This window comes from Nocardia vinacea NBRC 16497, from assembly GCF_000308835.1.
GTDB lineage: Bacteria > Actinomycetota > Actinomycetes > Mycobacteriales > Mycobacteriaceae > Nocardia > Nocardia vinacea.
On record NZ_BAGN01000091.1, the window covers coordinates 1 to 44106 of the forward strand.

44 protein-coding genes and 2 pseudogenes are annotated in these 44106 nt (G+C 65.7%); 27 read left to right on the forward strand and 19 right to left on the reverse strand.

Features of this window, described 5'->3' with window-relative positions; genetic code table 11:
* Positions 1–38: 38 nt before the first annotated feature.
* The 9 genes from ON44_RS11980 to ON44_RS12020 form a co-directional block, all read right to left on the reverse strand.
* Positions 39–557 carry a hypothetical protein gene (locus ON44_RS11980; protein WP_051181912.1) on the reverse strand — a complete coding sequence of 173 codons (519 nt, stop codon included), beginning with the start codon at positions 555–557 and terminating at the stop codon, positions 39–41.
* Positions 558–582: 25 nt separating this feature from the next.
* Positions 583–1350, reverse strand: a complete 768-nt coding sequence (locus tag ON44_RS11985; RefSeq protein WP_040689173.1) for an alpha/beta hydrolase — start codon at positions 1348–1350, stop codon at positions 583–585.
* Between the two features lie 54 nt (positions 1351–1404).
* Positions 1405–1695 (reverse strand): DUF427 domain-containing protein, encoded by a 291-nt coding sequence (locus ON44_RS11990; protein WP_040689175.1) that lies wholly within the window; start codon positions 1693–1695, stop codon positions 1405–1407.
* 499 nt (positions 1696–2194) lie between these two features.
* Positions 2195–3298: a glycosyltransferase gene (locus ON44_RS11995; protein WP_040689176.1), complete on the reverse strand. Its 1104-nt coding sequence runs from the start codon at positions 3296–3298 to the stop codon at positions 2195–2197.
* 15 nt (positions 3299–3313) lie between these two features.
* Positions 3314–3580, reverse strand: a complete 267-nt coding sequence (locus ON44_RS51645) for a hypothetical protein (protein WP_040689178.1) — start codon at positions 3578–3580, stop codon at positions 3314–3316.
* A 436-nt stretch (positions 3581–4016) separates the two neighbouring features.
* Entirely contained in the window at positions 4017–5015 is a 999-nt protein-coding gene (locus ON44_RS12005) for an alpha/beta hydrolase (protein WP_157187119.1), read from the reverse strand.
* A gap of 494 nt (positions 5016–5509) precedes the next feature.
* Positions 5510–5701, reverse strand: a complete 192-nt coding sequence (locus tag ON44_RS12010; protein WP_040689180.1) for a DUF397 domain-containing protein — start codon at positions 5699–5701, stop codon at positions 5510–5512.
* 31 nt (positions 5702–5732) lie between these two features.
* On the reverse strand, positions 5733–5942 hold the full coding sequence (locus tag ON44_RS12015) for a DUF397 domain-containing protein (protein ID WP_040689183.1): 210 nt from the start codon (positions 5940–5942) through the stop codon (positions 5733–5735).
* Positions 5939–6814 (reverse strand): helix-turn-helix domain-containing protein, encoded by an 876-nt coding sequence (locus ON44_RS12020; RefSeq protein WP_040689252.1) that lies wholly within the window; start codon positions 6812–6814, stop codon positions 5939–5941. Before ON44_RS12020 ends, ON44_RS12015 begins: the two co-directional genes overlap by 4 nt.
* 277 nt (positions 6815–7091) lie before the next feature.
* On the opposite strand from ON44_RS12020, the gene ON44_RS12025 reads away from it, so the two are divergent.
* Genes ON44_RS12025 through ON44_RS12035 form a run of 3 tightly spaced genes read left to right on the forward strand, consistent with a single transcriptional unit; the run spans position 7092 to position 8135 of the window.
* Positions 7092–7520: a hypothetical protein gene (locus tag ON44_RS12025; protein ID WP_040689185.1), complete on the forward strand. Its 429-nt coding sequence runs from the start codon at positions 7092–7094 to the stop codon at positions 7518–7520.
* Positions 7517–7858, forward strand: coding sequence for a hypothetical protein (locus ON44_RS12030; protein ID WP_157187120.1), 342 nt, complete (start codon positions 7517–7519; stop codon positions 7856–7858). Before ON44_RS12025 ends, ON44_RS12030 begins: the two co-directional genes overlap by 4 nt.
* Positions 7859–7877: 19 nt before the next feature.
* Positions 7878–8135 (forward strand): hypothetical protein, encoded by a 258-nt coding sequence (locus ON44_RS12035; protein WP_040689188.1) that lies wholly within the window; start codon positions 7878–7880, stop codon positions 8133–8135.
* Between the two features lie 29 nt (positions 8136–8164).
* Here ON44_RS12035 and ON44_RS12040 read toward each other — a convergent pair whose 3' ends face one another.
* Positions 8165–8551, reverse strand: coding sequence for a hypothetical protein (locus ON44_RS12040; RefSeq protein WP_157187121.1), 387 nt, complete (start codon positions 8549–8551; stop codon positions 8165–8167).
* A gap of 20 nt (positions 8552–8571) precedes the next feature.
* Positions 8572–9105, reverse strand: a complete 534-nt coding sequence (locus ON44_RS12045; protein ID WP_040689191.1) for a DUF3558 domain-containing protein — start codon at positions 9103–9105, stop codon at positions 8572–8574.
* Between the two features lie 445 nt (positions 9106–9550).
* Between ON44_RS12045 and ON44_RS49420 the strand changes: the two genes are divergently transcribed.
* The 7 genes and pseudogenes from ON44_RS49420 to ppc all read left to right on the forward strand — a co-directional run bounded on the left by ON44_RS49420 (position 9551) and on the right by ppc (position 18836).
* Positions 9551–13000 (forward strand): ATP-binding protein, encoded by a 3450-nt coding sequence (locus tag ON44_RS49420; protein WP_245567113.1) that lies wholly within the window; start codon positions 9551–9553, stop codon positions 12998–13000.
* A complete protein-coding gene (locus tag ON44_RS12055) occupies positions 12997–13425 on the forward strand; it encodes a roadblock/LC7 domain-containing protein (RefSeq protein WP_040689193.1) in 429 nt (142 codons plus the stop codon). The genes ON44_RS49420 and ON44_RS12055 overlap by 4 nt, the downstream gene beginning before the upstream one ends.
* A gap of 101 nt (positions 13426–13526) precedes the next feature.
* Positions 13527–13859, forward strand: coding sequence for a DUF742 domain-containing protein (locus ON44_RS12060; protein WP_245567114.1), 333 nt, complete (start codon positions 13527–13529; stop codon positions 13857–13859).
* A gap of 28 nt (positions 13860–13887) precedes the next feature.
* On the forward strand, positions 13888–14463 hold the full coding sequence (locus ON44_RS12065; protein WP_040689196.1) for a GTP-binding protein: 576 nt from the start codon (positions 13888–13890) through the stop codon (positions 14461–14463).
* 18 nt (positions 14464–14481) lie between these two features.
* Positions 14482–14938: pseudogene (locus ON44_RS53390) on the forward strand (sugar O-acetyltransferase).
* Positions 14939–15287: 349 nt separating this feature from the next.
* Positions 15288–15707, forward strand: a complete 420-nt coding sequence (locus ON44_RS12075; protein ID WP_040689200.1) for a VOC family protein — start codon at positions 15288–15290, stop codon at positions 15705–15707.
* Between the two features lie 291 nt (positions 15708–15998).
* Positions 15999–18836 carry a phosphoenolpyruvate carboxylase gene (ppc, locus tag ON44_RS12080; RefSeq protein WP_373283150.1) on the forward strand — a complete coding sequence of 946 codons (2838 nt, stop codon included), beginning with the start codon at positions 15999–16001 and terminating at the stop codon, positions 18834–18836.
* Positions 18837–18976: 140 nt separating this feature from the next.
* On the opposite strand, the gene ON44_RS12085 is transcribed toward ppc, so the two are convergent.
* Genes ON44_RS12085 through ON44_RS12095 form a run of 3 tightly spaced genes read right to left on the reverse strand, consistent with a single transcriptional unit; the run spans position 18977 to position 21280 of the window.
* Entirely contained in the window at positions 18977–19378 is a 402-nt protein-coding gene (locus ON44_RS12085) for a RidA family protein (protein WP_040689204.1), read from the reverse strand.
* The gene (locus tag ON44_RS12090) at positions 19375–20145 is read right to left on the reverse strand and encodes an IclR family transcriptional regulator (RefSeq protein WP_040689205.1); all 771 of its coding nucleotides are present in this window, start codon (positions 20143–20145) and stop codon (positions 19375–19377) included. Before ON44_RS12090 ends, ON44_RS12085 begins: the two co-directional genes overlap by 4 nt.
* A gap of 55 nt (positions 20146–20200) precedes the next feature.
* Positions 20201–21280: a sugar kinase gene (locus tag ON44_RS12095; protein ID WP_083897818.1), complete on the reverse strand. Its 1080-nt coding sequence runs from the start codon at positions 21278–21280 to the stop codon at positions 20201–20203.
* A gap of 106 nt (positions 21281–21386) precedes the next feature.
* Between ON44_RS12095 and ON44_RS12100 the strand changes: the two genes are divergently transcribed.
* The 6 genes and pseudogenes from ON44_RS12100 to ON44_RS12125 all read left to right on the forward strand — a co-directional run bounded on the left by ON44_RS12100 (position 21387) and on the right by ON44_RS12125 (position 28546).
* On the forward strand, positions 21387–22670 hold the full coding sequence (locus ON44_RS12100; protein ID WP_040689208.1) for a type III PLP-dependent enzyme domain-containing protein: 1284 nt from the start codon (positions 21387–21389) through the stop codon (positions 22668–22670).
* 9 nt (positions 22671–22679) lie between these two features.
* A complete protein-coding gene (locus ON44_RS12105) occupies positions 22680–24290 on the forward strand; it encodes an N-acyl-D-amino-acid deacylase family protein (protein ID WP_040689211.1) in 1611 nt (536 codons plus the stop codon).
* A gap of 23 nt (positions 24291–24313) precedes the next feature.
* Complete coding sequence (locus ON44_RS12110; RefSeq protein ID WP_040689214.1) at positions 24314–24913, forward strand: bifunctional 4-hydroxy-2-oxoglutarate aldolase/2-dehydro-3-deoxy-phosphogluconate aldolase; 600 nt, start codon at positions 24314–24316, stop codon at positions 24911–24913.
* 11 nt (positions 24914–24924) lie between these two features.
* On the forward strand, positions 24925–26376 hold the full coding sequence (locus tag ON44_RS12115; protein WP_040689220.1) for a GntP family permease: 1452 nt from the start codon (positions 24925–24927) through the stop codon (positions 26374–26376).
* A 415-nt stretch (positions 26377–26791) separates the two neighbouring features.
* Positions 26792–27200: pseudogene (gene tnpA / locus ON44_RS12120) on the forward strand (IS200/IS605 family transposase).
* Positions 27194–28546 carry an RNA-guided endonuclease InsQ/TnpB family protein gene (locus ON44_RS12125; RefSeq protein ID WP_063721550.1) on the forward strand — a complete coding sequence of 451 codons (1353 nt, stop codon included), beginning with the start codon at positions 27194–27196 and terminating at the stop codon, positions 28544–28546. The pseudogene tnpA and the gene ON44_RS12125 overlap by 7 nt, the downstream one beginning before the upstream one ends.
* A gap of 185 nt (positions 28547–28731) precedes the next feature.
* Here the strand turns inward: ON44_RS12125 and ON44_RS12130 are convergent, their stop codons facing one another.
* On the reverse strand, positions 28732–29712 hold the full coding sequence (locus ON44_RS12130; protein WP_040689221.1) for a helix-turn-helix transcriptional regulator: 981 nt from the start codon (positions 29710–29712) through the stop codon (positions 28732–28734).
* Positions 29713–29774: 62 nt separating this feature from the next.
* Here ON44_RS12130 and ON44_RS12135 point away from each other — a divergent pair, with 62 nt between their 5' ends.
* Entirely contained in the window at positions 29775–30266 is a 492-nt protein-coding gene (locus ON44_RS12135; RefSeq protein WP_040689224.1) for a pyridoxamine 5'-phosphate oxidase family protein, read from the forward strand.
* A gap of 179 nt (positions 30267–30445) precedes the next feature.
* Here ON44_RS12135 and ON44_RS12140 read toward each other — a convergent pair whose 3' ends face one another.
* The 3 genes from ON44_RS12140 to ON44_RS12150 are packed head-to-tail and all read right to left on the reverse strand — an operon-like array spanning position 30446 to position 32631.
* Positions 30446–31705 (reverse strand): RNA polymerase sigma factor, encoded by a 1260-nt coding sequence (locus ON44_RS12140; RefSeq protein ID WP_051181915.1) that lies wholly within the window; start codon positions 31703–31705, stop codon positions 30446–30448.
* A gap of 1 nt (position 31706) precedes the next feature.
* Complete coding sequence (locus tag ON44_RS12145; RefSeq protein ID WP_040689225.1) at positions 31707–32048, reverse strand: YciI family protein; 342 nt, start codon at positions 32046–32048, stop codon at positions 31707–31709.
* A 13-nt stretch (positions 32049–32061) separates the two neighbouring features.
* A complete protein-coding gene (locus tag ON44_RS12150) occupies positions 32062–32631 on the reverse strand; it encodes a dihydrofolate reductase family protein (RefSeq protein WP_040689226.1) in 570 nt (189 codons plus the stop codon).
* Between the two features lie 143 nt (positions 32632–32774).
* Here ON44_RS12150 and ON44_RS12155 point away from each other — a divergent pair, with 143 nt between their 5' ends.
* The 7 genes from ON44_RS12155 to ON44_RS12185 all read left to right on the forward strand — a co-directional run bounded on the left by ON44_RS12155 (position 32775) and on the right by ON44_RS12185 (position 39798).
* Entirely contained in the window at positions 32775–33479 is a 705-nt protein-coding gene (locus ON44_RS12155) for an ArsR/SmtB family transcription factor (RefSeq protein WP_040689264.1), read from the forward strand.
* Positions 33480–33771: 292 nt separating this feature from the next.
* Positions 33772–34830, forward strand: coding sequence for an N-acetyl-gamma-glutamyl-phosphate reductase (gene argC, locus ON44_RS12160; RefSeq protein WP_040689229.1), 1059 nt, complete (start codon positions 33772–33774; stop codon positions 34828–34830).
* The gene (argJ, locus tag ON44_RS12165; RefSeq protein WP_040689231.1) at positions 34827–36044 is read left to right on the forward strand and encodes a bifunctional glutamate N-acetyltransferase/amino-acid acetyltransferase ArgJ; all 1218 of its coding nucleotides are present in this window, start codon (positions 34827–34829) and stop codon (positions 36042–36044) included. Before argC ends, argJ begins: the two co-directional genes overlap by 4 nt.
* A complete protein-coding gene (gene argB / locus ON44_RS12170) occupies positions 36041–36976 on the forward strand; it encodes an acetylglutamate kinase (RefSeq protein ID WP_040689233.1) in 936 nt (311 codons plus the stop codon). Before argJ ends, argB begins: the two co-directional genes overlap by 4 nt.
* A complete protein-coding gene (locus ON44_RS12175) occupies positions 36973–38187 on the forward strand; it encodes an acetylornithine transaminase (protein ID WP_040689235.1) in 1215 nt (404 codons plus the stop codon). The genes argB and ON44_RS12175 overlap by 4 nt, the downstream gene beginning before the upstream one ends.
* A complete protein-coding gene (gene argF / locus ON44_RS12180; protein WP_245567116.1) occupies positions 38184–39164 on the forward strand; it encodes an ornithine carbamoyltransferase in 981 nt (326 codons plus the stop codon). The genes ON44_RS12175 and argF overlap by 4 nt, the downstream gene beginning before the upstream one ends.
* Positions 39165–39285: 121 nt before the next feature.
* Positions 39286–39798, forward strand: coding sequence for an arginine repressor (locus tag ON44_RS12185; RefSeq protein WP_040689265.1), 513 nt, complete (start codon positions 39286–39288; stop codon positions 39796–39798).
* Positions 39799–39893: 95 nt separating this feature from the next.
* Here ON44_RS12185 and ON44_RS50140 read toward each other — a convergent pair whose 3' ends face one another.
* A complete protein-coding gene (locus ON44_RS50140; protein ID WP_157187122.1) occupies positions 39894–40043 on the reverse strand; it encodes a hypothetical protein in 150 nt (49 codons plus the stop codon).
* 252 nt (positions 40044–40295) lie between these two features.
* Here ON44_RS50140 and ON44_RS12190 point away from each other — a divergent pair, with 252 nt between their 5' ends.
* From ON44_RS12190 to argH, 3 genes are all read left to right on the forward strand, one after another.
* The gene (locus ON44_RS12190) at positions 40296–41498 is read left to right on the forward strand and encodes an argininosuccinate synthase (protein ID WP_040689239.1); all 1203 of its coding nucleotides are present in this window, start codon (positions 40296–40298) and stop codon (positions 41496–41498) included.
* A 120-nt stretch (positions 41499–41618) separates the two neighbouring features.
* On the forward strand, positions 41619–42524 hold the full coding sequence (locus ON44_RS12195) for an SAM-dependent methyltransferase (protein ID WP_040689243.1): 906 nt from the start codon (positions 41619–41621) through the stop codon (positions 42522–42524).
* Positions 42521–43942, forward strand: a complete 1422-nt coding sequence (gene argH / locus ON44_RS12200) for an argininosuccinate lyase (protein WP_040689245.1) — start codon at positions 42521–42523, stop codon at positions 43940–43942. Before ON44_RS12195 ends, argH begins: the two co-directional genes overlap by 4 nt.
* The last annotated feature ends 164 nt before the right edge of the window (positions 43943–44106 follow it).

Sequence of the window (44106 nt, forward strand, 5' to 3'; positions counted from 1 at the left end):
ATCACCATCACATTCGTAGTTCGTCGCGCTCGGTCAGCTTACGGATCGTTCGATTCGACATCGTTGCCGTGCAACGATTTCCGTATCTGTGCCAGACGCTCGCGCGCCGTCTTCTCGCGCGCCTCCCATTGTTCGTCGGCGCTGCGGCCCGCAGGAGTCTGCCGGTCGAGTTCGCCCATCCCCTGCGCGGTGCCGAAGCGCTGCTCGACCTTATCGCGAACTGACTCAAAAGTAGGTACGCCGCCGGGCGAATATCCGCCCACCTCGGAGCCGGACGGGATACCGGTCGGCGGTACCGGTACCGCTGGTACCGGAGAAAAGCCTCCGACCTGCCCGGATGCACCGACGCTCGATGCTTGGTCATGCGATTGCGGTGTCACAGTGGCGGGACTCACAGCCGCCTCGGAACTCGTATGACCGAGTCCGGCGGCCTCCGTGACCGCGGTGTGCACCCATGAGAGCCGAGGTCGCCCCGTGGTGGCAGCGCCGAGTACCGCCAAGAGTTCGTCATCGGACAGTGCCGCGAGCCGCGCGGTGATCTCACCCAAATCGCTCATATCGCCAGGCTACGCATGAGCGCCATCAGCGGGTGAGTAGATCACCCGTCCAGGAGCGGATCAAATCCAGCCAGTCGACTCCGGTCGACATGATCAGATCGTTGTGATGCCCGCCGGGAAAGACCACCAATCGCTTCGGCTCGGGTGCGGCCGCGTACAGCCGCTCGGCATGCCGCAGCGGCAGCAGTTCGTCCTGGTCGCCGTGCATGATCAAGACGGGTGCGCGCAGTTTGCCGATGCGGCGCAGGCTCGGATAGGCGTCCGGGACGAACGGGCTGGGCAGGAAGGGATAGACCGAGCGGGCCGCGTCACGCAGGCCGGTGAAGGTGGACATCAGTATCAGTCCCGTGGGCGGATGCTCGGTCGCCAGTTCGAGCAGCACGCCGCCGCCGAGCGATTTGCCCAGGTAGAGCACGCGATCCGGATCGACGCCCGGCTGTTCCAGCAGCACCCGCCGGGCCGCGTGGGCGTCTAGGTAGGTGCCGTACTCGGTGGGGCGCCCGGTGCTGCGGCCGTAGCCGCGGTAGTCGAAAGTCAGTACGTCCAAACCGATTTGGGTGAGCAGCGCGTAGATCGGCACCCGGTCGCCGATATTGCCCGCATTGCCGTGCGCGAACAGGACGTGCCCGATCGAGCGTGCGGCGGGCAGCCACCAACCCTGCAGCGTCTCGCCGTCGGTCGTGCGGATGGACAGTTCGGTGTAATCCAGCTCGAGGATCGACGGCGTCTGCACGATCTGCCGATCGGGCATGAAGGTCAGCGCATTGAGGATCGGATGGGCCGGATGTCGCATGCCATCGTTCTTACCCGGAACCTGCCACCGCTGCGCACCGACTCCCCGAACGCATTACACCTCGACGACGTCGACGCCCTTCCAGAACGCGACCCGATCGCGCACCTGTTCGGCCTCCGGCTTCGGATCCGGGTAGTACCACGCGGCATCCGGATTCTTCGCACCTTCGACCTCGACCGTGTAATAGGACGCGAGCCCCTTCCACCCGCACACGGTATGCGTATCGCTGTCCCGGAAATACTCCGTCTTCAGCGAATCCGCCGGAAAGTAATGATTGCCCTCGACCACTACGGTGTCAGCACTCTCGGCCAATACCGTGCCGTTCCATACCGCTCGTACGCTCATCGAATCTCCCACCGTCGCACTGGATTCCGCCGCATACAGACCACGGCTACCGTGTGTAACCTCGACCCGCGCTCGCGGTATTCCCCGTCTGCTTCGCCGCGCATTGATTTGCTCGGCCGATCACGGTGCGGTGCGCAGGAGGTGCGTGGCAGCTGAGAAGGTGATGTCGCGCATCGAATTGCCCGGCTGATTGCGGCGTGGCGCGAGACAGTGCGTGGCAGCCGACCACGCGATGTCGCGCCCGGAATTGCCTGGCTGATCACGGCGCGGCCTGCAGAAGGTGCGTGGCAGCTGAGTACGTGATGTCGCGCCTGGAATTGCCCACCTGATTGCGGCGTGGCGCGAGACAGTGCGTGGCAGCCGACCACGCGATGTCGTGCCCGGAATTGCCTGGCCGATGTTGGCGGAGGAGGAGTATTCGACCCCGGACTATTCGGATGGGATCAGCCGCGCGGCTGCCGTCGACCGGTCACAGACCCTGGCAGAGCCGAGCCTGCGGTCAGGGTCTGGCCATTGCGATGAGTTCGGATGCTACGTCTTCGACAGACGGCATCGCCGCGATCTCGTCGGCGACCTGCTTCGCGGCAAGGGCCACCTCGCGGCCTGTTATCAGATCTGTCAACGAACGAGGGTCGATACGACGAGGTCGACGGGAGAACCCGGCCCCTCGCCGCTCGACGAGAGTCGCATTCCAGCGTCGATCGCCAGGCGCGGGCGTGACTATTTGCGGAACGCCGGTGGCGAGTGCCGCGTAAACGGATCCGGCGCCGCCGTGATTGACCACACCGTGACAGTTGCGCAGCACATCGGATAACACCGTCCAGCCGACGGTGGTGATGTTCGGCGGGAGGTCGTTCGCGCGCTGGACTCTGCGGTTTGGACGAACGATGACGAACTCCGCGTCGACTGCCGGTGCCGCGCGGATAATGGACGCGGTCATCCCATCCGGCCCGTCTCCGAGCATGGTGCTGCGGGTGACGAGTATCCGAGGCCGGCTGGGTGCCTGCAGCAGGTCTTCGGGCGTGCAGGCACCCGGAGCGGAATACGGGACGGGCCTCATCGGCCGACCGGGAACGGACACCAGACTGGGCGGCGCGATGGAAATCGCAGCGGCAGGTTCCGGCGCCGGGTACGTCCGCCCCATATGCCGAAGGATTTGTTCGCAGACTCTGGTGCCATTGTCGAAAGCGATGTTGTGCAGCACCGACGGGATACCGTAGCGAGCGGCAGCTACCGTGCCCGCAGCGGCGAAGGGTTCATGGACGACAAGGTCGGGTGCGAAGGACTTCGTGGCCTGCGCCACTGCCTCGACGGCCGGGCGGTTGATGTGCGCGAAGACCCGTCCCGCTCCGTCGGCGTCCGCGACTCCCAATCCTGATCGCACCGCCGCGCGTGGGTGGAACGCCAAGGCGCGCGCTATCGCTGGAAGCATCGGCACTCGTGGCCAGACGTCTCGTACCGGTATGCCGGCCTTGCCTGCGACCACGGCGTCGCCTCCGGTGGCGATCGCGACTTGCTGCCCGGACCGGTGCAGATACTCGGCGAGCGGCATCATCGGAAACAGGTGCCCGATCAACGGGGTTGCCACGAACAGGATTCGCATGTGTCGATGCCTGGCTCACGTTCCGAGCGACTGAGCGACGACCGGCCAGCCGGCTACGGGCTCGTCTCGCCAGTAGGGCCAGCTGTGGGTGCCGGTCGCCGGGTAATCGAAGGTCGTAGATACCGCGATCCGGCAGAGTCGACTGTGCAACTGCGTGGCTTGTGCGCCCATCGACACACGCATGATGGCGTTGGACCCGCGCGTGTTGACCACCGTGCTCGTCGCCAGATAGATCCGCACCGCATCCGTCAGCCGCACACCACCCGCCGGCCGCGGAAGCATCCGTACCCGCCCCATCGCACAGCCTCCGACCACTACCGCAGATAGCTTCCCGAATCGCCCCCGCGTGAAACGACGCCTGGACGGCTCTGAGGCTACCGCACGAAGTGAGCTGCTATCTGCGGCAACTGCTTGAGCGCCAGATTTCTCAAAGATGTTCCTTCTCGACCCCCGGAGCTCAGAGAACTCGGGACCGCCCTTCGGGCCGAATCTGGTTGTCCTCATGGCGAACTGCCGTGTATTGGGCCTAGTCGCGGGCGGCGAGAGCGGCCCATCGGACGGCGGTATTGCCCGGCTGATTGCGGCGCGGCGCGAGATGGTGCGCGGCGGCTGCGTACGCGATGTCGTGCATCGGATTGCCCGGCTGATTGCGGTACAGCGCGAAACGGTGCGTGACAGTCGACCAGCGATGTCGCGCACCGGGTCTCTCGGATGCGCTTTATACGCCGAGGCCTGCTTTGAGGGCCGGCCAGGATTTGGGGAGTGCGGTCTTCCAGTACGGCCAGGAGTGGACGCCGACGGCGGCGTAGTCGATGGAAAGGTCGGCGCCGAAGAGTTTCATGGCGGGCGAGAGGGCGAGGGTGCAGTCGTGCGATACCTGTTCGATCTCGTTCGACCGGAGCGGGTCGTTGGGCCACGACCAGCGATCGTCGAACGGGGCATCGTCGGGGCCGGGCACGCCGGTGCCCACGTACAGGTGGACCGGTTTGCCGCGCAGCGTGTCGAGGTGTTTGCTCGGATCGTGCGCCGCCCATTCCGGGTTGCCCGCTTTACCCCACATGTTGTCCGGGTCCCCACCCTTCGATTCGACGACGGGGCGCACCGAGAGCTGTCCGACACCGTCGGTGGAGTAGCAACCGCTGAAGGCTGCCAGGGCGCGGAACATGTCGGGGTGCCGCACGGCGAGAATGGCCGCCGCTCCCGCTCCCATCGAAAGTCCGCCGACGGCGTAGACCCCGTTGCCTTTCAGTTCACGGTCGATCAGCGGCGGCAGTTCCGAGGTAAGGAAGGTCTCCCACTTCTGGTGTCCGATTTTGGGATCGTCCTGCAACCAGTCGGTGTAGTAAGTTCCGCCGCCGCCCACCGGCATCACCACATTGACCGGTTTGTCGGCGAAGAACTCCTTGGCGCCGCCGCGCAGCGTCCAGGTGCTCGCCGGCTGAGATTCCGACGCACCGTTTCCGTCCAGCAGCAGCAAAGTCGGCCGGGATGCCGACTGGTTCGCGGGCACCAGCACATCGAGGTGAATGGTCCGCTTCATGGCGGGGGAGTGGACGTACATCTGCCATTGCTGCGGCGAGGTGCGCTCGATTCGCTCGACGGTGGCTTCCGCGTTCGCCTCCGGCGCGACGACGAACAGCGGCGCGATCGCGACCGCTACGGTCGCGGCGACGGACGCCATCCGCCGGTACCCCCGGCGTTCTCGCAATACCGACATGCGCAAATCCATATGCAGACCTCATCGACGGGTTGGCCCCCATCGGAGGCCGTGAATTTTCGCGTCGACAATGTCATGAAACGTCATGTAACTGGTGGCGTCGGATTCCCACCGTTGGTGAGCAGGTCGGTCGCAGACTGCGGCATCGATGGATAGCCATTTCGAACAGCGCTGTGTTCTCCGATCGGGTGGCAACGCAAGTAGCTTGTGCTGCAATCGGATTCGTCTGTTGTTCCGACGCCTGCCAACGGTGCAGCCTGGGTCCGTAGTGCCGGACCGAGGCTGCTGAACCGTACTCCAGAGGGTTGCCACTAGTAGGGCCGGTTGAACTCGTCGTTCTGGTCGCTAGTGCCCCATCCAGATAGGTTGCGTCGCTTTCAGGTCCGGCTGCGCGCCGAACGTAGTCGAAAGGTGGCTCGCCACACCGTCCGACACCGCAATTCGACTGCGCTCGACGGGATGGTGCCGAACCCGAGACTCGGTTACCGCAGAAGCTAATCGGACGAGGCGCTGGCCGTGAAGGCATCCCACTCGGACGGAGTGAGGACCAGCGCTGGACCGGTCGGATTCTTCGAGTCGCGCACGCCGACCATGCTGTCCGCGAGGTGCGCGACCTCGACGCAATCCGAACCGCTCGTGCTGCGGCTGCTCTTGAACCACTTCGCCTCGGACAAGTCGATATTCATGCCGCTTACTCCTGACGACAGATGTCGGACGCTATGCGGGCCGGTTGAACTCGCCGTTCTGGATGCCTGCGGTGAAGGCATCCCATTCCGAAGGAGTGAAGACGAGCGCCGGGCCGGTCGTGTTCTTCGAGTCCCGTACTCCGACCATGCTGTCCGCGAGGTGCGCGACCTCGACGCAATCCGAACCGCTCGTGCTGCGGCTGCTCTTGAACCACTTCGCCTCGGACAGGTCGATGTTCACTCCGCGTACTCCTTCGCGATCGCTTCGATTAGGCGTCGAGTGTCGTTCTCGTTCAACGCTACGCGCTTTATATCGGAGCAAGCCTCCCGATACTTCATGGTCTCGCCGGGCTTGTCCAGGTACAGCATGCCAGTGAAGCCCTCCACGTAGACGACGGGTGGCTCAGTGAGGGCAGGATTCGAATGTTCGGGGAACTCCAGGTACACGAAATCCTTTGCGACCAGTCCTATGTGATTGGGTGCATCGAACGGGACCACCCGAATCGACACGTTCGGCAGTTTGCCGATCTCGATAAGCTGGTTCAACTGACCGGCCATGACCTCGATACCCCCGATCCGTTGCCGCAACACGGACTCGCTCAGCAGCACTTCTAGCGCGAAACTCTCCGAATCATGAAGACGCTCCTGGCGCTTCGCGACCATATCGACGTCGCGTTCGATATCAACAGGTTGCCCTTCCGCCTCCCAGATGGCGCGCCGGTAATCCGATGTCTGCAGCAGACCGGGCACTAAAGTCGACTGCCATGAGATGACACGGCAGGCAGATTGCTCGAGCCCGACGAACATTGCCCGATCTGGGATTATGGCATCGGCGTAAGACTGCCACCAACCATCTTTCCTGGACTCCTGAGCGAGCCACACCAGTACGCTTCGGTCGTCATCACTTGCTCGGTAAAGGTCGCAGAGCGCATTGATGACCATTCTCTTGATTTCACTGCTTCGCCCAGATTCCAAGCGCCACAAGGTCTGTGAGCCCATCTCGCACGCCTGAGCGGCGCGTGTACGGCTCAGGCTTCGCTTCTCTCGCAGCTCCCGCAGGCGTCGTCCGAGCACGCGACGCGGCAGAGTCGTGTTGTTCGATTCGGTCGTCAAAGTAATGCCACCCACCCTTTCGTTAGCGTTACTCACAGTCATGTCAAGCTAGATGGAATAGTCAGCCTGTTTGGAGCGAATTCGATTCGGGCTGAATCGAATTGGAGTGCTCCCACCGTACCCGTTTGGTGTTTTACTAGCCATGCGCCAGACGGTCGGGTCGACCAACTATTCGCCTCCGCTCAACCACCCCTCGCGGTGGTGAATTGGCGACGCCGCGTCCGACCGTCTGACGTTCCAAAATCACCACCGTCACAATATCTTTCGGAGGTATCCAGTGCCCCGCCTGACAGCAATCGATCACGACACGGTGCCGCCTGATTCGGGGACGACCGCAATCCGGTCCGCAACCGCCGAGGCGAACGGGGCCGATCGCGAGCGGCCGAAGGCCGTTGGGTTCGTGCGCGGCGACGTATCCGGACTGCAAGCGCCTCGGCACGCGACCGCCGTGCGGCGGCATGCCTGCGCGCTGGGCTACCACTACGTCTTCACCATCCGGCCGCCGCAGGACGCCGACGATGCGATCGGCTACGCGCTCGGCATCGCGGCGGGCTTGGGTGTGGCCGCGATCGTGGTCTACGACCTGGACCACGTGGACAATCAGCCCGCGCGGGTGTGTGAGGACTTCGACCTCGAAACCGTTTGTCCCGCAACGACATGGGCGCGGGTGGCGGGTCCGGCAGCGGCCGAGACGGGGGCCGCGTGAACGACTACGCGGTACTCACTCCGCCACGGGTCTGCGGGCATGCCGATGTGCGACTGGCGCATGAGCTGATGCGACAGCACCGGGTCTGCCGGGTCGATCTGTGTGTCTGGAAATCGGCGGCGTACTACACGCTGGTGGCCGCGGGGCATCTCGCGCCGCAGACATTGACGCCACGCGAGCGCGCCGCGGCGCGCGGTATCGACTTTCCACCACTGGACGCGCAACCGCCGGTGTGCGGCGGCCCGCCGTTACGAACGCTGCGGGAGGTATTGGACAGGTTGTCGGAGCTGGCGCAGCCGGTGCCCGACTCGAAGGGCAACGCCAACCATAGGAATTGACTCTCTACGGGGGCCGAATATGCGTGAGCATCGCACCGAGGTCGACGGGTGGGTGGCCATCTGGGAGATCGACCACTGGCACATCCGAATTATGCTCGTGCGCAGCCTTATCGATAGTGCGCGGCCATTGCTGAATGTCGATGTAGCGGTGGCTGCGCCCGACCTGGCCGATATGCGTGAGAAATACCCGAACCTGTCCCGGTTGTGGGATGCGGTGCGGCACGAGTATTGGGCGGAAGTGATTACACCACAGGAACATTCAGGGGGGACTATTTGACTGATGCCATGGGGCCGCGGCGCTATGGCTTATACGCCCGACGATTCGGTGTTGGTATTGAAGTAGACGGAGTTGGTGACGTCTTGGCCGGTAATGCGTTTGATGGATAGGGCCATGATCTCGCCCATGTCTTTGATGACTTCGATATGTTCACGGATGATGGCGTCGATAGAGTTGGCTTCGCCGGTGGCTTGGCCTTTGAACGTCTTGACCAGATCATCGGCCATGTGGAAATCGCCGAAGCCGGAAACTCTTTGTGCAGCCTGTGCCTGGATCAGCATGTCCTGAAGATCGTTGAGCCGTTGGTCGCAAGCGGCTAGGCATTGCCGTGCGGCCTCCTCGCTGTCCAGATATAGCTCCCCGGACTTCGCCTGCTCGGCAAAACGTGCCCATTGTGCGATATCAGATTGGCTCATCGCCATCCTCCCCCTCGGAGTTACTTGGGCAGGCTCGGCACTATCGCTGCACCGGCCTGTTGCAGCAGCCCGCACGGTGGCGCGGGATGGTCGAGCACCGGATTGTTGATCAGCGTGAGCTCGATGATGCCTTGGGACGCAGTGAAGACGACATCGCACATCAGGTCATAGGACGCACCCTCGACACGGAACTGGCGGCCCTGCCGTCCGGCGATCGTCACGTCCTGGAACTCGACATTTCCCTGCTTCTGTTCGATCTCCCGCATGGAGCGGCCGCTGGAGAAGACTCCCAAGGAGTACTTCGGGCCCTTCCAGTTGCAGATCTCCCATCCGGATTGGTGCACACCGGCCACACCGCTCTCTTTCGCGGAGGGGTTTACGCCTGCGGCAGTAAGCACATCATCGGCGATCTGCGTACACGGATCGAACAGCTTGACCTGCGCCGCACTCGTCTCACTACTCGCGCTCGGACTTCCGCTCGTCGAACTCCCACACGCGGCCAACCCTGGCAGGACAGCCGCCGCGAGCAGCATCAACTTCAATCGGTGCGCCATCCCCACCCTCTCGACCTGCGACTATCCGGAGATCTTGACCATATCAAACGGTATCCCCGGCATTGGTGGGTGCGAGGGAGGCGTGCTCTGAGGATTCGGTGCAGAATCACGCACAACGATTCCTCGGCGAACCCGATTGCGACGGGCGTCACGTCACACTGCGCAGCGGTCCGTTGTGAGCGGATCGATACCGCGGAAACGCTGGATTACCAGCGTGTATACAAATGCGTCCGATGTCCGTTTTGTCCGGTTTTCGCATTGACAGTGCCATACCCCTGGAGCAGGCTGCTGCGTGACTTTCCGTGCGCTCGGGGTGGAGTGGTCACGGCTTGGCCGTCGGAGGAGCAGGGTGGTGCGTTTACGTCAAAGGTCGGAAAAATCCGGTGACACACCGGATATGACTGCCGATCCCGGAAGTGAACGCCAGGTTGCCGGGAACAGAATAGTGCGACCGCGCACGATTCGGGGGCAACTGGCTCGAATCCTCGTTGTCTCATTGGTTTTGGTGCTGGGGCTGCTCGGCGTGACGGTCGCCCGGGAGGTCAAGGCTTTCCGTGAGAGCGGTGACACTGTGCACGCGGTCTCGCTCGCGCTGGCCGTACAAGATCTGGTGCAGGAGGCGCAGCGCGAACGCGGGCTGAGCAATGGCCTGCTCGGCGGCGATACCCGCTTAGTTCAGACCGTGGCCGATCAGCGGGTCGAGACCGATCGGGCCATGCGCGCACTCGAGGCGGCCGCGGCGACCGGGAATGCGCCCGGCGCGGCCCAGGTGCGCTCGGCGCTCGGACAATTCGACGCGCTCGACGCGACCCGCACGCAGATCGACGCCCACCGCACCAGCAGGCAGGCGGCCTTTCAGTTCTATACCGACGGCATCGCCGCGCTGAATCGGCTGACGCTCGGGCTCGATCAGGCGCGCGACGCCGAGGTTCGGCACGGCCTCGAGGCGCTGTATGCGCTCGGGGAGGCCAAGGAGCAGACGGCCAAGGAGCGCGGATTCCTCAACGGCGTCTTCGCGGCCGATGAATTCCGCAATGGCGAGTATGTCGAGTTCCTCGATATCCGCGCCGCCAAAATGGCCGGACTGACCGCCTTCGCGCGCGACGCGACCGCGGCGCAGCAGGCCCGGCTCGATGCGGCGCTGCGGAGTGAAAATGCCGTCAGGGCAAGCGAATCGGAGCGAATCGCGATCGCGTCGAGCACCGGTCCGCTGGTGCGTTCGGTGGATCCGAGCACCTGGTGGGCGCAGATGACGGCGGTCATCGATGAGCAGCGCAAGGTGCAGCAGGCAGTCGGTGACGATGTGCAGCGGCGCGCGGAGGCGCTGCGCAGGGAGGCGTTCCTGACGCTCGGCGGCTTCCTGCTCGCGGCGCTGATCGCCATCGCCGCCGAGATGGCATTGGTCTTCGCCAGTGTGCGCGCCATCGTGCGTCCGCTCGCCGCGCTGGCGGCAGAGGCCGATGATGTCGCCAATCATCGGCTGCCCGAGGTGATCGCGGCCTGGCAGGCGTCCGATGACGCGCAACCGGATCCGCCCGCGCCGGTGCGGACGCCACGCGGCGCGAGTGTCGAAATCGCCGCCGTGGCAGGGGCATTGGACGGTGTGCAGACCACCGCCTTCGAATTGGCTTCGGCGCAGGCGCTGGTCCGTCGCAATACCACCGAATCGATGGCGAATCTGGCGCGGCGCAACCAGAATCTGGTTCGTCGCCAGCTCGGCCTGATCAGTGAATTCGAACGCGAGGAACTCGACCCCAAGGCGCTGTCCAATCTGTTCGAACTCGATCACCTCGCCACTCGCATGCGGCGCAATGCCGAAAGTCTGCTGGTGCTGGTGGGGTCGGCGAGCCCGCGGCGCTGGGCCGAGCCGATCGCGCTCACCGATGTGATTCGCGCCGGGTTGTCGGAGGTAGACGACTATCGCCGGGTGGTGCTGCGCCGGGTGGACGATATCGCGATCACCGGCGCGGTGGTCAGCGACCTCGCGCATATGCTGGCCGAGCTGATCGAGAACGGATTGGCCTTCTCCCCACCGGATATGGAGGTGGAGATCTACGGGCGCAAGCTGCCGGCCGGATATCTGCTCGCGGTGGTGGATCACGGTGTCGGCATGCCGGTGGAGCAGTTGGACGAGGCGAATGCCCGGCTGCGCGGCGAGACCGATTTCGTTGTCGCGCCGACGCGATATCTGGGGCATTACGTGGTCGGCCGGTTGGCGCGACGGCTCGGGATCGATGTCGAGTTGAATGTGTCACCGGTCAGCGGGATCGTCGCGCGGCTGCTGCTGCCCGTGGGAATCATTGCGGGAGAGAAGGATCGGCGCGCACCTGCGGCTGGACAGCGGGGTGAAGCGGCTGCGGGGCCTGCCGGCGCGGTGCCCGGTGCGTACGGGCCCAGCGACTCGGCGGCGGCCACGCTTGTCGGTTCCCCGGCGGTCTCCCTTGCGAATGAGAATGCTCGACGGGCACCTGCGGCCGGGAACCGGGGCGAAGCAGCCGCGGTGCCTGCTGGTGCGCAGGGGCATGTCGAGTCGGCGGTGGGGTTTGCCGGTGCCATGGGGGGATCCCTCGCGGATGAAGCCGTTTCGGCGAGCGCGGTGCTCGGCACGCCGAGACACGGCGCTCCAGTCGACGGTGCGCCGGTCAATGGTGCCTCAGTCGACGGTCCCTGGGTCAATACTGCCCAGGTCAATAGTGCCGGAGCTAACGGTGCGCAGGGCGATGGTGCCTGGGTTAATGCTGCCCGGGGCGATGGTGCCGGAGCTAATGGTGCGCAGGGCGACGGTGCCCCAGTTGACGGTGCCCGGTCCAATGGTGCCCAGGTCGATGGTGCCTGGGTTAATGCTGCCCGGGGCGATGGTGCCGGAGCTAATGGTGCGCAGGGCGACGGTGCCCCAGTTGACGGTGCCCGGTCCAATGGTGCCCAGGTCGATGGTGCCAGGGCCAATGGTGCGCGGGGCGACGGTACCTCGACACCTGGCGCGCCGACGCATGATGTGCGAATGACCGGCGGGTCCGAACCCGGCGGCGTCGGACCTCGGCAATCGAGGTCCGGACCCGCGCATTCCCGACCGGGATTCGCATCGTCGACATCGGTACCCGCGCCGTTCGCCCACTTCCATTCCACGCCGGACGATTCCGGCGACGGTGCCGGGTCCACCGGGGCAGGCATCGAGGGAGCCGTGCCAAGGGGCGATCGGGCTGCTTCCGAGGGGGACCCGACGGGCGATTGGGCTGCGTCTGGGGGCATCCCGACCGGCGACAGGGCTGCGTCCGGGGCCAATGGATCGCTGAGGGGTCTACTAAGGGCTAATGGAACTGGCAGCGATGGTGCCAGCGAATCTCCGACCGGCTTGCCTGCTGCCAACGGATCGCTGACGGGTCTGCCAAGGGTGAATGGCACTGGGAGCAATGGTGTCAACGGTTTCCTGACGGGCTTGTCCGCCGTCAACGGATCAGGGAGCGATCGCTCAACCGACGCCGTTCCCGCGACCGAGGGGCCGCAGTTCGCTGTCCCGTCTGCGGCGGGCAGTTCGTTGTGGCAGATACCTGAAACAGCGACAGCCGCAACGGAATCCGATTCCGCACCCCACGGTGTGCAGCGAACCAAGAACGGATTGGTCAAGCGCAACAAGCGAGCACGCACAGCCGCCAACGGAAGCGACAGCGCACCGAGGACTCTCACCCCGGCCCCACCCAGCGCTCCGGTCGTGGAACGCACACCGGCCGAAATCCGCAGCATGCTCTCGTCGTTCCGGGCCGGACACGAGCGCGGCGCGCCGAGCGCACCGCCGCCGGAAACATCCGAGAACGCTGGAGCCTCCGAAAACATCCCGCGCGCCACGGATTTGGCGCAATCCTCGGTTTCACCCACCATCGCAGAGGAGATTCGATGACCACCCAGATACAGACCGCGGACCCGCACACTTTCAACTGGATGCTGGCCAACTTCGTGCGCAATACCGACGGCGTCCGCGACACCGTCGCCGTCTCCTCTGACGGCCTGCTCATCGCCATGTCCGAGGGGCTGGACCGCACCGGTGCGGATCGACTGGCCGCCATGGTCTCCGGCCTGTCCAGCCTGGCCCGAAGTGCTTCGCGCAGTTACGCATTCGACGGTCTGAAGCTGATAATGATCGAGATGAAGCGCGGCTTCCTGCTGGTCTCCGCACTCGGTGACGGCAGTTGCCTCGGCGTCATCGCCGACGGTGGTTGCGATGTCGGTCTCGTCGGCTACGAGATGGCGGTGCTGGCCGAACGCGCCGGTGCGCTGCTCGACCCGGCGCTCATCTCGGAATTACGAGAATCGTTGCGCAGATGAGAGATCCATACCGGCCGCGGTTGCCGGACCCGCGGATGATCCCGGTGAACCAATCCTTCGGTTTGCTCGGAGCAAACCGGCCACCGAGGGATAGTCCGGATGTGCAGCTCCCAGATGATCGATTCGTCCGCCCCTTCGTCGTCACGGCGGGGCGCACGACGCCGCTGATCGATGGGCTGCGCATCGAAACACTGGTACTGGCAACGCCTGCCGCGCTGTCCGCACCGCTGCACTTCGAACAGCGCACCGTCGTCAGGCTGTGCCAGCAGCCGCATTCCATCGCCGAAATCGGGACGGCGCTGCACGTTCCGGTGGGCGTCGCGAAGGTGATCGTCAGCGATCTCGCGGCCGCCGGGCATGTTTCGGTTCGGGACGCCCCCGAACTTTCCACCGCAGCCATCGAGAGGATCAGGGACCTTGTACGGGCACTCTGAATATCGGACACCACCGGTCGAGCGGTCCATGCCCGCCTCGGTCAAGATCGTGATCAGCGGTGGATTCGGTGTCGGCAAAACAACATTCATCGGCGCGATCTCCGAAATCGAACCGCTGGTGACCGAGGCGTCGATGACCGAGGTCGCCATCGGCATCGACGATCCGGGCCGGCGCGCGGATAAGACCCAGACCACCGTCGCCCTCGACTTCGGTCGCATCACCCTCGACAACTCGCTGGTCCTCTATCTGTTCGGCACTCCCGGCCAGGACCGCTTCGTCTTCCTGTGGGACGACCTGGTCGACGGCGCACTCGGTGCGGTGATCGTGGTGGACACCGGCCGAGTCGAGGACTGCTATCCGGTGCTGGACTATTTCGAAGAGCACAACACGCCATTCGTGGTGGTGGTCAATCGTTTCGAACAGGGCGAGCACTTCGAACTCGACGAGGTCCGTGAGGCACTGGAGCTCGACGAGTGGATTCCGATCCTGGAATGCGATGCGCGAAAACGGGAATCGGTGAAGGAGGTGCTCGTCGCACTGCTCGAACAGGTGCTCGTGCAGCGCCTTTCCACACCGCGGCTGCACGCCCGCGAGGTCGTCTGAGTCCGTAGCCCGGCGCTCGTGGGTGAGCAGAAGGAGCGGATGCTGCGCGGGGAGCTGTACCGGGACAGTGATCCGGAGTTGGTTGCCGAGCGCGTCCGGGCACAACGGTCGTGCGATGAGTTCAACCGCACCGGCCCGGAGGAAACCGAGCGGGGCGATGCGGTGCTGCGGCCGACGCGATCCTGCTGGACTGTGCGCCGATCGTGATCGGCGACGATGTGTCGATCGGGCCGCGGTGCCAGCCGCTGACGGCGCTGCATCCGATGGTGGATCACGAGGCGCGCAGGCAGCGCCTGGAGTCGGCTGCGCCGATTCGGATCGGGAACAACGTGTGGTTCGGCGGCGGGTCATCGTGTGCCCCGGCGTCACGATCGGGGAGGACACGGTGGTCGGTGCCGGCAGCGTCGTCACCCGGGATCTGCCCTCGCGGGTGTTCGCGGCGGGCAATCCAGCGCGGGTGCTGCGCGAGTTGTGAGCGCACATGCCGCGACCCGCGATACTGCTTGCTCACCGCGGCGGACCGGTTGCGCGCGGACGACCGCGAGCAGGACGTGGTGTCGCATACGCTGCAATCCGTCGGCAACGTGTTGACTCCACGAACGTCGTAACAACTCGTCCTGAACGAGCCCGAGACCAGCCCGCATCCAGATTCTCGGCTCGCCCGGCCAGCTCAGCGTGTCGGTCTCCGAGCAGATCTTGTCGGGTGGTGACACATGCGCAGCGAGAGATATTCACCGAGATCGCAGATTTTCGCGAGATCACCGATGAATTCCGGATGCACTCGCCGTCTTTGCTGGTGATCGGCTCGACACAAGGAGACACCAATGAGCAACGGCAAGGATTTCACTCTCACCCACGTCGCCATCCTGGTCGGTGACCAGGACAAGGCGCTGGAGTTCTACCGCGATGTCATCGGCTTCGAGGTTCGCCAGGATATGCCGTTTCCGGGCGGTCGCTGGCTGACCGTCGGTCCGGCGTCGCAGCCGGGAATCGAATTCATCCTGGAGAACCCGGAGATGAACCCGAACGAGGCCGCGCGCGAGGCCGCCAAGGCCCGGCTGGCCAGCGGTGCGCAAGGCACCCTGATCTTCACCACCGAGGCCGTCGACGACACCTTCGCCCGGCTGCGCGACGCGGGCGTCGATGTCGACCAGGAACCGATCACCCAGCCGTATGGCGTCCGGGACTGCGGTTTCCGCGATCCGTGGGGCAACCACCTGCGATTCTCCCAGCTGCTCAGCTGATTTCCCGAACTCGCGGATGCCGACGGCCTCGGCCTCGGCGTCGGCGAGAACCGCATTCACCGCTGGCCTGCGTCAGCACTGCGGTGGACGGATTGCTCTGCTGGCCTGCGTCAGTATCGCGACGGACCGAATGCACCGCCGACTCGCGTCAGGACCGCGATGAGCAGCTCGAGCGCGGTGAGCGCCTGGTAGGTCGGGATGTATGACCAGGGCATACCGAGTTCGGGCCAGGCACGTCGGCGTGCTCGGCGTCACCGCGAAGGTCTGATCTTGGCGCAGTAGTGTCGAGTCATGAGCGAGCGCATCGAGCGAATCAGCGACACCGCGCCCTCGGGCGTGACAGAGCCGAACGCAGGCGAGCGACTGTCGGAGACGCCCACCGCACCGGAGGCGACTCGGCCGCTGCGGGACGATATTCGGTTCCTCGGCGGCGTCCTCGGCGACTCCATCCGCGATCACGAGGGCCCCGAGGTCTTCGACCTGATCGAGCGGGTGCGGATCGAGGCGTTCCGGGTGCGGCGCGAGGAGGTCGAGCGCAGCGCGGTGGCGGAGATGCTGGACGGCGTCGAGATCGCGGTCGCGCTGCCGCTGATCCGCGCATTCACCTATTTCGTGCTGCTGGCGAATCTGGCCGAGGATATCCAGCGCGATCGGCGGCGGGCGGCGCATGAGGCGGCGGGGGAGCCGCCGCAGGATTCCTCACTGGCGGCGACCTACCGGAAGCTCGACGCTGCGGCCCTGGACGGCGCCCAGGTCGCCGATCTGCTCGCCGACGCCCTGGTATCGCCGGTGATCACCGCACATCCGACCGAAACCCGGCGCCGCACCGTATTCGACGTGCAGACTCGCATTACCGAATTGATGCGCTTGCGGCAGCGTTATACCGAGACCGAGCGGCCGCGTGCGGATCTGGAGCAGCGGATCCGCCGCCAGGTGCTCGCGCTGTGGCGCACCGCGCTGATTCGATTGCAGCGCTTGCGGATTCAGGACGAGATCTCGGTCGGACTGCGCTACTACGACATCACGCTCTTCGATGTTATCCCGGCGATCAATGCGGAGGTACGGGCCGCGCTGCGGTCCCGCTGGCCGGGCGCGGAATTGCTGCCGCGGCCGATCCTGCGTCCCGGATCGTGGATCGGCGGCGACCGTGACGGAAACCCCTATGTGACAGCGGATGTCGTGCGTCAGGCGGCAGCGCAGGCGTCGGCGGTGGCGTTCGGACGGTATCTGCACGAGCTGGTGGAGCTGGAGAAGTCGCTGTCGCAATCGGCGCGGCTGGTGCTGGTGACACCGGAGGTTGCCGCACTGGCCGAGGCCGGATATCCCGATCCCGCGACGCATTCCGATGAGCCGTATCGCCGTGCGCTGCACCGGATTCGGGCGCGCCTGTCGGCGTCGGCACTTGCCGCGCTCGGCGAATTGCCCGCAGACGGGCTGGATATGGGTGCACCGGCATACGCGACCCCGCAGGCGGTACTCGACGACCTGGACGCCGTGGACGTCTCGATGCGGGCCAGCGGGGACGGTCTGCTCGCCGACGACCGGCTGGCCGCACTGCGATATGCCGTCGAGACATTCGGATTCCATCTGCAGAGCCTGGATATGCGGCAGAACTCGGAGATGCACGAACAGGTCGTCGCCGAGCTGCTGGCCTGGGCGGGGGTACATCAGGACTACGCGAGTCTCGCCGAGCCCGAGCGGGTGGAACTGCTCGCCGCCGAGCTGCGAACCCGCCGTCCGCTGCTCGGCCCGCATGCGCGGCTCAGCGAACTCGCGGCCAAGGAACTCGATATCGTCCGTGCCGCACGGGATGTCGTCGACACCTTCGGCGTCGAGGCGGTGCCGAACTACATCATCAGCATGTGCACCTCGGTCAGCGACATGCTGGAGGCAGCGCTGCTGCTGAAGGAGGGCGGGCTGCTCGATCCGGGTGAGCCGGATGGGCCGCCGAGTTGCCCGGTGAATATCGTGCCGCTGTTCGAGACCATCGAGGATCTGGGCGCCGGTGCGGCGACCCTGTCCGCGGTACTGGATGTCCCGGTGTATCGAGAGCTGGTGGCCGCCAAGGGAATGCGGCAGGAGGTGATGCTCGGATACTCCGATTCCAATAAGGACGGTGGGTATCTGGCCGCCAATTGGGCGCTCTACCGGGCGGAGCTGGATCTGGTCGAGGTGGCGCGCAAGACCGGAATTCGCTTGCGGCTCTTTCACGGTCGCGGCGGCACGGTCGGTCGTGGTGGCGGGCGCAGCTATGACGCCATTCTCGCCCAGCCCGTCGGCGCCGTGCGGGGTTCGCTGCGGTTGACCGAGCAGGGCGAGGTGATTGCGGCCAAGTATGCGGAATCCGGTGCGGCGCATCGCAATCTGGAGTCGTTGATCGCGGGCACCCTGGAGTCGACACTGCTCGATGTGGAGGGGCTCGGCCCCGATGCCGAACCGTCCTATGACCTCATGGACGATCTGGCGGCGCGCGCCCGTGCGGCCTATGCGCGGCTCGTGCACGAAACACCGGGATTCGTCGAGTATTTCCGGCAGTCCACGCCGGTCGCCGAGGTCGGCGACCTGAATATCGGCAGTCGCCCCGCCTCCCGCAAGCCGACGAATTCGGTCAGCGATCTGCGGGCCATTCCGTGGGTGATGTCGTGGAGCCAGGCCCGCGTCATGCTGCCGGGCTGGTACGGGACCGGTGCCGCGCTGGAGGAGTGGGTCGGTGGCGATCCCAACCGCTTGGCGATTTTGTCGGACCTCTATCACCGCTGGCCGTTCTTCCGGACGGTGCTGTCGAATCTGGCCCAGGTCATGGCCAAGAGCGACTTGGATATCGCGGCCAGGTACGCCGAACTCGTCGACGACGTGGCCTTGCGCGAGCACATCTTCGGGATGATCCGCGACGAGCACGCCCGCACCATCCGCATGCACGCCGCGATCACCGGCAATGATCACCTGCTCGCCGACAACCCGTCACTGGCGGAATCGATCCACAACCGCTTCCCGTACCTGGAGCCGCTGAACCAGATGCAGGTCGAGTTGCTGCGCCGGCTGCGCGGGGGCGACGATTCCGAACTCGTCAAACGCGGCATCCTGCTGACCATGAACGGACTCGCCACCGCCCTGCGCAACTCCGGCTGATGCCTCATCCAATTACCTTCTGCGGTAACCGAATCCCGGGTCTGCCATCGCGCAGTCGAATTGTGGTGTCGGACGGCGTGGCGGACCACATTTCGACTGTGCTCGGCGCGGACCTGAGATATCTGGACGCGGGCTAGTGCTCAGACGATGGCGACGGCATCGATCTCCACCAGCATTTCCTCCCGGGGGAGGCCGGTGAATACCGTTGTGCGGCTCGGGAGTACGTCGCCTGTGGTGTTGGCGGTGACGAATTCGCCGTAGGCGTCGTTCATGACGGCGAAGTCTTCGCGCTTGGTCAGATAGACGCGCAGCATCACCACATCGTCGAAGGTGGCGCCGCTCGCCTCGACGATCGCCTTGACATTCTGCAGCGTCCGAATCGTTTGGGCGGCAACGTCGCCGGGGAAGAGATATTCATTTGTCGCAGGGTCGACCGGACCCTGGCCCGAGACCTGCACGAACGGACCCTTGCGCACTCCCTGTGAGAAGGTGTGCGCGGGCGCGGGGGCGTCGGTGGTGCGGACGGCGATCTTCTCACTCATAACTGGCCTTTCGTCGCGGTGTGGCTGGGAGTCCAGCCGAGTTCGGCAGAGATGGCATCGGCCGCCGCACGGACCCGCGGCAGCTCCGCCAACACCTGGTCGTGGTCGAGCAGCATGTCCGGCACCGACATCGAGACCGCGGCGACCACGGTCCCGGTGCCATTGCGCACCGGGACGCCGATGCAGTTGACAAAGCTCTCGTGTTCCTCGTGATCCTCCGCATAGCCCTGTGTCGCAACGAGTTCCAGCTCCGCCAGATAGCGCTCCGGGGTGCGGATGGTGCGGTCGGTGAACTTGCGGTAGTCGAGGCGCTCCGCGATCGCGCGCCATTCCGTGCGCGGCTGTGCGGCGACGAGCACCTTCCCGACCGCCGTGCAGTGCAGCGGGGCGGGTCGGCCGATGCGGGAATACATTCGCACGCTCTGGATCGCGTCGAATTTGTCGATATAGATGGCGTCACCGGATTCGTAGGTGGCGAGGTGAATTGTCTGTCCGGTAGCGGAATTCAGTGCGCTCAGGTGCGGGCGGGCGAGGGTGCGAACGTCACGCTGTTCCAAGGCGCTGTTGGCGAGTTCGAAAAGCCGAGAGCCGAGGACGTATTGGTGCTGACTGTCATGGGTGACGAAGCGCTGCGATTCCATGGTCTGCAGCAGCCGCAGCACCGTGGACTTGTGCACGCCGAGTTCACCGGCCAGCTGATCGAGCGAGCGCGCATCCTGCCCGAGCGACAGCAGGATGGTCAAGGCGCGCAACAAACTCTGACTCATGCCTGCGCCTCGCCGGCGCTCGGCTCCGGCACGACTGTGTCTATTGTTCGCTCGCTCATGACGCCACATTCTCTGCTACGACATCTCTGCTGTAATGCACACGCCCCCAGGCGGACTTGTCGAGTGCCGCCAATGCCGCCAGCGCACCGGGTGAAGGCAGTTCCGCGACATCCCCGGTGCCGGTCAGCGCGGCCGCTGCGCATAAATGCCCGAAGCGCAGCCGCTGCTCCAGCGGGCGTTCGTGCAGCAGGGCGGCCAGATAACCGCCCGCGAAGGCATCACCGGCACCGATTCGCTCGGTGATCTCGAGTTCCAGCGCGGGCACTTCGACGCGCTCGGTTCCGGAGAACCCGGTCACCGAATGCTCATTGTTCTTGACCACCAGGTGTTCCGGCTCGGGAAACAGTGCCCGCAATCGGTCGGCATCGTCGGTGCCGAAGACCGCATCCGCCTCGTCGGCGCCGAGGAACACCACATCGCAGCCGCGTACGTGCCGAGCCAGCACCTCGGCTGCCTGCTCGACGCGCCCCGCCCACAGTGCCGGACGGTAATTCAGATCGAAGCTGACCAGCTTGCCGGGGCGGGGAAGTGTGACAAGGGTTTCCGTGAGGCGGGTCGCGGATTCCGAGAGCGCGGTGGTTATTCCGGTGAAGTGCACGAGGTCGGTGCGTTCGAGCAGTTCGGCGGCCGCCGCCAGATCGGCGGTGGACAGTGCGCTGGCGGCGGAGCCGGTGCGGTAGTACAGCATGCGGCTGGCTCCGTCGGCCAGATCGGTCGCCTTGCCCGAGCCGCTGCCGCGCTCCTTCACATAGACGGCGGTGGGGCGTGCGGGATCGATGACAACCGCCGACACATCCACGCCGCGTGCCGCGAGGTGTCCGGTGAGATAACGGCCGAATCCGTCATCGCCGACCCGGGAAATCCACGCGGCGTCCACATCGAGCTGAGTGAGCACGGTGGCCACATTTGCCTCGGCGCCGCCCGCGGTTCGCTCGAAGTTCTCCGAGTCCTCCAGCGGACCGGGACGCGCCACCAGCACGGCGAGCCCCTCACCGATGGTCACCGCCCGCGGGCGGGGCGACGTAGTAGGCCACGTCACATCGATCTCCCTTCTGCCCTTGCGGCCATCGGCCATCCAGTGCAGAATAACCACACAAAACAGAATGCGCAACGAGCGTTGCAAAATATGCAATGCGGTGGGGACATTATTCGGCGGACACGATTCCGCGGGAAGGAGCGACATGGCTATCGATGAGAAAGCCGTTGCCGCACTGGCGGATCGGACGCTCGGGCCCGAGCACAAGGGTCTGCCGCCCGCGGCATGGGGCCGCACGGTTCGCGACTTTCTGGACTCCGCGCCGCACCTCGACGAGTTCGAAACCCCGGTCTTGACCGTCGACCGTGCGGCCATCGCGGCGAATGTCGCGGTAATGGCGGATTGGGCGGCGGCCGCCGGTGTGCGCCTGGCGCCGCACGGGAAGACCACGATGGCCCCGCAGCTGTGGGCACAGCAGTTGGCCGCCGGGAGCTGGGGGATCACCTTCGCCACCGTGTGGCAGGTGCAGGTGGCCCGGTCGTTCGGAGTCGGACGGATCGTGCTGGCCAACGCACTCGTCGATCCGGTCGGACTGCGCTGGGTCGCCGCGGAATCCGCGCGGGATCCGGAGTTCGAATTCTTCTGCTGGGTCGACAGTGTCGAGACCGTCGCGCTGATGGAGCAGCACCTGCCGGGTGATGCGCGCATTCGGGTAATCGTCGAACTCGGTGGGCCGCACGGGCGTACGGGAGCGCGCACGGTTGAACAGGCGCATGCGATTGCCGAGGCCGTTGGCCGCGCCGAGCGACTGACCCTGGCCGGAGTCGGCGGCTATGAGGGTGCGCTCGCTCACGATCGCACCCCGGACGGGATCGTCGCCGTCCGGCACTATCTGGACGAAATCGCCCGCCTGCACCGCGAACTCGCCGCGGCCGGACGCTATCCGGAAGGTGCGATCGTCACCGCGGGCGGCAGCGCCTTCCCGGATCTGGTCGTCGAATGTCTGGCCGGACTCGCCGATGAGCAAAGTGTTCCGACCACGGTGGTACTGCGCTCCGGCGCGTACATCATTCACGACGACGGGTTCTACGCGGGCATTTCGCCGCTGGCCGCGCCGCGCAGCGAACGACCGCTGCGCTCGGCTATGCACGGCTGGGCGCGGACCGTTTCGCGACCCGAGGCAGAACTCGCGCTACTGGACGCCGGTAAGCGTGATCTGCCATTCGATGAGGGGCTTCCGGTCCCGCAATTCGTTGCGGGACCGGAAGGTTCGTTGAATCCGGCGGCACATGTCAGTGCGCTGAATGATCAGCACGCTTTTCTGCGGCTACCGGGCGGTGCCGCCGGTGATCTGCCGGTCGGCAGCGTGGTGCGGCTCGGCCTGTCGCATCCGTGCACCGCATTCGACAAGTGGCGGTTGATCCCGGTCATCGATGACGCCGATGCGGAACGGCCACGTGTTGTCGACCTCGTCCACACCTTCTTCTGACGAGCGGCCATGACGGACTTAGTGTTTCGCGATATCGACGTCATAGACGGAACGGGAGCGCCACGCTTCCGCGCCGATGTCGGCATCGATCGGGGACGAATCAGCACTATCGCCGACCCGCGAACGATCACCGAGGCTGCCCGGTTCATCGACGCGCCCGGTTCGGTGCTCGCCCCCGGCTTCATCGATATGCACGCGCACTCCGATCTGCATCTGCTCACCGAGCCCGGCCATTTCCCGAAGATCAGTCAGGGGGTCACCACCGAGGTCATCGGACAGGACGGGCTCTCGTATGCACCGATCGATGACGCCGCCCTGGCGGTACTGCGGCGTCAGATCGCCGGATGGAACGGCAATCCCACCGATCTGGACTTCTCCTGGCGCACGGTCGCGGAGTATCTGGACCGGCTCGATCAGGGCATAACACCGAATGCCGCGTATCTCGTACCGCAGGGCACGCTGCGGCTGCTGGTCGTCGGCAGCGAACAGCGGCCCGCGACCGTGGCGGAGATCCGGCGGATGCGGGAACTGCTCGCACAGGGGCTGCGCGAGGGTGCGGTCGGTATGTCGAGCGGACTGACATATACGCCCGGAATGTATGCGGACACAGGGGAATTGGCGGCGTTGTGCGAGATCGTCGCCGAGTACGGCGGATTCTATGCACCGCATACGCGCTCCTACGGTAAGGGTGCGTTGGCGGCATACGCCGAGATGATCGGCCTGGCTCGCAGCACCGGCTGCGCACTGCATCTCACCCACGCGACCATGAACTTCGGCGTGAACCGCGGGCGCGCACCGGAATTCCTGGCGCTGATCGACGCCGCCCGGGCCGAGGGATGCGATATCACCCTCGACACCTATCCATACCTGCCCGGCTCCACGACACTTTCGGCGCTGCTGCCGAGCTGGGCGATGTCCGGTGGCCCGGATGCGGCATTGGCGCGCATCGATGATCCCGAGATGCGCGCGCGAATCACGTTGGACGTGAACGTGAATGGTTCCGACGGCTGCCACGGGGTCACGGTCGAATGGGAGACCATTCAGATCAGCGGTGTCGCCAATGCGGAGCTGGGGGAGTACGTCGGCAAGACCGTCGCGGAAATCGCGGCCGATACCGATCGCGCACCCGTCGCGGTGTTCTTCGATCTGCTGCGCAGAGATCAATTGGCCACCACCATTCTGCAGCACGTCGGGCACGAGGAGAACGTGCGCGCGATCATGGTGCATCCGGTGCATATGGGTGGCAGCGACGCACTGCTCGTCGGTGATCGGCCGCATCCGCGCGCCTGGGGCACCTTCCCGCGCTATCTGGGCCACTACGTCCGCGAGCTCGGTGTACTCGGGCTGGAGGAGTGTGTGCACCACCTCACCGGCCGGCCCGCCGAGCGGCTGCGGCTGAGCGACCGCGGACACGTATTCACGGGGTACGCAGCCGATCTCGTGCTGTTCGACCCGTCGACGATCACGGATACCGCGACCTTCGACAACCCGAAGCAGCAGGCGCGCGGCATTCAGCACGTGCTGGTCAACGGCGAATTCGCCATCGAGAACGGTGCGCCCACCGGCAAGCTCGCCGGGCGCGCGCTGCGCATGGATGCCACGCGGAAGGAGACATATTGAACGCCACGAGCGCTCTGGAGGTCATGCGCGCCGACCGCGTGCTGACTGTGGTGCGTGCGCCGGAGATTCCGGATCCATTGGCGCTCGCGGATGCGTTGGCGCGCTCCGGGATTCGTACCCTGGAGCTCACCTTCACAACGCCAGGCGTGCTCGATTACCTGCGTATCGCCGCAACGGCTCCCGATGCTGTCGTCGGTGTCGGAACCGTACTGCATGCCGACCAGGCCGAGGCCGCGATCGATAACGGTGCACGGTTCCTCGTCACGCCCGGTGTGCGCGCGGAGGTCGCGGCCGTCGCGGCCGAACGCGACATTCCGGTCGTGATGGGCGCTTTCACGCCCACCGAAGTGCTCACCGCACTCGACCTCGGGGCCGCCGCGGTGAAGATCTTCCCCGCCAGGGCGCTCGGTCCCGGCTATTTGAAAGACCTGCGCGGTCCCTTCCCCGATGTGGCGCTCATTCCCTCCGGGGGCGTCAATGCGGGCAATGCCGCCGAATTCCTCGCCAACGGAGCCGTGGCCGTGACCGCGGGTACCGATGTCGTGGCCCCATCCGACGTCGCCGCGGGCCGATGGTCCGAAATCGCCTCGCGTGCGGCGTCATTCGTTCGATCCATGAATTGAGAGGTACCCATATGGGCGCCACTGTCGACTGGCTGCGCACCACCACACCTGGGTTGTTGGTGCTGTGCGGTCTCGCGATTGCCGTACTGCTGTTCGCCATTATCAAGGTCAAGCTGGAGCCGTTCATCGCGCTGCTGCTCACCGGCCTCGGGCTGGCGCTGGTCGCCGGACTACCGGTGTCGAAGATCGTCGGTACGGCGATCAAGTCCGGTGATTCGCTGCTGGAGACCGGTTTCGGCGGCATTCTCGGCCATATCGCGGTCATTATCGGCCTCGGCACGGTACTCGGCGCGATCCTCGAACGTTCCGGTGGCGCGGACGTTTTGACCGGCAAGCTGCTGGGCGTCTTCGGCGAACGGGGCGCACCGGTCGCCATGGGTCTGCTCGGGCTCATCTTCGGCATCCCGGTCTTCTTCGATATCGGTATCTTCGTGCTCGCGCCGCTGATCTATGTGGCCGCCAAGCGCGGTGGCCGATCGCTGGTGCTGTATGCCATGCCGATGTTGGCCGGTCTGTCCATGACGCACGCATTCCTGCCGCCGCATCCCGGCCCGGTCGCACTCGGTGGTCTGCTCGGCGTGAGCCTGGGCTGGCTGATCATCATGGGATTCATTTGCGGCATACCGGGTTTCATCGCCGCGGGCATCGTGTGGGGCACCTACATCGGTAAGCGGGTGCAGGTCGAGGTGCCTGCTGAATTCCTGGTGCGGCCGGAGGTCGAGCCTGCGGCGAAGGGCGAAGGTCCGGGCACCGCGACGGATCCGGAGACCGTGCGCACCGAGACACGCCCGCCCGCAGTCGGGCTCATCGGCGGCATCATCGCGATTCCGCTGGTGCTCATTCTCGGTGCGACCTTCGGAACCCAATGGCTGGGCAAGGATTCGAAACTGCTCCAGGTGCTCACCTTCCTCGGCACACCCGCCGTGGCGCTGCTGATCGCGGTGCTCGTCGCCTTCTATCTGCTCGGTGTGCGGCGCGGTTCCAGTGTGCAGGAACTCAGTACGCTCACCGCGGAATCGCTGAAGCCGGTCGGCATGCTGTTGCTGGTGGTCGGTGCGGGTGCTTTCTTCGGAAAGGTCATCTCCGCCACCGGAATCGGCACCGCACTCGCCGACACCATGTCGGCCGCCGGACTGCCGGTGATCGTGCTCGCCTACATCATCAGCTGCGGCCTGCGCATCGCACAGGGCTCGGCCACCGTGGCCATCGTGACCACCGGCGGCATTGTCGCGCCGCTGGTCACCGGACACGGCTACTCGCAGATGGCCATCGCCCTCATCGCCATGTCGATCGCGGCGGGCTCGATCATCCTCAGCCATGTGAACGACGGTGGCTTCTGGATCATCTCGAAGTACTTCAACCTGACGGTAAAGCAGACACTGCAAACCTGGACGGTGCTCGAAACCGTGCTCTCGGTGGTGAGTTTCGCGGTCGCGGCGGTTCTGTTCGCGATTGTCAGCTGAGGTCCGCTCTGACGCTTCGGACCAGCCCGGCACGGGACCTAATCCTGTTGCCGGGCTGGTTGATTCGTGCGACACGATGCCGTCGAGATTGTCGACGAGTAGGTTCGCTATCCTGGGCGTCCGACACGGTCTACGCGGGCAAATGCCTATTGCCGCGCTGGGTCGGCGATGCGGCACACGTGACGATATCTCATCTCGGGGCGCGGCGGCTGTGCGGCGTGCGGCCTGGACCCGGATGGCGGCGACGAGGTCGGGTGGGCCGCTGAACAGCGTGAAGTCGATATCGGTCAAGATGATCAGAGAAACGTTGCGGGCAGACTCCCGGCCGTGGGGCAAGCGCATGAACCATGTTTTCTAGGCGTCGCTCATTTCGAACACATTTGCGATATCTGGCGCATGGCAGTACAACTAGGGCGTGTCTGTGTCGCTGCGTAGCAACTCGAACATCGTGTTCCAGCGCGCGTATCACGTCGTCTGGTGCCCGAAGTACCGGCGCAGCGTCATCGGTGAGCGTATGGAGGAACGCCTCGAAGAACTGATCCGCGAAGTCGTCGAAGAGAAGGGCGCGTGGCTGGTCGAGGTCGAAACGCTGCCCGATCATGTGCATCTGCTGGTCCAGGTCGATCCCCAGTACGCAAACCACGGTTTGGTGAAGGCTCAAGGGCTGTTCGAATCGGGTACTGTGCGATGAGTTCCCTTGACTGCGTTCCCGTTTGCCCACACTGTGCACGAACTCGTATTTCGTTGCGGCGGTCGGCGGGGCACCGTTGTCGGTCATCCAACGCCACGCCGAGCAGCAGAAGGCCATGGTGACGGCGTGCTGACAGGGCGTAGATACCGGCTTCAGCTCACCCCGGAGCAGGCGGAGTTCGCCGAGCGGATCGGTGGTATTTGCCGCGCGGTGTGGAATACGGGCCTCGAGCAACGCCGCGAATATCGTCGGCGCGACGCCTGGATCGGCTACCAACAGCAGGCGAAGGAACTCGCCGAAGCCAAGTCTGAGCACAGCTGGCTCGCCGAAGCCCCGTCGCATTGCCTTCAGCAAACCCTGATGGATCTGGATAAAGCGTGTCGTAGGCACGGCACGTTCGGGGTTCGGTGGCGGTCGGGTCGCCGTTGGAGGCCGTCGTTCCGTATTCCAGACGGCGGGAAGATCCAAGTGGAGCGCCTGAATAGGCGGTGGGGGCGGGTGAAGCTCCCGAAGTTCGGTTGGGTGCGGTTTCGGATGTCGCGCGCGCTCGGTGGTACCGTCCGCTCGGCTACGGTCTCCCATGACGGCGGTCACTGGTACATCTCCTTGCTCGTCGAGGACGGGGTCATCCAGGGCGAAAGACATGTCAGTACATCATCTGTGGGTGTCGATCGCGGCGTCGCGGTCGCCGTGGCGGCAAGCGATGGCCGCCTTTATGACCGTTCGTTCGCTGGCAAGGCCGAGGGACAGCGGTACAAGCGGCTCCAGCGGAAACTTGCCCGCCAGAAGAAGGGCAGTGCGAACCGCCGACGAACCCTGGACATGATGCGGTCCTTGAAGCGGCGGGAACGGAACCGGCGTGCCGACTTCAACGCCTGGGTGGCGAACCGCCTGACCGCGCGTCACGGCCTCATCGCGATTGAGATGCTGCGTGTCCGGAATATGACGGCCTCGGCCCGCCGCACTATCACCGAGCCGGGGAAGAACGTCCGCCAGAAAGCGGGCCTGAACCGGTCCATCCTCGACAAGGGCTGGTACCAGTTCGAGCTGGCATTGGCTAACGCTGCCCGGTACACGGGCACACAGATTGTTAAGGTAGCGGCTGCGTACACGTCACAAACGTGTTCGCGCTGCCGTACGACAGATCCGGAAAGCCGTGAGAGCCAAGCGGTTTACCGGTGCCGGGCGTGCGGGCACAGCGAGAACGCGGACGTCAACGCCGCCAAGAACATTCTCGCCGCCGGGCTGGCGGTGACAGCCTGTGGAGACCTCGGCGCTGGCCGGTCTGTGAAACAGGAACCCCAACCCTCACAGGGTGAAATCCCCCGCCCCCAGGCGTGGGGAGGAAGGCAACATCCAGACCAGTGCCTCAAGTGTGTCGGCACCGACGTGGAGGTGGCAGGTGCGCTCGTCTACGGCCTCGATGACCCCATACCGGGCCAGACATCGGCGGACTTGTGCAACAAGGCGATTGCTTGATGCGGCCAGGCTCGGGAAGAGAGTCGCAGCGAAAGTACAGCAGCACAATATCGTGAGATGGACCGAGTGATCACTTCGAGGCAATGCTAAGCACCGGACCTGCTGACCGATGATGTGCGCGCGTTCTTCCACTCACTGCGCTGAGGTTGCACACCCGCTGTACTGGGTGTGCGGCTTGCACAAGGTCAGGAAGCGTGCGGGCCGCGGTAGCGCTCGGCCATGGCGAAGGCCGTCGCGGCGAGCCGGTCGCGGAATTCCGGCGGGTCGAGAACCTCGCAGAATTCGCCGAGCGGCAGGATCGCACCCGCCAGAACCTCATAGGACTCCGAGGGAATGGTTACTTCGACCCAACCCTCGGCGTCCGGTTCGGTTGCCGATGCCATCGCCTCGGCAACCGCGGCGGGCTCGTTCATCAGCCGGAGCAGCCGCAGCTGGGTGGCCGCGATCCGGCAGCGAGCCCGCACTCGCAGCATCGATCGGGCGAAATCATCGGCGGACTCCGACCAATGCTCGGCGAGGTTGAAATCATCCGGCCGCGTGAAGGATTCGCCGGTCTGCTCGGCCGAGGCGATGCGGCTCACGCGATAGGAGCGGATGGCCGATCCGTCACGTGCGACGAGATACCAAGTCCCGGCCTTCAATACGAGGCCGAGTGGATCCAAGCGGCGTTCGACGGCTCGATCCTTGCGCCGATACCGGATATCGAGTCGCCTATCGTGCCACAAGGCGTCGGCAACCGCTGCGAGCGTTGGTGTTTCGTCGGGGCGACGAAACCAGCCCGGTGCGTCCACGTGGACACGTTCCGCGATTCGTGTTGCCCGGCCGCGCAATTCGGGTGGTAGCGCGGCGAGCACCTTGAGCTGCGCGGTCGCCAATACCGTGCCGAGTCCGAGATCGGCAGCGGCCGCGGGTTGTCCGGCGAGCAGTACCGCATCGGCTTCCTCGGTGGTGAGTCCGGTCAACCGGGTGCGGTACCCGTCGACCAGCCGCACACCGCCGGTCCGACCCGGTTCGCTGTAGATCGGCACGCCCGCGGACGACAGCGCCTCGATATCGCGATACACCGTGCGCACCGACACCTCCAACTCGCGCGCCAGCTCCGGCCCGGTCGTCCGGCCGCGGGTCTGGAGCAGCAATAACAGCTGCACCAGTCGACTCGCTCGCATGATTCGAGATTAGCCATAAAACCTGACAGAAGGTGTCAAGTTTTGCTCGTACCGTCGATCTCATGACCACATGGAGCCAGTTCACCGAAGAAGCGCCACGCATCGCCACCGTCTTCACTCGTCGGCACCAGGCCACCGGCAATCTCTGCATGCTCGGGACCCTGCGCTCCGACGGCTTCCCCCGCATCAGCCCCATCGAACCCCGGATCTTCGAGGGCATGCTGGTAATCGCGGGCATGCCGAACACCACCAAATTCAAGGATCTTGCTCGCGACCCGCGCTTCTGCTTGCACACCGCAACCGTCGACACCCAAGTCGGCGACGGTGACGCGAAGCTCTTCGGCACCGTCACCGACCTCCCGGACAAGGAAGTCCACGCCCGCTTCGCCCAGCAACTGTTCGACGACACCGGCTTCGACATCCGCGGCCAGGAATTCGACCACTTCTACACGGCGGACCTGACCGGCGCCTCCACCGTCGAGGTCACCGACGATCACCTGGACATCACCATCTGGAAGCCCGGGCAGGGCGAGCGCGTGGTGCGCAAGCACTGAGCGCTCGGCGCTGCTCATCACCCGGCCAAGAACTTGTCTTCTGCTGGATAGTCGAAGAACTGGCGGAAGTAGGGGGCGTCGTCAGCGGGAAGTATTCCCGAAGTATCGCCTGAGCGGGCGGCGGAAATCAGCCAGTCCAGTTGTGCGGCAACTGTTGTCGCGTACCCACGATCAGTGCATCAGGCACCATTCGAGCCTAGAGCACCGCCTGGTCTGTACCGGCCGGCAGAGGCGAGCTCATTCCTGCGCCGCCGCAGGAAGGTCTGTTCGGCGGTGTTGGCTGTGTGGGCGATGGCGGCGTCGTAGGCCTGAATTGCCTCTGTGGTGCGGTCGAGTCGGCGTAGGAGGTCGGCGCGGATCGCGTGGTACAGGTGGTGATTCGGTAGATCGATTTCGGAGAGGAGCGTGAGCGCCGCATCAGGGCCCTCGACTTCACCCACTGCTACCGCGCGGTTCAGCGCCACTACTGGACTCGGTGCTATGGCGGCCAGTTGGTCGTAGAGCCGCAGGATTTGTTGCCAGTCGGTGGATTCCGGATCGGTGGCGTCGGCGTGCACGGCGTTGATTGCGGCTTGGATCTGGTAGGGGCCGGGTTGGTTGCGGCGCAAGCACTCCCGGACGAGGGCGTGTCCCTCGGTGATGAGGGTGCGGTCCCAGCGGTTACGGTCTTGGTCGGGCATCGGCACGAGCGACCCATCCGGTGCGGTGCGGGCGGCTCGGCGTGATTCGGTGAGCAGCATGAGTGCGAGCAGGCCGTGTACCTCCGGCTCGTCGGGCATCAGCTCGATGAGCAAGCGCCCCAAGCGGATTGCCTCGACGCACAGATCGGTTCGAACCAGCCGATCGCCGGAGGTGGCAGTGTGGCCCTCGGTGAAGATGAGGTAGACGACGGCCAGAACGGCGCGCATGCGGGCGGGGAGGTCGGCGTCGCGCGGGACTCGGTAGGGGATGCGGGCGTCGCGGATCTTGCCCTTGGCACGGACGAGTCGTTGCGCCATGGTCGATTCGGAAGTCAGGAAGGCGTGGGCGATTTCAGGTGTGGTGAGACCGCCGAGCAGTCGCAACGTAAGTGCCACTTGGGCATTCAGTGATAGTGCCGGGTGGCAGCAGGTGAAGATCAGGCGGAGGCGATCGTCATGGACGGCGCTCATATCGTCGGGTTCGTTGTCGGCGTGCAGGAGTGCGGCCTCGGCGTGCCGGTCGTCGCGAGATGCCTCGCGCCGCAGGCGATCGATGGCTCGATTGCGTGCGGTGGTGATGATCCAGCCGGGCGGGCTCGGTGGGAGTCCGTCGGTCGGCCAGCGTTGTACGGCGGCGGTGAACGCGTCCTGCACCGCGTCTTCGGCGATGGTGATATCGCCGAAAACGCGGATCAGGCTGGCGACCGCGCGGCCGTAGTGTTCGGTGAATACGGCCGCGATCGCGGCATCGGTGACCATCTCAGTGATCGGCCACCGGCCGTATCTCGATCGGCAGGGAGAGTACGGCGGCCATCTTCTTGCCCCAGTCGAGCGCCTCGTCCAGATCGGTCGCCTGGATGACGGTGAATCCGCCGATGTACTCCTTACTTTCGACATACGGGCCGTCGGTGACGAGCACATCGTTGCCCTGGGCGCGCAGCACGGTCGCGGTACTCGGCGCATGCAGGCCCGCGGCGAAAACCCAGGCGCCCGCGGCCCGGATCTCGTCGTTCAGCGCGTACAGATCGCGCATGATCTCGTCGAGATTGTCCGGCGGCGCACTGCCTTCGGGCTGGTAGATGCTGAGCAGATACTGCTGCACGGCTCGCTCCTCCTCATCCCCGCTGGTAGGTGGCGATCACTACGCCGGTGGGGGTGGTGACGCTATCGGCGAGTCGCAATTCGCCGAGGTCCGCGCCATCGAACAGCCGCCGCCCGCCGCCGACCACGATCGGATGGATCAGCAATAGATACTCGTCGACGAGATCATTGCGCATCAACGTTTGCAGCAGATCGCCGCTGCCGAGCACCACGAGATCCTGCCGCAGTTCGCGTACCGCGGCGACAACATCGCCGCTGAGCAGCGTGGAGTTTTCCCACGGCAACGGTTCGGTCAACGTCCGGGACGCGACGAACTTCTCGGTCTTGTTCAGCACCTCGGTGTACGGATTGCCGGTTTGATGCGGCCAGAAGCCATAGAACTGCTCGTAGGTCCGCCGTCCGAGCAACAGCGCACCGTGATGGGTCGCCATATGTTCGCCCATCACCCTGGCCTGCACGGGGTCGTCGTGGCGATGCACCCAGCCACCGTGGCGAAAGCCGTCCCGGGTGTCCTCATCGGCCCCGCTGGGGGACTGCATGACGCCGTCCAGGGTGAGGTGCTCGACCGCGATGATCTTGCTCATGGGGAGTCCTTTCCGTTGGCCGGTCGGTTACCGGCTGCACTACCTACACGAACGGACCTGCGGCGAATCGACATCACGGACAGAAACTTCTTCGGGGCGGTTATTCGGTGTCCGCCGAAATAACCCGGCGCGATCATGGTGTGGTGCAAACCCGAGGAGCCGAGCTGGCCGGACTGGCCACCCTGCTGGCCGACCGCACCCGCGCCGATATGTGCCTGGCACTGGTCGACGGTCGCGCCTGGACGGCGGGCGAGCTGGCCCGCCACGCCGGAGTAGCGCCATCCACCGCGACCGAGCACCTGAACCGGCTGTTCGACGGCGGTCTGCTCATCGAACGCCGTCAGGGCAGGCACCGCTACGTGCAGCTGGCGAGTCCGCAGGTCGCCGAGTTATTGGAGACCATGGTCGCCCATCTGGAACCGGCACGCCCCGAGCCGACGACACTGCGCGCGTCGACCGCCGCCGCGGCCCTGGCCCGTGGCCGGACCTGCTACGACCACCTCGCGGGCCGACTCGGCGTCGCCATCACCGCTGCGATGACCCAGCGTGAACTGCTCGATGACGACAGCGGCTTCGCCCTTACCGAGGCGGGTTTGGCATGGCTCACGGGGCCGATGGGCATCGAGTCGAACACATTGCGGACTCGTCGCCCGATCGCCCGTCCCTGCCTGGACTGGACCGAACGCCGCACCCACCTCGGCGGTGCTGCGGGAGCGCAGCTGTGCCGCCAACTACAGGCACTGGATTGGGTGCGACGTGTCGGATCCGGCCGAGCCGTCCGCCTCACCGCGAAGGGGGAGATCGGTCTGCGCGAGACGCTCGGGATCGATCCGGCGACGGTTGCCTGACGGAAGGCTTCATCCGGCGCGGAGTGAAGGACGCCGAGAGGATGTGTCTCTTCCGGTCGCGACCAGCATCGGTCCGACCCGGTCGGAGCTAGCCCCGCCCCTCGGTCGCCACCACGATGCCGGCATCGCCCGATGGCTCGGAGCGTGTGCCGAATCTCGTCAATCTGATTGAGGCGGCTGCTTGCCGGGTATCACGGCACGGCAGCAATAGAACGGCCTGGTGACCAGGTCCAGCCATACGATGCGGGACCCCGTTCATGAATGGGCTTGCATAATCGTGCATAATCATCACATGGTTGATTCGTCGAGTAGCCCAGTGTTGCGGGTTGCTGTGGCCGGTGCCAGCGGATACGCCGGCGGTGAGGTGCTGCGTCTATTGCTCGGTCATCCGGCCTACCGCGACGGGCGCCTGGTCATCGGGGCGCTGACCGCTGGATCGAATGCGGGTAGCACGCTGGGGGAGCTGCAGCCGCATCTGCTGCCGCTCGCCGATCGCGTGCTCGCGCCGACCACGCTCGATGAGCTGGCCGGCCACGACATCGTCTTCCTCGGCCTGCCGCACGGTCAGTCCGCCGCCATCGCCGAGCAGCTGCCGGAGTCGACGGTGATCATCGACTGCGGCGCCGACTTCCGGCTGACCGATGCGGCGGCCTGGGAGAAGTACTACGGCACCACCCATGCGGGCAGCTGGCCGTACGGCCTACCGGAGCTGCCGGGTGGGCGCGAGCGGTTGCGCGGCGCGCACCGGATCGCCGTTCCCGGTTGCTATCCCACGGTCGCCAGCCTCGCGCTGGCACCGGCGATCGCGGCCGGAATCATCGAACCGAAGGTGAATGTTGTTGCGGTGAGCGGCACTTCGGGCGCGGGCCGCAAACTCGACATCGGCCTGCTCGGGTCCGAGGTGATGGGTTCGGTGCGGGCCTACGGCATCGCGGGCGCGCACCGGCACACCCCCGAGATCGCGCAGAACTTGCAGGCCGCCGGTGGTACCGAGGTCGCCGTATCGTTCACCCCGGTGCTGGCGCCGATGCCGCGTGGCATCCTCGCGACCTGCACCGCCCCGACCCGAGTCGACGCCGAACAGGCTCGCGCGGTCTATGAAAAGGCTTACGCCGACGAACCATTCGTGCAGCTGCTGCCGGAAGGCACACTGCCGCAGACGGGTTCGGTGCTCGGCTCCAATGCCGTGACCCTCCAGGTCGCGGTGGATGCCGACGCCGGACTGCTCGTGGTGATCGGCGCGATCGACAACCTGACCAAGGGCACCGCGGGCGCCGCGGTCCAATCCATGAATCTGGCCGTCGGATTCGACGAGACGGCAGGACTTTCCACCGTAGGAGTGGCCCCGTGACGACGATCGAAACTCCGGCAGGCAAGCTGGTCCGGAGCCAGGGCGTGACCGCACCGCTCGGCTTCCGGGCGGCGGGCATCGCCGCTGGTATCAAAGCCAGCGGAAAACCCGATCTGGCACTGGTATTCAATGAGGGGCCGGAATACGCGGCCGCGGGCGTGTTCACCCGCAACCAGGTGAAGGCCGCACCGGTGCTGTGGTCGCAGCAGGTGCTCACCGCCGGCCGCTTGCGTGCGGTGATCCTGAATTCCGGTGGGGCCAATGCGTGTACCGGTCCGGGCGGATTCCAGGACACCCACCAGACCGCCGAGGAGTTGGCCAAGGCACTGAGCAATTGGGGCACCGAAACCGGCGCGGGTGAAATCGCCGTCTGCTCAACGGGTTTGATCGGCGACCGGCTGCCGATGGACAAGGTGATTCCGGCCGTCACCGAGATCGTGCACGAAATGGGCGGCGGGCTGTCCGGCGGTCTCGACGCGGCATACGCGATCATGACCACCGACACCGTGCCCAAGGAAGCGGCCTTCCACCACCGCGACAAGTGGAATGTCGGCGGCATGGCCAAGGGGGCGGGCATGCTCGCCCCCTCGCTGGCGACCATGCTGGTAGTGCTCACCACCGATGCCGCCGCAACTACCGAACAACTGGATCGCGCGCTGCGCAACGCGACTCGGCTCACCTTCGACCGGCTCGATGTCGACGGCTCCTGCTCCACCAATGACACCGTGCTGCTGCTCGCCAACGGGGCGAGCGAGGTCACGCCGTCGCAGGAGGACCTCGATGCGGCGGTGCTCGCGGTCTGCGACGATCTGGCCGCCCAGCTGATGGCCGACGCCGAGGGCGTGACCAAGCGGGTGCAGATCACCGTCGCCGGTGCGGTCTCCGAGGACGAGGCGCTGATCGCGGCGCGCGCCGTCGCCCGCGACAGTCTGGTCAAGACCGCGCTCTTCGGTTCCGACCCGAACTGGGGTCGGGTGCTGGCCGCCGTCGGTATCGCACCGATCACGCTGGATCCGAACCGGATCTCGGTGTCGTTCAACGGAAATCCGGTCTGCATCGACAGCGTCGGCGCGCCGGGTGCGCGCGAGGTCGACCTGTCCGGCGCCGATATCGAGGTGCGGATCGAACTGAATGTCGGTGACGGTGCCGCTACCGTGCGGACCACCGACCTGTCGCACGGCTATGTCGAAGAGAATTCGGCCTACAGCTCATGACCAGCAATGCGGTGCAGGAACTTTCGGCATTGGACAAAGCGCACGTCCTCGCCGACGCATTGCCGTGGCTGCAGAAGTTCCGCGACAAGATCGTGGTCGTCAAATACGGCGGCAACGCGATGGTCGACGCGGACCTCAAACAGGCCTTCGCCGCTGATATGACGTTCCTGCGCACCGTCGGCGTGCATCCGGTTGTGGTGCACGGCGGCGGACCGCAGATCAGCGCGATGCTGAAAAAGCTCGGACTGGAAGGCGAATTCCGCGGCGGCTTCCGCGTCACCACGCCCGAGGTGATGGATGTGGTGCGGATGGTGCTGTTCGGTCAGGTCGGCCGGGAACTGGTCGGGTTGATCAACGCGCACGGTCCGTACGCGGTCGGCATCTCCGGTGAGGACGCACGGCTGTTCACCGCGACCCGGCGCACCGTCGATGTCGACGGCGAGGCCACCGATATCGGTCTGGTCGGCGATGTCACCGAGGTGAATGCCGACGCGGTGCTCGACCTCATCGGTGCGGGTCGCATTCCGGTGGTCTCGACCATCGCCCCGGACGCCGACGGCGTGGTGCACAACATCAATGCCGACACCGCTGCCGCCGCACTCGCCGAGGGCATCGGCGCGGAGAAGCTGGTGGTATTGACCGACGTGGAGGGCCTGTACACCAACTGGCCGGACCGTTCCTCGCTCACCTCGCACATCGACGCGGCCGAACTGGCCGAGTTGCTCCCGCGTCTGGATGCGGGCATGGTGCCCAAGATGGAAGCCTGCCTGCGCGCCGTGCAGGGCGGGGTGCCGACCGCACATGTCATCGACGGTCGCGTCCCGCATTCGGTGCTGTTGGAACTGTTCACCGGAGAAGGAATCGGAACGATGGTGACGCCCGCCCCGCTCCCGACGAGCGTGGCGGACACACTGAACGGAACGAAAATATGAGTGACACAGCAGAGCTGCAACAGCGGTGGTCCGCCGCGTTGATGAAGAACTACACCACCCCCAAGGTCGCGCTGGTGCGCGGCGCGGGCGCGGTGGTCTACGACGCGGACGGCAGACGCTACATCGACTTCCTCGGCGGTATCGCGGTCAACAGCCTCGGGCATGCCCATCCGGCGATTCTGGAAGCCGTTACCCAGCAGCTCGGCACGCTGGGCCACACCTCGAATATCTATGCCAACGAACCGGTCATCGAACTGGCCGAACGGCTGCTCGCGCACTTCGGCGACGGTGAATTCGGGGACGGCCACGGCCGCGCGTTCTTCTGCAACTCCGGCACCGAGGCCAATGAGGCGGCGTTCAAGATGGCGCGGCTGACCGGGCGGCACAAGATCATCGCGACCGACGAGGCATTCCACGGCCGGACCATGGGCGCGCTCGCGCTCACCGGACAGCCCGCCAAGCGGACGCCGTTCGAGCCGATGCCTGCGGGTGTCGTCCATGTGCCCTACGGCGATGCGGCGGCGCTCGAGGCGGTTGTCGACGAGGACACCGCGGCCGTATTCCTCGAACCGATCATGGGCGAGAGCGGCGTTGTCGTGCCGCCCATCGACTATCTGGTGAAGGCGCGGGAGATCACCGCGCGTCACGGTGCGTTGCTGGTTCTCGACGAGGTGCAGACCGGTATCGGCCGGTGCGGAAAGTTCTACGCGCACCAGGCATTCGGCATCGTGCCGGATGTGATCACCCTCGCCAAGGGGCTCGGCGGCGGGCTGCCGATCGGTGCGGTGCTGGCCACCGGACCGGCCGCCGATCTGCTGACGCCGGGTCTGCACGGCACCACGTTCGGAGGCAATGCGGTCTGTGCCGCAGCGGCGTTGGCGGTACTGCGCACCATCGATGAGACCGATCTGCTCGCCCATGTCGAGTCTGTCGGCAAGCGGCTCAGCGACGGTATCGAACTGCTCGAGCATCCGCTGATCGATCACGTGCGCGGCGCGGGCCTGCTGCTCGGTATCGTGCTGACCGACGATATTTCGGCCGAGGTCGAGAACCGGGCGCGGGAGGCGGGCTATCTGGTGAATGCGCCCAAGCCCAACATCATTCGGCTCGCGCCGCCGCTGGTGCTCACCGAGACCCAGTCCGACAATTTCGTCGGCGATCTGCCCGAGATTCTCGGCGGTGCGATCGCAGACGCCAAGGGGGCCAAATGAGTACAGCATCGCGGAGCGATTCCATGAGGGGTGGCGGCGGGCCGGTCCGGCACTTTCTGCGCGACGATGATGTCACGCCTGCCGAGCAGGCGGAAATTCTCGCGCTCGCAGCGGAATTGAAGAAGGATCCGTTCGCGCACCGGCCGCTGGAAGGGCCGCGCGGGGTCGGGGTGATCTTCGAGAAGAACTCCACCCGCACGCGGTTCTCCTTCGAAATGGGTATCGCTCAGCTCGGCGGGCATGCGGTGGTGGTCGACGGTCGTGACACCCAGCTCGGTCGCGAAGAGACGCTCGGTGATACCGGCAAGGTGCTCTCGCGCTACGTCGATGCGATCGTGTGGCGGACCTTCGAACAGGTGCGTCTGGACGAAATGTCCATCACCGCAACGGTTCCGGTCGTCAATGCTTTGTCGAATGAGTTCCACCCGTGTCAGGTGCTCGCCGATCTGCAGACGCTGGTCGAGCGCAAGGGCGATCTGGTCGGGCGCAACCTCACCTACTTCGGTGACGGTGCGAACAATATGGCGCATTCGCTGCTGCTCGGTGGTGTGACGGCAGGTTTGAACGTAACCATCGCCGCGCCAACGGGTTTCGAACCGCTGCCGTGGATTCTGGAGGCCGCGCGCAAGCGTGCCGCCGAGACCGGTGCGACCATCACCCTCACCGGCGATCCGGTTGCCGCCGCGGCGGGTGCCGATGCTCTGGTGACCGACACCTGGACCTCGATGGGGCAGGAGAACGACGGCCTCGACCGGGTCGGACCGTTCCGGCCGTTCCAGCTCAACGACGATCTGCTCGCGAAGGCACAACCGGATGTCGTTGTGCTGCACTGCCTTCCGGCGCATCGCGGCGAGGAGATCACCGACGAGGTGCTCGACGGACCGCACAGTGTGGTCTGGGACGAGGCGGAAAACCGGCTGCATGCGCAGAAGGCGCTGCTGGTGTGGTTGCTGGCCAAGCGAGGTGAGGCGCAGTGAGCCGATTCGGTGCCGCGGGAGCGACAGGCTCGGGGGCTCGGCGTGACCACGCGGGGCACTGCGGCCGATCCAGCGCGGCCTTCTTCGGGGCCGCGGCGAGATGCCTCGGTGAGGCATGGTCATGACCGTCCAGCCCGACGCGGGTAAGTCCGCCCCCGCAATCGCTCGAACCCGCGCCGGCCGCCAGTCCCGCATCATCGAACTGCTGACGGCGCACGCGGTACGCAGCCAAACCGAACTCGCCGCACTGCTTGCCGCCGAAGGTATCGAAACCACTCAGGCCACTCTGTCCCGCGACCTCGATGAACTCGGCGCCGTGAAATTGCGCGCCGCCGACGGCGGCGCGGGCGTCTACGTGGTACCCGAAGACGGCAGCCCCGTCCGCGGCGTCACCGGCGGCACCGACCGCCTCTCCAAACTCCTCGGCGATCTCCTGGTCTCCACCGACGCCAGCGGCAATATCGCCGTCCTGCGCACCCCACCCGGCGCCGCCCACTACCTGGCCAGCGCCCTCGACCGCGCCGCCCTCCCCTTCATCGTCGGCACCATCGCCGGTGACGACACCATTGCCGTAATAGCCCGTGAGCCCCTCACCGGCGCCGAACTAGCCGCCAAAATCGAAGAACTCGCCTGAGCCCCCGGCGTCCTCAGCGCGGTCACCCTTGGTGACGCATACCCTGCGCCTATCTCGTATAGGGCACAACCATGCGATGTGATCGAGCGGAAATGTCAGCCGAAAGGGTATTCGCCGCCGCCGTGGGAGGTGCCCGGCGTGCCGACGTTGATGATGTCCTGTACGAGGTCGACTAGGGCGCGGCCGATATCGAGGACGTCGTTGCCGAGGGTGCTGAATTCGCCTGCTATGAGGTGCAGCAGCATGGGGTCCGTCCTTTGCCCGCTCCGATAGTTACCGGGTAAAGCGTGACATAGGTGGACAGGGGTGCCAAGGTGCTACCGGAAGGTGGAACTCGGACCCGGTTGTGAATGGGCTTGCATCATCGTGCATAATCATTTGCACGACGGTTCGGGCCGCCTGACGTGCGATTGGGCGCGTCGGTGGGCGCCGCGCCCCGCCGCCCGCGGATGCGGGCACGACCTGCAGACAAGCACGAAACCGAGGAGCACAAAGACATGTCCGAGCGCGTCGTACTCGCCTACTCCGGTGGGCTCGATACCTCCGTTGCGATCAGCTGGATCGGCAAGGAGACCGGCGCCGAGGTCGTGGCGGTCGCCATCGATCTGGGCCAGGGCGGCGAGGACATGAATGTGGTGCGCCAGCGCGCGCTGGACTGCGGCGCCGTCGAGGCGATCGTGGTCGATGCGCGCGACGAATTCGCCAACGAGTACTGCCTGCCGACCATCCAGGCCAACGCCATGTACATGGGCCAGTACCCGCTGGTTTCGGCGATCAGCCGCCCGCTCATCGTCAAGCACCTCGTCGAGGCCGCCAAGTTCCACGGCGCGAGCACCGTCGCGCACGGCTGCACCGGTAAGGGCAACGACCAGGTCCGCTTCGAGGTCGGCATCGGCGCGCTCGCCCCCGACCTCAATGTGATCGCCCCGGTCCGCGACTACGCCTGGACCAGGGAGAAGGCCATCGCCTTCGCCGAGGAGAACCAGCTCCCGATCAACGTCACCAAGAAGTCGCCGTTCTCGATCGACCAGAACGTGTGGGGCCGCGCGGTGGAGACCGGCTTCCTCGAGGACCTCTGGAACGCGCCGACCAAGGACGTCTACGACTACACCTCGGACCCGACGGTCAACTTCGAGGCGCCCGACGAACTCATCGTCACCTTCGACAAGGGCGTGCCGGTCGCCATCGACGGCCGCCAGGTCAGCGTGCTCGAGGCCATCGTCGAGCTGAACCATCGTGCGGGCCGCCAGGGTGTCGGCCGCCTCGATATGGTCGAGGACCGGCTCGTCGGCATCAAGAGCCGCGAGATCTACGAGGCCCCCGGCGCCATCGCGCTGATCACCGCGCACCAGGCCCTGGAAAACGTCACCATCGAGCGCGAACTGGGCCGCTACAAGCGGCAGGTCGAGCAGCGCTGGGGCGAGCTGGCCTACGACGGCCTCTGGTTCTCCCCGCTCAAGCGTGCGCTGGACGCCTTCGTCGCCGAAACCCAGCAGCACGTCACCGGCGAGATCCGGATGGTGCTGCACGGCGGTTCGGTCGTGGTCAACGGCCGCCGCTCCGAGCAGTCGCTCTACGACTTCAACCTGGCCACCTACGACGAGGGCGACACCTTCGACCAGTCCCTCGCCAAGGGCTTCGTGCAGATCCACGGCCTGTCCTCCAAGGTCGCGGCCCGTCGCGACCTCAACCAGAAGTAGGCGGTGGCCTCGCCTTCGCTCGGGCCGAGCGCAAGAGATCAGCGACGGACTTCGTCCGATTGCGCCTATTAGGCTCGATCGGGTCGGCGCGCAGTGAGCCGCCGACCCGGAAGGAGCGCGATGCGGACCGACAACGACAGCTGGGATATCGAATCGGGCGTGGGCGCCACCGCCCTCGGCGTCGCGGCAATGCGAGCCGCCGAGAGCCGCCGCCCGGACGCGCTGTTCCATGACCCGTACGCCGAAGTGCTGGTGACCGCCGTCGGTTCGGAATCCTGGACGCGCATCGTGCGCGGCGAGATCCCGGATCTCGAAGAGGCCGCGATCGCGGCGATGGGCCCCATTATCTCGGCCCTCATCGCGCGTACCTGCTACCTCGACGCCTACGTCCAGGAGGCGGCCGCCGATGGCATCCGGCAGCTCGTCATTCCCGCCGCCGGCCTGGACGCCAGGGCCTATCGGTTCGAATGGCCGGTCGGCACAACGGTTTTCGAACTGGATCTGCCGAAGGTTCTGGAGTTCAAGGAGCGCGCGCTGGCGGATTTTGCGCCCGCGGCGGACCGCCGTGCGATCGCGGTGGATCTGCGCCAGGATTGGCCGGCGGCATTGCGGGACAATGGATTCGATCCGGCCGCGCCGACCGCATGGCTGGTCGAAGGCCTCTTGCGTTACCTCCCCGCGGACGCTCAGGACCGGCTGTTCGACAACATCGTGGCATCGAGCGCACCGGGCAGTCGCATCGCGATCTACCGCTCATCCGGTGCCGCGCCGGACTCGAAGGCATTGCAGGAGGCACGATCGTCCGGGGTGGACGTCACGGTCGATGTCGGCGAACTGTGGTACTCCGACGATGGCCGCAGTGATCCGATCGACTGGTTCGCCGAACACGGCTGGACGGTGTCACGCGCCGATCCGGCCGAGGTGCTGCGCAGCCGGGGCCGGGAGGTCTCCGACGCGGCCGCCGTCCGCCTTAAGACCCATATTTTGTTCACCGCCCGACGACCCGGAGGAGACAGCACACGATGACGCAGAGCGGCAGCACCAACGAAGGGGCGCTCTGGGGCGGACGTTTCGCGTCCGGACCGGCCGCGGCAATGGCCGCGCTGAGCAAGTCGACCCATTTCGACTGGGCGCTGGCTCCCTACGACATTCGCGCGTCGAAGGCACACGCGCGCGTGCTGCACAAGGCGGGACTGCTGTCGGAAAGCGACCTTGCCGCCATGCTGGCCGGACTGGATCGCCTTGCGGCGGACGTGGATTCGGGAGCGTTCGCCCCCGCCGAGGCCGATGAGGACGTGCACGGCGCGTTGGAGCGCGGGCTGATCGATCGAGTCGGCGCCGAACTCGGCGGACGACTGCGGGCCGGGCGCTCGCGTAATGACCAGGTGGCCACGCTCTTTCGGATGTGGCTGCGCGATGCGGCCCGCCGGGTCGCCGCCGGACTCCTGGATGTGGTCGACGCGCTGGTCGCCCAGGCCGCCGCACATCCGGACGCGGTAATGCCCGGCAAGACGCATCTGCAGGCCGCGCAGCCGGTGCTGCTCGCGCACCATCTGCTAGCCCACGCGCATCCGCTGCTGCGCGATATCGATCGGCTGCGCGACTTCGACAAGCGGGCGGCGGTGTCGCCCTACGGTTCCGGCGCACTGGCCGGATCCTCGCTCGGACTCGATCCGGAAGCCATCGCGGCCGAACTGGATTTCGATGCCGCGGCGGCGAATTCGATCGATGCCACCTCCGCACGTGATTTCGCGGCCGAGGCGGCGTTCGTGCTCGCCATGATCGGCGTCGATCTGAGCCGGATGGCCGAAGAGGTGATCATCTGGAGCACACCGGAGTTCGGCTACATCACTCTCGCCGACGCATGGTCCACCGGCTCGTCGATCATGCCGCAGAAGAAGAATCCGGACGTCTCCGAACTCACCCGCGGCAAGGCCGGTCGTCTCATCGGAAACCTGACCGGACTGCTGGCGACCCTGAAAGCCCAACCGCTGGCTTACAACCGGGATCTGCAGGAGGACAAGGAGCCCCTGTTCGATTCGGTTGCCCAGCTCGAACTGCTGCTACCGGCCATCGCGGGCCTGGTTTCGACGCTCACCTTCCACACCGACCGCATGGCCGAACTCGCCCCCGCCGGTTTCACCCTCGCCACCGATATCGCCGAATGGCTGGTCCGGCAGGGTGTTCCGTTCCGCGTCGCACACGAGGCCGCGGGTGCCTGTGTGCGCGCCGCCGAGGCGCGCGGCGTCGGCCTCGACGAGCTGACCGACGAAGAATTCGCCGCCATCGACCCGGCATTGACCCCACAGGTCCGCGAAGTGCTCACCGTGCAGGGCTCGATCGCCTCCCGCAATGCCCGCGGCGGCACCGCAGGCGTACAGGTCACAGCGCAACTCAACGACATCCGCAACACCATCACCACCCTCCGCCCCCTCTTCCCGTAGCTCCCCCTCGCGCAGGCGCTCCGCCTAAGCGATCAAGATCAGGTGGAAACTATGGCGGCATCGGCCGAGAAGCCCCCGCCATCAGTTCCACCTGATCTTGATGCAGACCGTCGACCCAGTAGGTCCGCGACGTGTACCAGCGGGGCGGCGATTGCGGGGATTGC

Excerpts from the sequence above, each read along its gene's own strand:
- ON44_RS12055 (WP_040689193.1), top strand. The coding sequence starts at position 12,997 with ATGACCACCCAGATACAGACCGCGGACCCGCACACTTTCAACTGGATG.
- ON44_RS12150 (WP_040689226.1), bottom strand. The coding sequence starts at position 32,631 with ATGAGCAAGATCATCGCGGTCGAGCACCTCACCCTGGACGGCGTCATG.
- ON44_RS12040 (WP_157187121.1), bottom strand. The coding sequence starts at position 8,551 with ATGAGCCAATCTGATATCGCACAATGGGCACGTTTTGCCGAGCAGGCG.
- ON44_RS11990 (WP_040689175.1), bottom strand. The coding sequence starts at position 1,695 with ATGAGCGTACGAGCGGTATGGAACGGCACGGTATTGGCCGAGAGTGCT.
- ON44_RS12140 (WP_051181915.1), bottom strand. The coding sequence starts at position 31,705 with ATGGTCACCGATGCCGCGATCGCGGCCGTATTCACCGAACACTACGGC.
- ON44_RS12105 (WP_040689211.1), top strand. The coding sequence starts at position 22,680 with ATGACGGACTTAGTGTTTCGCGATATCGACGTCATAGACGGAACGGGA.
- argH (WP_040689245.1), top strand. The coding sequence starts at position 42,521 with ATGACGCAGAGCGGCAGCACCAACGAAGGGGCGCTCTGGGGCGGACGT.
- ON44_RS12035 (WP_040689188.1), top strand. The coding sequence starts at position 7,878 with ATGCGTGAGCATCGCACCGAGGTCGACGGGTGGGTGGCCATCTGGGAG.
- ON44_RS51645 (WP_040689178.1), bottom strand. The coding sequence starts at position 3,580 with ATGCTTCCGCGGCCGGCGGGTGGTGTGCGGCTGACGGATGCGGTGCGG.
- ON44_RS12005 (WP_157187119.1), bottom strand. The coding sequence starts at position 5,015 with ATGTCGGTATTGCGAGAACGCCGGGGGTACCGGCGGATGGCGTCCGTC.
- ON44_RS12185 (WP_040689265.1), top strand. The coding sequence starts at position 39,286 with ATGACCGTCCAGCCCGACGCGGGTAAGTCCGCCCCCGCAATCGCTCGA.
- ON44_RS12065 (WP_040689196.1), top strand. The coding sequence starts at position 13,888 with ATGCCCGCCTCGGTCAAGATCGTGATCAGCGGTGGATTCGGTGTCGGC.
- ON44_RS12130 (WP_040689221.1), bottom strand. The coding sequence starts at position 29,712 with ATGCGAGCGAGTCGACTGGTGCAGCTGTTATTGCTGCTCCAGACCCGC.
- ON44_RS12075 (WP_040689200.1), top strand. The coding sequence starts at position 15,288 with ATGAGCAACGGCAAGGATTTCACTCTCACCCACGTCGCCATCCTGGTC.
- ON44_RS12085 (WP_040689204.1), bottom strand. The coding sequence starts at position 19,378 with ATGAGTGAGAAGATCGCCGTCCGCACCACCGACGCCCCCGCGCCCGCG.
- argC (WP_040689229.1), top strand. The coding sequence starts at position 33,772 with ATGGTTGATTCGTCGAGTAGCCCAGTGTTGCGGGTTGCTGTGGCCGGT.
- ON44_RS12190 (WP_040689239.1), top strand. The coding sequence starts at position 40,296 with ATGTCCGAGCGCGTCGTACTCGCCTACTCCGGTGGGCTCGATACCTCC.
- ON44_RS12095 (WP_083897818.1), bottom strand. The coding sequence starts at position 21,280 with ATGGCCGATGGCCGCAAGGGCAGAAGGGAGATCGATGTGACGTGGCCT.
- ON44_RS12115 (WP_040689220.1), top strand. The coding sequence starts at position 24,925 with ATGGGCGCCACTGTCGACTGGCTGCGCACCACCACACCTGGGTTGTTG.
- argF (WP_245567116.1), top strand. The coding sequence starts at position 38,184 with ATGAGTACAGCATCGCGGAGCGATTCCATGAGGGGTGGCGGCGGGCCG.
- ON44_RS12090 (WP_040689205.1), bottom strand. The coding sequence starts at position 20,145 with ATGAGTCAGAGTTTGTTGCGCGCCTTGACCATCCTGCTGTCGCTCGGG.
- ON44_RS11995 (WP_040689176.1), bottom strand. The coding sequence starts at position 3,298 with ATGCGAATCCTGTTCGTGGCAACCCCGTTGATCGGGCACCTGTTTCCG.
- ppc (WP_373283150.1), top strand. The coding sequence starts at position 15,999 with ATGAGCGAGCGCATCGAGCGAATCAGCGACACCGCGCCCTCGGGCGTG.
- ON44_RS12010 (WP_040689180.1), bottom strand. The coding sequence starts at position 5,701 with ATGAATATCGACTTGTCCGAGGCGAAGTGGTTCAAGAGCAGCCGCAGC.
- ON44_RS12110 (WP_040689214.1), top strand. The coding sequence starts at position 24,314 with ATGCGCGCCGACCGCGTGCTGACTGTGGTGCGTGCGCCGGAGATTCCG.
- argB (WP_040689233.1), top strand. The coding sequence starts at position 36,041 with ATGACCAGCAATGCGGTGCAGGAACTTTCGGCATTGGACAAAGCGCAC.
- ON44_RS12195 (WP_040689243.1), top strand. The coding sequence starts at position 41,619 with ATGCGGACCGACAACGACAGCTGGGATATCGAATCGGGCGTGGGCGCC.
- ON44_RS11980 (WP_051181912.1), bottom strand. The coding sequence starts at position 557 with ATGAGCGATTTGGGTGAGATCACCGCGCGGCTCGCGGCACTGTCCGAT.
- ON44_RS11985 (WP_040689173.1), bottom strand. The coding sequence starts at position 1,350 with ATGCGACATCCGGCCCATCCGATCCTCAATGCGCTGACCTTCATGCCC.
- ON44_RS12045 (WP_040689191.1), bottom strand. The coding sequence starts at position 9,105 with ATGGCGCACCGATTGAAGTTGATGCTGCTCGCGGCGGCTGTCCTGCCA.
- ON44_RS12135 (WP_040689224.1), top strand. The coding sequence starts at position 29,775 with ATGACCACATGGAGCCAGTTCACCGAAGAAGCGCCACGCATCGCCACC.
- ON44_RS12175 (WP_040689235.1), top strand. The coding sequence starts at position 36,973 with ATGAGTGACACAGCAGAGCTGCAACAGCGGTGGTCCGCCGCGTTGATG.
- ON44_RS50140 (WP_157187122.1), bottom strand. The coding sequence starts at position 40,043 with ATGCTGCTGCACCTCATAGCAGGCGAATTCAGCACCCTCGGCAACGAC.
- ON44_RS12100 (WP_040689208.1), top strand. The coding sequence starts at position 21,387 with ATGGCTATCGATGAGAAAGCCGTTGCCGCACTGGCGGATCGGACGCTC.